This is a genomic window from Paenibacillus sp. FSL R10-2771 (genome assembly GCF_038000205.1).
Classification (GTDB): Bacteria; Bacillota; Bacilli; order Paenibacillales; family Paenibacillaceae; genus Paenibacillus_AQ; species Paenibacillus_AQ phytohabitans.
In genome coordinates this window covers 1-55,897 of sequence record NZ_JBBOBM010000002.1, presented here as the reverse complement: position 1 = coordinate 55,897, position 55,897 = coordinate 1, and the positions used below count along the sequence as shown (strand labels likewise).

At 48.4% G+C, this 55,897-nt stretch carries 70 protein-coding genes and 1 other annotated feature (1 of these 71 cut by a window edge); of the genes, 4 read left to right on the top strand and 66 right to left on the bottom strand.

The genetic code is table 11. The features are described from left to right. The 33 genes from rplQ to NSU14_RS35645 all read right to left on the bottom strand — a co-directional run. On the bottom strand, positions 1 to 347 hold the 5' portion of the coding sequence (gene rplQ / locus NSU14_RS35805; RefSeq protein ID WP_019908254.1) for a 50S ribosomal protein L17. The gene continues 19 nt to the left of window position 1, outside the view; the window shows 347 of its 366 coding nt (coding positions 1-347); its start codon is at positions 345 to 347; its stop codon lies off the left edge, out of view. A gap of 41 nt (positions 348 to 388) precedes the next feature. Then, positions 389 to 1,333, bottom strand: coding sequence for a DNA-directed RNA polymerase subunit alpha (locus NSU14_RS35800; RefSeq protein WP_039298711.1), 945 nt, complete (start codon positions 1,331 to 1,333; stop codon positions 389 to 391). A 131-nt stretch (positions 1,334 to 1,464) separates the two neighbouring features. Then, positions 1,465 to 1,860, bottom strand: coding sequence for a 30S ribosomal protein S11 (rpsK, locus tag NSU14_RS35795; protein ID WP_019908251.1), 396 nt, complete (start codon positions 1,858 to 1,860; stop codon positions 1,465 to 1,467). Positions 1,861 to 1,879: 19 nt separating this feature from the next. Next, the gene (gene rpsM, locus NSU14_RS35790; protein ID WP_025706577.1) at positions 1,880 to 2,248 is read right to left on the bottom strand and encodes a 30S ribosomal protein S13; all 369 of its coding nucleotides are present in this window, start codon (positions 2,246 to 2,248) and stop codon (positions 1,880 to 1,882) included. A 19-nt stretch (positions 2,249 to 2,267) separates the two neighbouring features. Next, positions 2,268 to 2,381, bottom strand: coding sequence for a 50S ribosomal protein L36 (gene rpmJ / locus NSU14_RS35785; protein WP_003322638.1), 114 nt, complete (start codon positions 2,379 to 2,381; stop codon positions 2,268 to 2,270). Positions 2,382 to 2,434: 53 nt separating this feature from the next. Beyond that, the gene (gene infA, locus NSU14_RS35780) at positions 2,435 to 2,650 is read right to left on the bottom strand and encodes a translation initiation factor IF-1 (protein WP_018753971.1); all 216 of its coding nucleotides are present in this window, start codon (positions 2,648 to 2,650) and stop codon (positions 2,435 to 2,437) included. 2 nt (positions 2,651 to 2,652) lie between these two features. Further along, positions 2,653 to 2,961, bottom strand: a complete 309-nt coding sequence (locus NSU14_RS35775; protein WP_042140130.1) for a KOW domain-containing RNA-binding protein — start codon at positions 2,959 to 2,961, stop codon at positions 2,653 to 2,655. A gap of 11 nt (positions 2,962 to 2,972) precedes the next feature. Then, the gene (map, locus tag NSU14_RS35770; protein ID WP_042140131.1) at positions 2,973 to 3,725 is read right to left on the bottom strand and encodes a type I methionyl aminopeptidase; all 753 of its coding nucleotides are present in this window, start codon (positions 3,723 to 3,725) and stop codon (positions 2,973 to 2,975) included. Between the two features lie 4 nt (positions 3,726 to 3,729). Beyond that, complete coding sequence (locus tag NSU14_RS35765) at positions 3,730 to 4,374, bottom strand: adenylate kinase (RefSeq protein WP_042140132.1); 645 nt, start codon at positions 4,372 to 4,374, stop codon at positions 3,730 to 3,732. A 98-nt stretch (positions 4,375 to 4,472) separates the two neighbouring features. Next, positions 4,473 to 5,771 carry a preprotein translocase subunit SecY gene (gene secY, locus NSU14_RS35760; protein ID WP_042140133.1) on the bottom strand — a complete coding sequence of 433 codons (1,299 nt, stop codon included), beginning with the start codon at positions 5,769 to 5,771 and terminating at the stop codon, positions 4,473 to 4,475. Then, positions 5,771 to 6,211, bottom strand: coding sequence for a 50S ribosomal protein L15 (gene rplO, locus NSU14_RS35755; protein WP_039298666.1), 441 nt, complete (start codon positions 6,209 to 6,211; stop codon positions 5,771 to 5,773). Before rplO ends, secY begins: the two co-directional genes overlap by 1 nt. A gap of 40 nt (positions 6,212 to 6,251) precedes the next feature. After that, a complete protein-coding gene (gene rpmD / locus NSU14_RS35750; protein ID WP_019908243.1) occupies positions 6,252 to 6,437 on the bottom strand; it encodes a 50S ribosomal protein L30 in 186 nt (61 codons plus the stop codon). Between the two features lie 14 nt (positions 6,438 to 6,451). Next, the gene (gene rpsE / locus NSU14_RS35745; protein WP_036652980.1) at positions 6,452 to 6,949 is read right to left on the bottom strand and encodes a 30S ribosomal protein S5; all 498 of its coding nucleotides are present in this window, start codon (positions 6,947 to 6,949) and stop codon (positions 6,452 to 6,454) included. A gap of 27 nt (positions 6,950 to 6,976) precedes the next feature. After that, entirely contained in the window at positions 6,977 to 7,345 is a 369-nt protein-coding gene (rplR, locus tag NSU14_RS35740) for a 50S ribosomal protein L18 (RefSeq protein WP_042140134.1), read from the bottom strand. Positions 7,346 to 7,429: 84 nt separating this feature from the next. Then, on the bottom strand, positions 7,430 to 7,972 hold the full coding sequence (gene rplF / locus NSU14_RS35735) for a 50S ribosomal protein L6 (RefSeq protein ID WP_036721827.1): 543 nt from the start codon (positions 7,970 to 7,972) through the stop codon (positions 7,430 to 7,432). Between the two features lie 30 nt (positions 7,973 to 8,002). Then, entirely contained in the window at positions 8,003 to 8,401 is a 399-nt protein-coding gene (rpsH, locus tag NSU14_RS35730) for a 30S ribosomal protein S8 (protein WP_019908239.1), read from the bottom strand. A gap of 32 nt (positions 8,402 to 8,433) precedes the next feature. Next, entirely contained in the window at positions 8,434 to 8,619 is a 186-nt protein-coding gene (locus NSU14_RS35725; protein ID WP_036589425.1) for a type Z 30S ribosomal protein S14, read from the bottom strand. 44 nt (positions 8,620 to 8,663) lie between these two features. Continuing rightward, positions 8,664 to 9,206 (bottom strand): 50S ribosomal protein L5, encoded by a 543-nt coding sequence (gene rplE / locus NSU14_RS35720; protein WP_039298657.1) that lies wholly within the window; start codon positions 9,204 to 9,206, stop codon positions 8,664 to 8,666. A gap of 30 nt (positions 9,207 to 9,236) precedes the next feature. Continuing rightward, a complete protein-coding gene (gene rplX, locus NSU14_RS35715) occupies positions 9,237 to 9,590 on the bottom strand; it encodes a 50S ribosomal protein L24 (RefSeq protein ID WP_019908235.1) in 354 nt (117 codons plus the stop codon). A gap of 56 nt (positions 9,591 to 9,646) precedes the next feature. Then, positions 9,647 to 10,015: a 50S ribosomal protein L14 gene (rplN, locus tag NSU14_RS35710; RefSeq protein WP_019908234.1), complete on the bottom strand. Its 369-nt coding sequence runs from the start codon at positions 10,013 to 10,015 to the stop codon at positions 9,647 to 9,649. 38 nt (positions 10,016 to 10,053) lie between these two features. Next, positions 10,054 to 10,320, bottom strand: a complete 267-nt coding sequence (gene rpsQ, locus NSU14_RS35705; protein WP_039298654.1) for a 30S ribosomal protein S17 — start codon at positions 10,318 to 10,320, stop codon at positions 10,054 to 10,056. A gap of 43 nt (positions 10,321 to 10,363) precedes the next feature. Further along, positions 10,364 to 10,561 (bottom strand): 50S ribosomal protein L29, encoded by a 198-nt coding sequence (rpmC, locus tag NSU14_RS35700; RefSeq protein ID WP_019908232.1) that lies wholly within the window; start codon positions 10,559 to 10,561, stop codon positions 10,364 to 10,366. Then, positions 10,551 to 10,985: a 50S ribosomal protein L16 gene (rplP, locus tag NSU14_RS35695; RefSeq protein ID WP_039298647.1), complete on the bottom strand. Its 435-nt coding sequence runs from the start codon at positions 10,983 to 10,985 to the stop codon at positions 10,551 to 10,553. Before rplP ends, rpmC begins: the two co-directional genes overlap by 11 nt. 2 nt (positions 10,986 to 10,987) lie before the next feature. Further along, the gene (rpsC, locus tag NSU14_RS35690; RefSeq protein ID WP_039298645.1) at positions 10,988 to 11,653 is read right to left on the bottom strand and encodes a 30S ribosomal protein S3; all 666 of its coding nucleotides are present in this window, start codon (positions 11,651 to 11,653) and stop codon (positions 10,988 to 10,990) included. A gap of 13 nt (positions 11,654 to 11,666) precedes the next feature. Continuing rightward, the gene (gene rplV, locus NSU14_RS35685; RefSeq protein WP_036680546.1) at positions 11,667 to 11,999 is read right to left on the bottom strand and encodes a 50S ribosomal protein L22; all 333 of its coding nucleotides are present in this window, start codon (positions 11,997 to 11,999) and stop codon (positions 11,667 to 11,669) included. Positions 12,000 to 12,030: 31 nt separating this feature from the next. Further along, positions 12,031 to 12,309: a 30S ribosomal protein S19 gene (rpsS, locus tag NSU14_RS35680; protein ID WP_039298640.1), complete on the bottom strand. Its 279-nt coding sequence runs from the start codon at positions 12,307 to 12,309 to the stop codon at positions 12,031 to 12,033. A 76-nt stretch (positions 12,310 to 12,385) separates the two neighbouring features. Continuing rightward, positions 12,386 to 13,216 carry a 50S ribosomal protein L2 gene (gene rplB / locus NSU14_RS35675; protein WP_039298637.1) on the bottom strand — a complete coding sequence of 277 codons (831 nt, stop codon included), beginning with the start codon at positions 13,214 to 13,216 and terminating at the stop codon, positions 12,386 to 12,388. Positions 13,217 to 13,243: 27 nt separating this feature from the next. Next, positions 13,244 to 13,537 (bottom strand): 50S ribosomal protein L23, encoded by a 294-nt coding sequence (rplW, locus tag NSU14_RS35670; RefSeq protein ID WP_039298634.1) that lies wholly within the window; start codon positions 13,535 to 13,537, stop codon positions 13,244 to 13,246. Next, positions 13,537 to 14,160 carry a 50S ribosomal protein L4 gene (gene rplD / locus NSU14_RS35665; RefSeq protein WP_039298632.1) on the bottom strand — a complete coding sequence of 208 codons (624 nt, stop codon included), beginning with the start codon at positions 14,158 to 14,160 and terminating at the stop codon, positions 13,537 to 13,539. Before rplD ends, rplW begins: the two co-directional genes overlap by 1 nt. Positions 14,161 to 14,185: 25 nt before the next feature. Next, positions 14,186 to 14,809, bottom strand: coding sequence for a 50S ribosomal protein L3 (gene rplC / locus NSU14_RS35660; protein WP_340949073.1), 624 nt, complete (start codon positions 14,807 to 14,809; stop codon positions 14,186 to 14,188). A 42-nt stretch (positions 14,810 to 14,851) separates the two neighbouring features. Continuing rightward, entirely contained in the window at positions 14,852 to 15,160 is a 309-nt protein-coding gene (gene rpsJ / locus NSU14_RS35655) for a 30S ribosomal protein S10 (protein ID WP_017692074.1), read from the bottom strand. 285 nt (positions 15,161 to 15,445) lie between these two features. Further along, positions 15,446 to 16,795, bottom strand: a complete 1,350-nt coding sequence (locus NSU14_RS35650) for a globin-coupled sensor protein (protein ID WP_076248525.1) — start codon at positions 16,793 to 16,795, stop codon at positions 15,446 to 15,448. A gap of 173 nt (positions 16,796 to 16,968) precedes the next feature. Continuing rightward, on the bottom strand, positions 16,969 to 17,601 hold the full coding sequence (locus NSU14_RS35645) for a Crp/Fnr family transcriptional regulator (protein WP_052422125.1): 633 nt from the start codon (positions 17,599 to 17,601) through the stop codon (positions 16,969 to 16,971). 267 nt (positions 17,602 to 17,868) lie between these two features. On the opposite strand from NSU14_RS35645, the gene NSU14_RS35640 reads away from it, so the two are divergent. Then, the gene (locus NSU14_RS35640; protein WP_042141724.1) at positions 17,869 to 18,294 is read left to right on the top strand and encodes a V4R domain-containing protein; all 426 of its coding nucleotides are present in this window, start codon (positions 17,869 to 17,871) and stop codon (positions 18,292 to 18,294) included. Between the two features lie 51 nt (positions 18,295 to 18,345). Continuing rightward, entirely contained in the window at positions 18,346 to 18,687 is a 342-nt protein-coding gene (locus tag NSU14_RS35635) for a cupin domain-containing protein (protein ID WP_042140136.1), read from the top strand. 89 nt (positions 18,688 to 18,776) lie between these two features. On the opposite strand, the gene tuf is transcribed toward NSU14_RS35635, so the two are convergent. The 25 genes from tuf to NSU14_RS35510 form a co-directional block, all read right to left on the bottom strand. Beyond that, positions 18,777 to 19,967, bottom strand: coding sequence for an elongation factor Tu (gene tuf / locus NSU14_RS35630; protein ID WP_039298612.1), 1,191 nt, complete (start codon positions 19,965 to 19,967; stop codon positions 18,777 to 18,779). A 109-nt stretch (positions 19,968 to 20,076) separates the two neighbouring features. Continuing rightward, the gene (gene fusA / locus NSU14_RS35625; RefSeq protein WP_042140137.1) at positions 20,077 to 22,155 is read right to left on the bottom strand and encodes an elongation factor G; all 2,079 of its coding nucleotides are present in this window, start codon (positions 22,153 to 22,155) and stop codon (positions 20,077 to 20,079) included. 47 nt (positions 22,156 to 22,202) lie between these two features. Then, positions 22,203 to 22,673, bottom strand: coding sequence for a 30S ribosomal protein S7 (gene rpsG / locus NSU14_RS35620; protein ID WP_020427074.1), 471 nt, complete (start codon positions 22,671 to 22,673; stop codon positions 22,203 to 22,205). Positions 22,674 to 22,718: 45 nt separating this feature from the next. Further along, positions 22,719 to 23,138 (bottom strand): 30S ribosomal protein S12, encoded by a 420-nt coding sequence (gene rpsL, locus NSU14_RS35615; protein WP_020427075.1) that lies wholly within the window; start codon positions 23,136 to 23,138, stop codon positions 22,719 to 22,721. 134 nt (positions 23,139 to 23,272) lie between these two features. Further along, a complete protein-coding gene (locus NSU14_RS35610; RefSeq protein ID WP_039298604.1) occupies positions 23,273 to 23,524 on the bottom strand; it encodes a ribosomal L7Ae/L30e/S12e/Gadd45 family protein in 252 nt (83 codons plus the stop codon). Positions 23,525 to 23,702: 178 nt separating this feature from the next. Beyond that, positions 23,703 to 27,314: a DNA-directed RNA polymerase subunit beta' gene (gene rpoC / locus NSU14_RS35605; protein ID WP_042140138.1), complete on the bottom strand. Its 3,612-nt coding sequence runs from the start codon at positions 27,312 to 27,314 to the stop codon at positions 23,703 to 23,705. A gap of 112 nt (positions 27,315 to 27,426) precedes the next feature. Beyond that, entirely contained in the window at positions 27,427 to 30,972 is a 3,546-nt protein-coding gene (gene rpoB / locus NSU14_RS35600) for a DNA-directed RNA polymerase subunit beta (RefSeq protein WP_039298596.1), read from the bottom strand. 429 nt (positions 30,973 to 31,401) lie between these two features. Beyond that, positions 31,402 to 31,998 carry a class I SAM-dependent methyltransferase gene (locus tag NSU14_RS35595; RefSeq protein ID WP_039298593.1) on the bottom strand — a complete coding sequence of 199 codons (597 nt, stop codon included), beginning with the start codon at positions 31,996 to 31,998 and terminating at the stop codon, positions 31,402 to 31,404. A gap of 133 nt (positions 31,999 to 32,131) precedes the next feature. Further along, a complete protein-coding gene (gene rplL, locus NSU14_RS35590) occupies positions 32,132 to 32,491 on the bottom strand; it encodes a 50S ribosomal protein L7/L12 (RefSeq protein WP_039298590.1) in 360 nt (119 codons plus the stop codon). A gap of 63 nt (positions 32,492 to 32,554) precedes the next feature. Next, positions 32,555 to 33,058 (bottom strand): 50S ribosomal protein L10, encoded by a 504-nt coding sequence (gene rplJ / locus NSU14_RS35585; protein ID WP_039298586.1) that lies wholly within the window; start codon positions 33,056 to 33,058, stop codon positions 32,555 to 32,557. A 64-nt stretch (positions 33,059 to 33,122) separates the two neighbouring features. Continuing rightward, positions 33,123 to 33,275: a sequence feature (ribosomal protein L10 leader region), on the bottom strand. A 68-nt stretch (positions 33,276 to 33,343) separates the two neighbouring features. Next, positions 33,344 to 34,036, bottom strand: coding sequence for a 50S ribosomal protein L1 (gene rplA / locus NSU14_RS35580; protein WP_039298583.1), 693 nt, complete (start codon positions 34,034 to 34,036; stop codon positions 33,344 to 33,346). Between the two features lie 81 nt (positions 34,037 to 34,117). Beyond that, a complete protein-coding gene (gene rplK / locus NSU14_RS35575) occupies positions 34,118 to 34,543 on the bottom strand; it encodes a 50S ribosomal protein L11 (RefSeq protein WP_020427083.1) in 426 nt (141 codons plus the stop codon). 75 nt (positions 34,544 to 34,618) lie between these two features. Further along, complete coding sequence (gene nusG / locus NSU14_RS35570) at positions 34,619 to 35,152, bottom strand: transcription termination/antitermination protein NusG (RefSeq protein ID WP_020427084.1); 534 nt, start codon at positions 35,150 to 35,152, stop codon at positions 34,619 to 34,621. A 21-nt stretch (positions 35,153 to 35,173) separates the two neighbouring features. Continuing rightward, positions 35,174 to 35,365 (bottom strand): preprotein translocase subunit SecE, encoded by a 192-nt coding sequence (secE, locus tag NSU14_RS35565; RefSeq protein WP_020427085.1) that lies wholly within the window; start codon positions 35,363 to 35,365, stop codon positions 35,174 to 35,176. A 20-nt stretch (positions 35,366 to 35,385) separates the two neighbouring features. Then, on the bottom strand, positions 35,386 to 35,535 hold the full coding sequence (gene rpmG, locus NSU14_RS35560; protein WP_074086515.1) for a 50S ribosomal protein L33: 150 nt from the start codon (positions 35,533 to 35,535) through the stop codon (positions 35,386 to 35,388). 365 nt (positions 35,536 to 35,900) lie between these two features. Then, complete coding sequence (gene sigH / locus NSU14_RS35555; RefSeq protein WP_020427086.1) at positions 35,901 to 36,545, bottom strand: RNA polymerase sporulation sigma factor SigH; 645 nt, start codon at positions 36,543 to 36,545, stop codon at positions 35,901 to 35,903. A gap of 138 nt (positions 36,546 to 36,683) precedes the next feature. Next, positions 36,684 to 37,205 carry an NYN domain-containing protein gene (locus tag NSU14_RS35550; protein ID WP_039298569.1) on the bottom strand — a complete coding sequence of 174 codons (522 nt, stop codon included), beginning with the start codon at positions 37,203 to 37,205 and terminating at the stop codon, positions 36,684 to 36,686. Positions 37,206 to 37,207: 2 nt separating this feature from the next. Beyond that, positions 37,208 to 37,969 carry a 23S rRNA (guanosine(2251)-2'-O)-methyltransferase RlmB gene (gene rlmB / locus NSU14_RS35545; protein ID WP_042140140.1) on the bottom strand — a complete coding sequence of 254 codons (762 nt, stop codon included), beginning with the start codon at positions 37,967 to 37,969 and terminating at the stop codon, positions 37,208 to 37,210. A 60-nt stretch (positions 37,970 to 38,029) separates the two neighbouring features. Then, positions 38,030 to 38,467, bottom strand: a complete 438-nt coding sequence (locus NSU14_RS35540) for a Mini-ribonuclease 3 (RefSeq protein ID WP_340949069.1) — start codon at positions 38,465 to 38,467, stop codon at positions 38,030 to 38,032. After that, complete coding sequence (gene cysS, locus NSU14_RS35535; RefSeq protein WP_336101091.1) at positions 38,464 to 39,870, bottom strand: cysteine--tRNA ligase; 1,407 nt, start codon at positions 39,868 to 39,870, stop codon at positions 38,464 to 38,466. The genes NSU14_RS35540 and cysS overlap by 4 nt, the downstream gene beginning before the upstream one ends. Positions 39,871 to 39,922: 52 nt before the next feature. After that, complete coding sequence (gene cysE, locus NSU14_RS35530) at positions 39,923 to 40,615, bottom strand: serine O-acetyltransferase (protein ID WP_039298562.1); 693 nt, start codon at positions 40,613 to 40,615, stop codon at positions 39,923 to 39,925. Between the two features lie 519 nt (positions 40,616 to 41,134). Next, positions 41,135 to 42,598, bottom strand: a complete 1,464-nt coding sequence (gene gltX / locus NSU14_RS35525) for a glutamate--tRNA ligase (RefSeq protein WP_336101090.1) — start codon at positions 42,596 to 42,598, stop codon at positions 41,135 to 41,137. 55 nt (positions 42,599 to 42,653) lie between these two features. Next, positions 42,654 to 43,142 carry a 2-C-methyl-D-erythritol 2,4-cyclodiphosphate synthase gene (gene ispF / locus NSU14_RS35520; RefSeq protein WP_042140144.1) on the bottom strand — a complete coding sequence of 163 codons (489 nt, stop codon included), beginning with the start codon at positions 43,140 to 43,142 and terminating at the stop codon, positions 42,654 to 42,656. Then, complete coding sequence (gene ispD / locus NSU14_RS35515) at positions 43,139 to 43,837, bottom strand: 2-C-methyl-D-erythritol 4-phosphate cytidylyltransferase (RefSeq protein ID WP_039298554.1); 699 nt, start codon at positions 43,835 to 43,837, stop codon at positions 43,139 to 43,141. Before ispD ends, ispF begins: the two co-directional genes overlap by 4 nt. Before the next feature lie 94 nt (positions 43,838 to 43,931). Next, positions 43,932 to 45,020 carry a PIN/TRAM domain-containing protein gene (locus NSU14_RS35510; protein ID WP_042140145.1) on the bottom strand — a complete coding sequence of 363 codons (1,089 nt, stop codon included), beginning with the start codon at positions 45,018 to 45,020 and terminating at the stop codon, positions 43,932 to 43,934. 211 nt (positions 45,021 to 45,231) lie between these two features. Here NSU14_RS35510 and NSU14_RS35505 point away from each other — a divergent pair, with 211 nt between their 5' ends. Next, positions 45,232 to 45,627: a hypothetical protein gene (locus NSU14_RS35505; RefSeq protein WP_039298549.1), complete on the top strand. Its 396-nt coding sequence runs from the start codon at positions 45,232 to 45,234 to the stop codon at positions 45,625 to 45,627. Between the two features lie 122 nt (positions 45,628 to 45,749). Here the strand turns inward: NSU14_RS35505 and pssA are convergent, their stop codons facing one another. The 8 genes from pssA to NSU14_RS35465 all read right to left on the bottom strand — a co-directional run bounded on the left by pssA (position 45,750) and on the right by NSU14_RS35465 (position 55,390). Further along, entirely contained in the window at positions 45,750 to 46,490 is a 741-nt protein-coding gene (gene pssA / locus NSU14_RS35500) for a CDP-diacylglycerol--serine O-phosphatidyltransferase (protein ID WP_039298546.1), read from the bottom strand. A gap of 65 nt (positions 46,491 to 46,555) precedes the next feature. Further along, entirely contained in the window at positions 46,556 to 47,632 is a 1,077-nt protein-coding gene (gene disA / locus NSU14_RS35495) for a DNA integrity scanning diadenylate cyclase DisA (RefSeq protein WP_039298543.1), read from the bottom strand. A 13-nt stretch (positions 47,633 to 47,645) separates the two neighbouring features. After that, positions 47,646 to 49,013 (bottom strand): DNA repair protein RadA, encoded by a 1,368-nt coding sequence (gene radA, locus NSU14_RS35490; RefSeq protein WP_039298540.1) that lies wholly within the window; start codon positions 49,011 to 49,013, stop codon positions 47,646 to 47,648. A gap of 225 nt (positions 49,014 to 49,238) precedes the next feature. Next, positions 49,239 to 51,707 carry an ATP-dependent protease ATP-binding subunit ClpC gene (gene clpC / locus NSU14_RS35485; RefSeq protein WP_340949066.1) on the bottom strand — a complete coding sequence of 823 codons (2,469 nt, stop codon included), beginning with the start codon at positions 51,705 to 51,707 and terminating at the stop codon, positions 49,239 to 49,241. Between the two features lie 36 nt (positions 51,708 to 51,743). Then, positions 51,744 to 52,808 carry a protein arginine kinase gene (locus tag NSU14_RS35480; protein WP_039298534.1) on the bottom strand — a complete coding sequence of 355 codons (1,065 nt, stop codon included), beginning with the start codon at positions 52,806 to 52,808 and terminating at the stop codon, positions 51,744 to 51,746. Between the two features lie 29 nt (positions 52,809 to 52,837). Further along, positions 52,838 to 53,362, bottom strand: coding sequence for a UvrB/UvrC motif-containing protein (locus NSU14_RS35475; RefSeq protein ID WP_039298531.1), 525 nt, complete (start codon positions 53,360 to 53,362; stop codon positions 52,838 to 52,840). Between the two features lie 30 nt (positions 53,363 to 53,392). Then, a complete protein-coding gene (locus NSU14_RS35470) occupies positions 53,393 to 53,854 on the bottom strand; it encodes a CtsR family transcriptional regulator (RefSeq protein ID WP_039298529.1) in 462 nt (153 codons plus the stop codon). A gap of 363 nt (positions 53,855 to 54,217) precedes the next feature. Continuing rightward, a complete protein-coding gene (locus tag NSU14_RS35465; protein ID WP_340949065.1) occupies positions 54,218 to 55,390 on the bottom strand; it encodes a GNAT family N-acetyltransferase in 1,173 nt (390 codons plus the stop codon). A 275-nt stretch (positions 55,391 to 55,665) separates the two neighbouring features. Between NSU14_RS35465 and NSU14_RS35460 the strand changes: the two genes are divergently transcribed. Next, on the top strand, positions 55,666 to 55,897 hold a 232-nt coding region (locus NSU14_RS35460; RefSeq protein WP_340949063.1), incomplete at its 3' end, for a hypothetical protein.

Sequence of the window (55,897 nt, the reverse complement as noted above, 5' to 3'; positions counted from 1 at the left end):
TCAAGATAAACCATAGGCGCAGCATCGCCACGGCGAGGTCCCAGCTTCAGGATACGAGTGTATCCGCCTGGACGCTCAGTGTAACGAGGAGCAATATCAGAGAACAATTTTTGGATTGCATCTTGTTCACCGTCTACAGTCTCACGACGAACAAATGCTGCTACTTGACGACGAGCATGAAGATCGCCCTTTTTCGCTTTTGTGATCAGTTTCTCAGCGATGGAACGAACTTCCTTCGCCTTGGCTTCTGTTGTCTGGATGCGTTCGTATAGGAACAGATCCGTTACCATATCGCGGAATAGTGCTTTGCGCGCGCTGGAATCACGGCCCAATTTTTGGTATGCCATTTGTTTTCCCTCCTTCACTCAAATCTCAAGAAGCCCTATAACTATTCTTCTGTACGAAGACCCAAACCAAGCTCCTCAAGCTTCTCTTGAACTTCTTCCAAAGATTTGCGACCCAGGTTACGGACCTTCATCATATCTTCTTCAGTTTTCGTAGTCAGCTCTTGCACGGTATTAATACCGGCACGTTTGAGGCAGTTGTAGGAACGGACAGAAAGATCTAGCTCTTCGATGGTCATCTCGAGTACTTTTTCTTTTTTGTCTTCTTCTTTTTCAACCATAATTTCGGCGTCTTTCGCTTCGTCCGTAAGACCTACGAACAGAACGAGGTGCTCGTTCAAAATTTTGGCTCCAAGACTAACGGCTTCTTCCGGTCTGATACTGCCATCCGTCCAAATTTCAAGCGTCAATTTGTCGTAGTTAGTCACTTGACCAACACGGGTATTATCAATACCATAATTCACGCGGGAAATAGGAGTGTAGATGGAGTCAACTGGAATAACACCGATTGGCTGATCGTCGCGTTTGTTCCGGTCCGCTTGGACGTAGCCGCGACCACGGCCTGCAAAAATGCGCATGTGTAGTCTCGCTCCAGGTCCCAGCGTTGCAATATGAAGATCCGGGTTCAGGATCTCAACATCGCTATCCGCACGAATATCACCTGCGGTAACAATGCCTTCTCCTTCAGCATCAATCTCGAACACTTTCTCTTCATCCGAATGAATCTTCAGAGACAGAGCTTTAAGGTTCAGGATGATTTCCGTCACATCTTCCATTACGCCGGGAACGGTCGAGAACTCATGCAGAACGCCGTCAATTTGGACCGAAGTCACTGCGGCTCCCGGAAGGGAGGAAAGCAAGATCCGGCGAAGCGAATTCCCCAGAGTCGTGCCATATCCACGTTCCAGCGGTTCAATTACGAATTTCCCATAGGTTCCATCATCATTGGCTTCTACGGTCTCAATCTTCGGCTTTTCGATTTCTATCACGAGTGTACCCCTCCTTCAAACGTCGCTCCTATATGAAACAGTCACCCCATCAGGTGTATCATGTAGTATGCCTAAACACCTATTATTAGCAGATGCGTCAGAATTATACCACAATCACAATTCTGATTTTACTAAACGCGGCGACGCTTCGGCGGACGGCATCCATTGTGAGGAACCGGAGTAACGTCTTTAATGAGGTTTACTTCAAGGCCAGCGGCCTGAAGGGAACGGATGGCTGCTTCGCGGCCCGCGCCCGGTCCTTTAACCATAACTTCAACGGACTTCATGCCGTGTTCCATAGCTGCTTTAGCAGCAGATTCGGCTGCCATTTGCGCTGCAAATGGAGTCGATTTACGGGAACCTTTGAATCCTTGACCGCCGGAGCTTGCCCAGGAAATTGCATTTCCGTGAGGGTCCGTGATCGTAACGATAGTGTTATTGAACGTGGAACGGATATGTGCCACGCCAGACTCGATATTTTTCCGGTCGCGACGTTTCGTACGTACGACTTTTTTCGGTTTAGCCATTGTCTCTTATCACCTCTTCTTATTTCTTTTTGTTTGCTACCGTACGACGCGGGCCTTTACGGGTACGGGCATTTGTTTTGGTACGTTGACCGCGAACAGGCAATCCACGACGGTGACGAACACCGCGGTAACAGCCGATCTCAGTAAGACGTTTAATATTCAAGGAAATTTCACGACGAAGGTCACCTTCAACCTTAACCTGCTTGTCGATCGTTTCACGCAGTTTGCTGACTTCATCTTCCGTCAAATCACGGACACGTGTGTTAACGTCAATGCCTGTTTCATTAAGAATTTTCTGGGAAGTCGTTTTACCGATTCCGAAAATATAAGTCAAGGCGATCTCAACGCGCTTATCACGTGGCAAATCCACTCCAGCTATACGAGCCATTTTACGCTACACCCCCTTCTTAACCTTGTTTTTGTTTGTGTTTCGGATTTTCGCAAATTACCATAACAGTCCCTTTGCGGCGGATGACTTTGCATTTTTCGCAAATGGGCTTTACAGAAGGTCTTACCTTCATGTTAATTACCTCCTCAAAGTTTTGCGAAGCAAAACTTTTGTTGTAGTTCCCATCTATTTACGGTAAGTTATACGGCCTTTTGATAAATCATAAGGCGATAACTGCACGACCACTTTGTCTCCGGTTAGGATACGGATAAAGTGCATCCGCAATTTCCCGGACACATGGGCAAGTATTTGATGACCGTTCTCAAGCTCAACCTTAAACGTTGCGTTAGGCAACGGCTCAATGACCGTTCCTTCTACCTCAATGACATCTTCCTTAGCCACAGTTAGTCTCCTTTCTCATTAGCACTTTTTCCAGCTGGCCCCCCATACTTCATCACTGCGAACCGCAGCTTTCCGTTGGTTACCCGGCCGGTTTCTTCCAAACTATCTACAATCTCATTGCTGATGAAGGGTATGAGCTCCAAGTGCTGAATATTCTTCTTCTTTGGACTATCAAACTTGCGTTTGTCCCCGTCAGCAATATATACAAATCTGCTATCAACAACTGCGATAACAACGGCAGCCTCTCCGGCATCCTTGCCTTTGAGAATTCTCACGATTTGACCAATCTGCGGGCTGCTCCCAGTATTCACGTGAAGATCACCTACGCATTCAGTTTTGTGAAAATCTCCATGCCGTCCGGTGTAACTGCTACTGTATGCTCAAAGTGAGCGCATAGTGAACCGTCTACCGTAACGACCGTCCAGTTATCTTCCAGCGTTCTGACATATCTGTCCCCGGCGTTAACCATCGGCTCAATCGCGAGTACCATACCCGGCTTCAGACGTGGTCCGCGGTCCGCTATGCCATAGTTCGGAATTTGCGGTTCTTCATGCAGTTCTGCCCCAATGCCATGACCAACATACTCGCGGACAACGGAGAAGCCGGCGTCCTCGATGTACTGCTGGATAGCATGGGAGATTGTAAACAAGCGCACATCCGGTTTGATTAACGCCAGTCCTGCGTACAAGGAGCCTTCCGTGACGTCCAGCAGACGCTGAGCCTCTTCAGAAATGCTGCCCACCCCGTAGGTCCAGGCGGAATCACCGTGATAACCGCGGTACTCTGCACCGATATCCAGCGTAACAATATCGCCTTCTACCAGTTTGCGTTTACCTGGAAATCCATGCACCAATTGTTCGTTGACTGAAGCGCAAATGCTGGCAGGAAAACCGTTGTAACCTTTGAAAGACGGCACAGCACCTTGACTGCGGATGTATTGATCGGCGATTCTGTCGAGTTCTCCAGTTGTAATACCAGGCTCTATAGCCTCAGCAATACGGCGGTGACTCTCGGCAACAATTCGTCCAGCTTCCCTCATAAAGGCAAGTTCCTGTTCGGATTTACAAATGATCATTACATTAACCCCGCAATAAAGACACGATTTCGGAAGAAACGACATTGATTTCGTTTTCTCCGTTTACCTGACGCAAAAGACCTTTATCGTCATAAAATGCAAGCAGCGGCGCTGTTTTGTTATCATACTCATCCAGACGCTTGCCTACACTCTCTTCGTTGTCATCCGGACGCTGATACAATTCACCGCCATCAATGTCGCAGATGCCATCTTGCTTCGGCGGGTTGAAAATTAAATGGTAGGATGTTCCGCAAGTGCTGCAGATCCGGCGTCCTGTAAGGCGCGCCATCAGCAGTCCGCGGTCCACATTCAAGTTGATTACGTGATCCAATGAAGTGCCGAGTCGGCTAAGGATTTCTCCCAGCGCTTCCGCTTGCGAAAGGGTTCTTGGAAAGCCATCCAATAAAAAACCTTTTTCGCAATCGGACTGCTGCAGCCGTTCTTCAACGATTCCAATAGTCACATCATCAGGTACAAGCAAGCCTTGTTCCGTGTAAGATTTAGCCTTCAGCCCGATTGGAGTTCCCTGCTTGATCGCCAAGCGGAAAGCATCTCCAGTCGAAATATGCGGAATACCAAGTTCCTTCACTACTACAGCGGCTTGTGTTCCCTTGCCTGCCCCAGGAGGGCCCATGAATAAAATGTTCACGATTCTCTTCTCCCCCCAAAAGTTCGCCACCAAGCAAGAAACAGCACAATAGGTACCGGGAAGTTTAAAACCCTAGGTACTTCACCGGAACCTATCGCCTATTTATTGATGAAGCCTTTGTAATGGCGTTTGATCAATTGGCTCTCGATCTGCTTCATGGTATCCAATGCCACACCGATTACGATCAGCAGCGCAGTACCGCCGATTTTAACCTGCTTAGGCAGCCCTGCCAGAGTACCAAAGAACATTGGCAAGATAGAGATCAAAGCCAGGAACAACGCGCCAGACATAGTCAGGCGGGACATTACTCTGGTCAGATACTTCTCAGTTGCCTTGCCCGGACGAATACCTGGAATGTATCCGCCGTTCTTCTTCATATTCTCTGCCATCTGCTGCGGATTCATCTGAACAAACGTATAGAAGAACGTAAATCCGATGATCATTACCACATACAGGAGCATTCCGAGCGGTGCTTCAATTGCCAAGTACTTGGCAATCCATTTTGCCCAATCATGTGTAGACCAGAAAGATGAGAGAACAACCGGGAATTGAAGCAGTGAAACGGCGAAGATAACAGGAATTACACCAGCCGCATTAATTTTAAGCGGAATATGCGTATTCTGTCCACCGTACATTTTGTTACCGACTACGCGTTTAGCATATTGTACAGGGATTTTACGGATACCTTGTTGAACAAAGATAACCCCGACAATAATCGCTACAACCACGAGCAGTATAATAACGACTTTAAGAATATTCAGGAACATCTGATCCGGCTGAATGAAGCTTGATTGTGCCGTAGCCGTGAAATATCCCGGTATAGCAGCGACGATTCCCGCAAAAATCAGGATCGAAATCCCGTTTCCTATTCCCTTTTCAGTGATCTGTTCACCTAACCACATCAAGAACGATGTACCCGCCGTCAGTATGATCGCGATAAGCAGGTAATCCGCAAAGGTTGCATTTGGAATCATCTCAGTGCCATAAATCCGGTTAAAACCGATAGATGTGGCAAACGCTTGAATCAAACCTAGCACTACTGTGCCGTAACGCGTAATTTGCGCCAGTTGTTTTTTCCCGTGCTCCCCTTGCTTAGCCCATTCGGCAAACTTAGGGATAACATCCATCGAGAGCAATTGCACTATGATGGATGCTGTAATATACGGGTAAATGCTGATCGCAAAAATCGAGAAGTTTTTGAGCGCTCCGCCCGAGAAGGTGTTCAAAAGACCCATCAAAGCGTCTCCGCTCTGATTTGTTGATTCCAGTACTTCTTTGTTCACACCGGGAACCGGTACAAACGAACCGATGCGGTAAATGATCAGAACGAACAGGGTAAACAGGATCTTTTTGCGCAAATCTTCAACATGCCATATATTCTTAAGCGTCTTGAACATTAGATCACCTCGGTTTTACCGCCGGCAGCTTCGATTTTCTCTACCGCAGATTGAGAGAACTTATTTGCTTGTACAGTCAATTTAACAGCCAGTTCGCCATTGCCGAGAATCTTAATGCCGCTCTTAGTGTTGCTGACAACACCAGTTTCAAGCAACAGTTGTGGAGTCACTTCTGTTCCTTCAGCAAAGCTATTCAGATCTTCCAGGTTCACAATCGCGTACTCTTTACGGGTAGGATTGATGAAACCACGTTTAGGCAGACGACGATAGAGTGGATTTTGTCCACCCTCGAAGCCTGGACGCACACCACCGCCGGAACGGGAGTTTTGACCTTTGTGACCGCGGCCCGAAGTTTTACCGTTCCCGCTACTTGGACCACGACCAACGCGGTTGCGTTCTTTGCGTGAACCAGGAGCTGGAGCAAGTTCATGTAACTTCATCGTTTGCACCTCCTTATGTTTGTTAATTTATGCGAGGCAATTAGCCTTCAATTTCAGTAACGGATAGCAAGTGACTCACTTTGTTGATCATTCCGCGAATTGCAGGAGTATCGTTGTGAACCACGGACGAGTTGGTTTTGCGCAGGCCGAGCGTCTTAACAGTAACACGTTGTGTTTCTGGACGTCCGATCACACTGCGTACGAGGGTAATTTGCAACTTTGCCATTGACGTTCCCCTCCTTAACCGCGTAATTCTTCGACAGATTTGCCGCGAAGCTTCGCGACCTCTTCAATGCGTTTCAGACGGGAAAGTCCCTCTAAAGTAGCATTGACCATGTTCATGGAATTCGAAGAACCCAAAGATTTTGTCAAGATGTCGCCAACGCCTGCCAATTCAAGTACCGCACGAACTGGACCACCAGCGATAACGCCGGTACCTTCGGATGCTGGTTTCAGCAGAACGCGTCCTGCGCCGAAATGCCCAGTAACCAAGTGAGGAATCGAAGTTCCTACGATTGGAATGTGGATCAGGTTTTTCTTGGCGTCTTCAATGCCTTTACGGATGGCATCCGGAACTTCGCCGGCTTTACCGATACCCGCACCGACATAGCCGTTGCCGTCGCCCACAACAACAAGTGCGCTAAAGCTGAAACGGCGTCCGCCTTTTACAACTTTTGCAACACGGTTAATGTGCACAACTCTTTCTGTCAGTTCTAAACTGTTCGGATCTACACGCAAGTCGTTAACCTCCTTTTAAGAAATATTCTAGAATTCAAGACCAGCTTCGCGTGCTGCGTTAGCCAAAGCCTGAATCCGTCCATGGTACAAGTATCCACCGCGGTCAAATACAACCACTGCATAACCTTTTTCTTTAGCGCGCTCAGCGATCAATTGACCCACTTTGCCTGCAGCTTCAACGCTGCCGCCATTTCCGATTGTAGCACTCAATTCTTTATCCAGTGTGGAGGCGGATACGATAGTAGCGCCTGTCACGTCATCGATCAATTGAGCGTAGATGTGTTTCGAAGAACGGAATACGTTCAAACGTGGACGCTCAGTAGTACCCTGGATCTTCTTACGAACACGCAGGTGTCTTTTGAGACGAGCCTTGTTTTTATCCTCTTTTGTAATCATGACTTCCCTTTCACTCCCTTCAGTTTGCCGTAAACAGCTTCACTTTAAGATGCACGGGGTATCTTACAATTAAGGTAGAGCTGGTTATTTCTTCTTACCAGCTTTACCTTCCTTGCGGATGATACGCTCGCCTTCATATTTGATACCTTTACCTTTGTACGGTTCTGGTTCACGTACGGAACGGATTTTGGCAGCATAAGCGCCTACGCGTTCTTTATCGATACCTCTAACGATGATCTTCGTGTTCGCAGGAACATCGAACTCGATACCTGCTTCCGGTGTAATTTCAACCGGGTGGGAGTAACCAACGTTAAGTACGATTTTATCTCCGGATTTGCTTGCACGATATCCGACCCCAACCAGCTCCAGAGATTTCGAGAAACCTTCAGTCACACCACTCACCATGTTGTTGACAACGGAGCGGGTTGTGCCGTGAAGTGAACGATGCAATTTGTTGTCCGACGGGCGAACAACAGTGATTTCGTTATTTTCAACTGTAATCTTCATGTCTTTATGAAGCTCACGAGTCAAAGTGCCTTTAGGACCTTTTACTGTAATAACGGCGTTGTCCAAAGTGACATCTACACCGCTAGGTACTGCGATTGGTTTGCGACCAATACGAGACATGTGTTGCACCTCCTTATCTTGTGACGTTTATTACCAAATGTAGCAGACAACTTCTCCGCCGGATTTTGATTGACGAGCTTCTTTGTCGGTCATAACTCCCTTAGATGTGGAGATAATCGCGATTCCCAGACCACCGAGTACACGAGGCACTTCATTGCTCTTCGTGTAAACGCGAAGACCTGGTTTACTGATTCTTTTCAGACCAGAGATAACGCGTTCCTGGTTCGGGCCGTATTTCAAGAAAATACGGATAATCCCTTGTTTGCTATCTTCAACGAATTCAGCATCACGGATGAAACCTTCACGTTTCAAGATGTCCGCGATTTGTTTCTTCATAGTAGAAGCAGGCATTTCTACTGTCTCGTGACGCACAGTGTTGGCGTTACGAATACGAGTAAGCATATCTGCAATAGGATCAGACATAGTCATGTGTGTAAACCTCCTTCCCGTTTATAAACTTCTTACCAACTTGCTTTTTTCACGCCAGGAATCTGGCCTTTATAAGCTAATTCACGGAAACAAATTCTGCAAATTTTGAACTTTTGCAATACCGAATGTGGACGACCGCAACGCTCGCAACGTGTATATGCACGTACTTTGAACTTAGGCTCGCGTTGTTGTTTAACTTTCATTGAAGTCTTTGCCACTTAGACTGACACCTCCTAAACATTTTCGGAGAAATGGATGATTCTTATTTTGTGAAAGGCATTCCCAGCTGATTCAGCAGCTCACGGGATTCCTCGTCCGTCTTTGCAGTCGTTACAATAACGATGTCCATACCGCGGACTTTATCCACTTTGTCATATTCGATTTCCGGGAAGATCAATTGCTCTTTAAGACCCAGTGTGTAGTTACCACGGCCATCAAAGGCTTTGTTGGAAATACCACGGAAGTCACGTACGCGTGGAAGCGTTACGTTGATCAATTTATCCAGGAAGTAATACATACGCTCGCCGCGCAGTGTTACTTTAACCCCGATCGGCATATTCTCGCGCAGTTTAAAACCGGCGATGGATTTCTTTGCTTTAGTGATAACTGGCTTTTGACCAGTGATCAATTGCATATCATTTACTGCAGCATCAAGTACTTTGGAGTTTTGAACAGCGTCACCCACACCCATGTTGATGACGATCTTCTCGATCTTAGGCACTTGCATAACAGTAGTATAGTTAAACTTCTGCATCAGAGCAGGTGTAATTTCATTCAGAAAACGTTCTTTCATTCTTGCTGCCATGAAGATTTACCTCCTTTCTTTAGGACTGTATTAGTCGATAATCTCTCCGGATCGTTTTGCTACCCGAACCTTCTTACCGTTATCGAGCACTTTGTAGCCAATACGTGTTACTTTACCGCTCTTCGGATCGATGTGCATTACGTTGGACACATGAATCGAAGCTTCTTGCTCGATGATTCCACCCTGTGGATTCAACTGGTTCGGCTTCTGGTGTTTTTTCACCATGTTCACGCCTTCTACCAGGACGCGGTTTTCACGAGGATAAGCAGCGATGACACGGCCTTTTTTACCTTTGTCTTTCCCGCTGATCACAAGTACCACATCATCTTTCTTCACGTGCAGTTTATTGTTATGGGATTCCAGAACTTTTTTCACTCTAGGCATTTATTACACCTCCTATAACTGACCTTTTCAATTAAAACCGAGACGGGCTCGATTTATTAGATTACTTCCGGTGCCAAGGAAACGATCTTCATGTAGTCCTTGTCGCGAAGTTCGCGAGCAACTGGTCCGAAGATACGTGTTCCGCGCGGGCTTCTGTCGTCTTTTACAACAACAGCTGCGTTTTCGTCGAATGCGATGTAAGATCCATCTTTACGGCGTACAGAACGTTTCGTACGAACAACTACCGCTTTAACAACATCACCCTTTTTGACAACGCCGCCTGGTGTTGCTTGTTTAACGGAACAAACGATCAAATCGCCGATTGCTGCTGTACGGCGTCCAGTACCACCTAGTACGCGGATACACATCAGTTCCTTCGCACCAGAGTTGTCAGCCACATGCAAACGTGTAAATGGTTGAATCATTATTAATTTCCTCCTTCCGGAAAGGGTTCAGCTTCGTATTAGATGATTACCGCTTTTTCTACCACTTCAACCAGTCTCCACCGTTTGTCTTTGGACAATGGACGAGTTTCCATGACTTTCACGACATCACCAATTTTAGCTACATTCTCTTCATCATGTGCCTTGAATTTCTTCGTGGACTTGATGCGTTTGTGATACAGATTGTGCTTTTTATAGGTTTCAACAGCAATTACGATGGTTTTATCCATTTTATCACTGACTACTTTACCGGTCAGCACTTTACGTGCATTACGTTCTTCGCTCATAGTTAGCCTCCTTCCTGATTACGGATTAAGAATCCGCGGTCACTTAACTGATCCCAAGTACTCTTTGATGGATAACGGTTTTAGCACGAGCTATTTCCTTGCGCACGTCACGAATCCGAGTCGGGTTATCCAGTTGGCCAGTTGCCAATTGAAAACGGAGATTGAAAAGTTCCTCTTTGAATCCAGCGATCTTTTGTTCAATCTCGGCAGTGGTTAAGTTGCGAAGTTCATTAGCTTTCATTTGCTTCACCACCCAATTCTTCACGTTTCACAAACTTAGTCTTTACAGGCAGCTTGTGAGCGGCAAGACGCATCGCTTCACGAGCGATTTCTTCCGACACGCCTCCGAGTTCGAACATAATCTTGCCCGGTTTAACTACGGCTACCCACTTCTCAACGTTACCTTTACCACTACCCATACGAACCTCGAGAGGCTTCTGAGTAATAGGCTTATCTGGGAAAATCTTGATCCATACCTGACCGCCACGTTTGATGTAACGAGTCATTGCGATACGGGCAGCTTCGATCTGACGGTTAGTGATCCACGATGGTTCCAGAGCCTGCAAACCATATTCGCCGAAGTTCAATTCTGTACCGCCTTTTGCCATACCCTTCATGTGACCGCGTTGTTGCTTGCGGTGTTTAACGCGTTTTGGTACCAACATGATTAGTTGCCTCCTTCCTGAGCAGCTTGTTTCTTAGCTGGGGGAAGAACTTCTCCACGGTAGATCCATACTTTTACGCCGATCAGGCCGTAAGTTGTATGTGCTTCAGCTGTTCCGTAATCGATATCAGCACGAAGCGTATGAAGTGGAACTGTTCCTTCGCTATAACCTTCTGAACGGGCAATCTCAGCGCCGCCAAGACGTCCGCCTACTTGAGTTTTAATTCCCTTTGCGCCGGAACGCATAGTTCTCTGAATAGCTTGTTTCAGTGCACGACGGAACGATACGCGACGTTCCAATTGTTGTGCAATGCTTTCTGCAACCAGAATTGCATCCAGTTCAGGGTGTTTAATTTCGTTGATGTTGATGTGTACTTTTTTGCCACCGGCGATAGTTGTAACTGCGCTGCGAAGTACTTCTACTTCTGCTCCGCCTTTACCAATTACCATACCAGGTTTAGCAGTGTGAATTGTAACGTTCACGCGGCTTGCCGCTCTTTCGATTTCAATGCGGGAAACAGCGGAATCCTTCAACTTGCCTTTAAGGTATTCCCGGATTTTGACGTCTTCCATTAAAAGAGTACCGAAATCTTTGCCTGCATACCATTTAGATTCCCAATCGCGAATAATACCGACTCGGAGTCCGACTGGATTTACCTTTTGACCCACGTGTTATCCCTCCTTATTTCTCAGATACCACCAAAGTAATGTGGCTGGTACGTTTGTTAATCCGGCTTGCGCGGCCCATGGCGCGCGGACGGAAACGTTTCATAGTTGGACCCTGGTTAACGAAAACTTCGCTTACGAACAAGCTGTTCACGTCCAAAGAGTAGTTATGCTCAGCGTTCGCAATCGCCGAGTTCAGTAGCTTCTCAACAACCGGAGAAGCGGATTTCGGAGTGTGGCGAAGAATTGCAATTGCTTCCCCCACTTGCTTGCCGCGAATCAAGTCAACAACCAGTTTCGCTTTACGAGCGGAAATCCGCACCGATCTTGCATGTGCTTTTGCTTCCATTGTTTTCCCTCCTCTCAAACGAAGACGTTAATTATCTTCTGGTTTTCTTATCGTCACCCGCGTGGCCTTTGTAAGTACGTGTTGGCGCGAACTCGCCCAACTTGTGACCTACCATATCTTCTGTTACGTATACAGGCACGTGTTTGCGGCCGTCATATACACCAAACGTATGTCCGATAAACTGAGGGAAAATGGTTGAGCGACGGGACCAAGTTTTAACTACAACTTTCTTATCTGCCTCGTTCAAATCCTCAACTTTTTTCAGCAGGTAGCCATCAATAAACGGCCCCTTCTTTAAACTGCGACCCATGTGTGAATCCTCCCTTCATCCGGTTCTTCAAACCGCGAATCGACGCTTCGCGCTAGCCTAACTTGCCAGAAGCGTCTTATTTTGTGCGGCGACGAACGATATATTTATCAGATGCTTTGTTTTTCTTACGCGTTTTGTAGCCGAGGGTTGGTTTACCCCAAGGTGACATTGGCGATTTACGTCCGATTGGAGCACGGCCTTCACCACCACCGTGTGGGTGATCGTTAGGGTTCATGACAACACCGCGAACTTCAGGACGACGTCCGAGCCAGCGGCTGCGTCCGGCTTTACCAATCTTGATCAATTCATGATCTTCGTTACCTACGGATCCGATGGTTGCGCGGCATACGCTGAGGATTCTGCGAACTTCGCCGGAGTTCAAACGAACGGATACGTATTTTTCTTCTTTACCCAGCAACTGAGCTTCAGTACCAGCAGCACGAACCAATTGTCCGCCTTTACCTGGTTTCAACTCGATGTTGTGGATAATTGTACCTACCGGGATGTTGATTAGCGGAAGGCTGTTACCAATTTTGATGTCCGCAGCAGGGCCGGACTCAACTTTATCCCCAACTTTAAGGCCTTTAGGAGCGATAATATAACGTTTCTCTCCATCAGCATAGTGGATCAAAGCAATATTGGAAGTACGGTTCGGGTCATACTCGATTGTAGCAACGCTACCTGGTATGCCGTCTTTAGTCCGTTTGAAGTCGATGATACGGTATTTACGCTTGTGTCCGCCGCCGTGGTGACGAACCGTAATTTTACCTTGGTTGTTGCGTCCCGCATGTTTGAACAGCGGAGAAAGCAACGATTTCTCTGGCTGGTTTGTTGTGATTTCTTCAAACGTAGACACAGACATGTTGCGTCTTGCCGGAGAGGTCGGTTTGTACTTTTTGATTGGCACTATAGTTTCCTCCTTACTTTAAGAGTATTATTCTACCGCTTCAAAGAATTCGAGCGGTTTGCTGTCCGGGCTAAGCTTAACGATGGCTTTTTTCCACTCCGGAGTGTAACCGGAATATTTGCCGTAACGTTTCAGTTTGCCAGGTACGCGCATTGTGTTCACACTAACAACTTTAACTTTAAAAATAGCTTCAACAGCTTTTTTGATTTCGGTCTTGTTAGAACGGATATCCACTTCAAAAGCGTATTTCAATTCGCTCATGTATTCGGATGTGCGTTCCGTAATCACCGGACGCTTAATAATATCACGCGGATCTTTCATTACGCGAACACCTCCTCTACCTTCAGAACTGCTTCTTTAGTGATAATCAGTTTGTCGTACGTCAGTACGTCAAGAACATTGATGCCGTCAGCCGCTACGAATTTCACCCCAGGGATGTTACGAGCGGAAAGTGCTACATTGTCATCATAGCTAGGAGCTACGATCAATGCTTTTGTACCAACCTTCAGGTTGTTCAGAATAGCTGCGAATTCTTTCGTCTTCGGAGCACTCATAGTCAAGCTATCCAATACGATGATGTCATTCTCAAGTACTTTTGAGGACAACGCGGATTTGATGGCCAACCGGCGAACCTTCTTAGGCAATTTCCAGGAATAGCTGCGTGGTGTTGGTCCGAAGACTACGCCGCCGCCTTTCCATTGTGGTGAACGAATGGAGCCTTGACGAGCACGACCTGTACCTTTTTGTTTCCAAGGCTTACGTCCGCCGCCACGTACTTCAGAACGTCCTTTTACTTTGTGTGTACCACGACGAAGGGAAGCTCTTTGCATAAGTGCAGCTTCATGCAGCACATGTACATTCGGTTCGATACCGAAAACTGAATCACTCAGTTCAACTTCGCCAACTTCGTTACCACTAGTATTAAAAAGTGTTACTTTTGGCATTTCATGTTCCTCCTTTCTTCAGAAATTATTTCTTAACGGTTTGTTTAACTTTCACGAAGCTGTTTTTAGGGCCCGGAATCGCGCCTTTAACCAGCAATACATTACGTTCTACGTCAACTCGGATGATCTCAAGCTTTTGAACCGTTACAGTCGTGTGACCCATATGTCCTGGCAGGCGTTTGCCCTTAGGAACACGGTTAGCTTGAATGGAACCCATGGAGCCTGGTCTTCTGTGGTAGCGCGATCCGTGTGCCATTGGTCCGCGGCTTTGTCCCCAGCGTTTGATGTTACCCTGGAAGCCTTTACCCTTCGAAGTACCTGTTACGTCAACAAATTCGCCTTCTGCGAAGATGTCAGCCTTAAGCTCTTGTCCAACCTCGAGTGACCCGAGGTCAACACCGCGAATTTCGCGAACGTAGCGCTTAGGTGTTGCGTTTGCCTTTTTGGCGTGACCTTGTTCAGGCTTGTTGGAGCGACTTTCCTTTTTATCGAAAAAGCCCAACTGCACTGCTTCATATCCGTCGATATTCAGGTCTTTCTTTTGCAGTACCACACAAGGGCCAGCTTCGATAACAGAAACCGCGATTACGTTACCTTCTGGAGTAAACACTTGAGTCATACCGAGTTTTTTTCCTAAGATACCTTTCAATGTTGACACCTCTTTTCTTTTCCTAGTTGCTTAATAATGAAATTACAATTTGATTTCGATATCTACACCGGACGGTAGATCCAAGCGCATCAAGGCATCCACAGTTTGTGGTGTTGGGTTCACAATATCGATCAAACGTTTGTGAGTCCGTTGTTCAAACTGTTCACGGGAATCCTTGTACTTGTGTACCGCACGGAGAATAGTAATGATTTGCTTCTCAGTTGGCAGCGGGATCGGCCCGGATACACCAGCACCCGAACGTTTTGCTGTTTCAACGATTTTCTCTGCGGATTGATCAAGAATTCTGTGGTCGTATGCTTTCAAGCGAATACGAATTTTTTGCTTTGCCATTTTAGTCCCTCCTTCTATCGCCCAATTTATTATCGGACATACTCCGTGAAAATTTTCTGACGTCGACCTCATGGCAAAGGGGCCGGGTGTGTCAGTAACCTCTCACATCATCGCAACGTCTCAGAACAACATTTATTATTATATATAATAGGCGGCTATATTGCAAGGGGATTTGCAAAAACAAATCAACTTTTTCCGAAAAAAATAGAAAAGGTACCTTTCTTGTTCAGAATGGTACCGTACGAGCTGCAATATGACGTTTTTCTTCTATATATAAGGTTCCTTCTATAAATTATCCGTTGCAGATTTGAATTGTCCTGCCGAAGCTGCTGTCTGCGCAGTTGCTGACCCAATACCTTCAATGGTCTGAATGAGCACCTTAATCTCTTCCTCTACCGTAACAATTCTCTGGGTACTCGTCTGCATCGAGTCTACAATATCGCTGAAGAGCCTGCTAGTCTCGAGGGACTGGTGTTTGCCACTCTCTGTCAACTCCTGAACTTTACGGATCTCCCCAACAACCTGCGATGTTAGCGAGCTGGACTGAAGGGTCAGTTCACCGATCCGGACCACCGTGTTCTTGGTATCCTCTGCAAGTCTGCTTACCTCCTGCGCTACAACACTGAATCCCCGCCCGTGGTCTCCCGCCCTTGCAGCCTCGATCGTTGCATTCAATGACAGAATCTTGGTCTGGTCAGCAATATCCTGGACAGCCGCCACAATTTTACGGATCTTCTGTGATGAACTGCTCAGTTCATTTACTGAACGCTCCATCTCATTAGTACTATCATATATAAGATTAATCTGACCCGTAAGGTTGTTAAGCTGTCCATGTCCCTCCCTGGCCTTCCCCTGTGACTCCAGAGCGGAGGCGGCAGTGCGCTGGAATGTATTGTTGACTTCATTGCTGCTCGCCACCAGCTGCTCCACAGCGGCGTTAGTATCTATACTAAGGTCTATCAGTTCTCCGCTGAATTCAGCTATCTTGTGTTTCAATTCGTTCTTAACCAGCAGATACTGTTCTTCCTTTTCCCTAATGTTCTCCTTCTCATATTCCTCAAGGACCAGCTGTTGTTCCAGATTAAGCAATTTGGTTACGGTCTGGACCAATTTGATCCTCTCGACATCTGTATGCGTCTCATTATAGATAGCCGTAATGAATACATTCTGCAGATTCTGAAAAGCGGAGAGATACCATTTAGGCTCCAGGCCAATCCTCTTATGAATATTCGCAATTTTTAGCCGCTTGGCTATGTACTCCTCGTTAACATTACCATCAAAAATCTCGATGATATGCTCGCGCAAAGTCTTTTTGAGCCGTTCAATACTGCTGTGTTCCAGAATGATTGCTTCAAGTTTGTTAACTCCAAGAACCGTATTATAGAATTGATTAGTGATATCGTCGATTCTCTGTTCTACAACCGGTTTCATCAAGCGCAGGAGTCTTAGATCTTCCTCAGTTAAATCAATCATTCGCATTTGCTCATTCAAATCATCATGCCCGTCAAGGGTATGATACATCTCTGTGGCAGTGGGTGCAAAGCTCTTGCTGTCCGTTGATGGAGCGGCGGGAGATTCCTCATTGGTGTTCTTTGAAGTCAGACCATGCATAAATGAAAAAGGACATTTCCCCATACTTCCACACTCCCTAAAATCCTAATAATTTACATTGTCTATATAGAAATATTCTACTCTATCAATAGATTAGATGTAAAGAATTTTAAGTATTATTTTGTAGAATTATGTTGAAAATACGCATGTACAGCACTGTAATTAGTCACATTTTGTCGAATAATAGGATTTCAATCTCAGATTTCTGCAATCTGAATAAGAGCTTCCAGCTCAAGAATATTTACGGTTCTTTTATGCATGGCGATAATCTTCAAAGCTTCCAGTTTATTCAGTTTACGGCTTAGAGTTTCTGCGGTAGTTCCAATCATGGCTGCTACCTCTTTTTGGGCTGACGGCAAATCTACGGATTGTGCTAAGGCATGTGCAGTCACTGCCGATTCTGCAAGATTCCTTGTATACAGGTATACCAACAGCCTGGCCAGTCTCTTCTCTACCTCAAACATGTGCAATGCCCCTGCAGCCTCCTCGGCCTGATGCAGCTGCTCGCTAACAGACATCAGGAAGCTAAAGGCAAGCCCTGCATTCTGCTCCAGCAAGGGAATAAAGTCTTTGCGGTGCATCCGGCATACCTCTCCGCTCTCAATCACCTCTGCCGTTACATCATTATTCTTATTATGGAGTAAGGCAAACTGGCCGAAATAATCGCCCGGGAAAAGAAAACGGACAATATGCTGTTTTCCATCCTTACTGTTCTGAGTCAGCTTGATGAGACCGCTCTTTACTACAAACAATGCTTCAGACGGCTCCCCTTCTCTGCACACTTGACTTCCTTTTTTATAGTTATGGGTCTCTGTAATCGATTCAATCATCACTAATTCCTCATCAGACAAGCTCCGAAACACGGGAACCTGACGTACACAGGCATGCGAATTGCAGGTAGTACAGCTCATGATCCTTCACCCTTCCTTATAGCTGACTCTAACATATCAAGATTCCGGATTCCGGCGGGTGACTGGAAACACATAATTCTCAAAAACTTGATTTGTATCAAGGATTCTTCACCGGCTTATCCTTACAATAGAATCATAGAGAGAGTAAAGGAGTTGGAGTAATTGCTGCAATATTCATTTGAGGATATGCGTCAGATCGATAGGAGTACCCTTGGTAATACGGTACCCCTTGAGTTGTTTCGTACCATACGTCTGATTGGACTCAACCAGGGGCTTCCTCTAGGAGGAAAAGGGACTACGCTTACCATTGGCAGAAAGATTGGTGAAAGTCTGCCTGTCAGTTCTGTTGAGGATCTTCTACAAATGTTTGAGGAGCTCAAAATCGGTATTCCGCGGATTGTTCATTCTGATGAACGTAGGATCAATATTGCTGTGGAGGACTGTTTTTGCAAAGGGCTGCCTTCACTTGAAGATGAAAAAATGGTATGTGATTTAGAGGGAGCGATTCTTGAAGGGGCACTCGGCAAGATTCTTGGCCGTAAGGTCTCTGTTAAAGAGATCAAATGCAACGTTACCGGTCATGAGCACTGCGAATACGAAGTAAAGCTTTAATGGATGTGAACGAGATAAAAAAATTTTAATTATGAAAGCAGGGATTATCTAATGGAAAAGAAAAGTTTAGTTGACGTGCTGCAGTATCAGGAGGAACGTTTTACAAAGAAAATCCTCTTCCAGCAAGGTGAAAGTGTTGTATTCGTGCTTAATTTCATGCCGGGTCAAAAATTGCCTGTTCATAAGCATCCTGGAGCGGATGTATATATCCTTGCTTTAAAAGGAGATGGAACCATTCATGTAAATGAAGCGGAGCAGCCCCTTATTGAAGGAGAGACTATCTATATCGCCGGAGATGAATCTTTTGCCTACACTAATGACAGCTCTTCCCCTTCCAGTCTGCATGTTGTTCTGTCCAAGCTGCCGAGTCCGGCCTATGCCAAAGAAATCTAGACCCTGCAGCCAGCAATAAAAACAGGGCCCCTTCATAATGAAGGGGCCCTGACTTATATTCCGGATCTATCCTAACGGATAGAGACGAATTATTTCTGGATGGAAGCTACGGAACCGGCACCAACTGTACGTCCGCCTTCGCGAATGGAGAATTTAGTACCTTCTTCAATAGCGATTGGGGAGATCAGGGAAACAGTTACAGTGATGTTGTCACCAGGCATAACCATTTCAGTACCTTCTGGCAAGTTGATGATGCCAGTTACGTCAGTTGTACGGAAGTAGAACTGTGGACGGTAACCAGTGAAGAATGGTTTGTGACGTCCGCCTTCTTCTTTAGTCAGAACGTAGATCTGAGCAGTGAACTCTGTGTGTGGGTTAACGGAGTTCGGCTTAGCCAATACTTGGCCGCGCTCGATCATGTTACGGTCTACACCACGCAGCAATGCGCCGATGTTGTCGCCCGCTTGTGCGGAATCGAGCAATTTACGGAACATTTCAACGCCTGTAACAACGGATTTTTTCTTTTCTTCATGAATACCAACGATTTCGATTTCTTCTCCGACTTTTACTGTTCCGCGTTCTACGCGACCAGTTGCCACAGTACCGCGGCCAGTGATGGAGAATACATCTTCGACAGGCATCAAGAATGGTTTGTCAGTCTGACGTTCTGGAAGCGGGATGTATGTGTCGATCGTTTCGAACATTTCAACGATCTTCTGTGCATATTCGCCTTCAGGGTTCTGTAGAGCTTCACGAGCAGATCCACGGATGATTGGAGTATCATCGCCTGGGAAGTCGTATTCGCTCAGCAGGTCGCGAACTTCCATTTCAACCAGTTCAAGCAACTCTTCGTCTTCAACCATGTCGCATTTGTTCAAGAATACAACGATGTAAGGAACGCCTACTTGACGGGACAGCAGGATGTGTTCACGAGTCTGTGGCATAGGGCCATCAGCTGCGGATACAACCAGGATAGCTCCGTCCATTTGCGCTGCGCCAGTGATCATGTTTTTAACATAGTCGGCGTGTCCAGGGCAGTCTACGTGAGCGTAGTGACGATTAGGAGTTTCATATTCAACGTGAGCAGTGGAGATAGTGATACCACGTTCGCGTTCTTCAGGAGCCTTATCGATTTGGTCGAATGCTACAGCAGCGCCACCGTATTTTTTGGACAATACAGTAGTGATTGCAGCAGTCAGAGTTGTTTTACCATGGTCGACGTGACCAATAGTACCAATGTTAACGTGCGGTTTGTTACGTTCAAACTTTGCCTTTGCCATTTGAACAGTTCCTCCTTAATGTGGGGTTCCTTATATTTGAGCCGCCCGCCTACATGCAATTCTTAGATGACTTATGTGATATACCCGGACGGCAAGTTAAAAATTGAATTTATTCTCCGCCTTTGTTCTTGGCTACGATTTCTTCAGCAATGGATTTAGGTACTTCTTCATAGTGAGAAAGTTCCATTGAGAATACGCCGCGTCCTTGAGTACCGGAACGAAGTGTTGTGGAGTATCCGAACATTTCGGAAAGAGGTACCTTTGCACGGATAATTTGCGCACCGCCACGGGAATCCATACCTTCGATCCGTCCGCGTCTGGAGTTCAACATACCCATTACATCGCCCATGTATTCCTCAGGAACAGTTACTTCCACTTTCATGATTGGCTCAAGCAGGACAGGTTTACACTTGTCTTTAGCTGCTTTGAGTGCCATCGAGCCGGCGATTTTGAACGCCATTTCGTTGGAGTCAACATCATGATAGGAACCATCTACGATGGTAGCCTTAACGTCAACAAGCGGGAAGCCTGCAATAACGCCGTTTTTCATTTGCTCTTCAATACCGGCAAGTGCAGGAGCGATGTATTCTCTAGGAACAGAACCACCGACAACTTTACTTTCGAACTTGCTGCCAGTACCCGGCTCGAGAGGTTCAAATTCAACCCATACGTGACCATACTGACCGCGACCGCCGGATTGGCGAACGAATTTACCTTCAACACGTGCTGGTGCTTTGAATGTTTCACGGTAAGCAACCTGTGGTTTACCCACGTTGGTTTCTACCTTGAATTCGCGGCGCATACGGTCGATGATAATATCCAGGTGAAGCTCACCCATACCTGCCAGGATAGTTTGGCCAGTTTCTTCATCAGTGTGAGCACGAAGAGTAGGATCCTCTTCAGTCAACTTTCCGAGAGCTACGCCGAGCTTATCTTGGTCAGCTTTGGTTTTTGGTTCAACTGCGATTTCGATAACCGGATCAGGGAAGTTCATGGATTCCAGGATAACCGGATGTTTCTCGTCGCAAAGTGTATCGCCGGTACTTGTGTCCTTCAGACCAACTGCTGCCGCGATATCACCGGAGTATACAATGGAGATTTCTTGGCGGCTGTTTGCATGCATTTGCAGGATACGGCCGATACGCTCACGTTTGTTCTTGGTAGCGTTAACTACATAAGAACCGGATTCCAGTACACCGGAGTATACGCGGAAGAACGTAAGTTTACCTACATAAGGGTCAGTCATGATTTTAAATGCCAGTGCTGCGAATGGTTCTTCATCCGAAGAGTGACGAACCGCTTCTGTACCGTCATCCAGATGACCTTGAATAGCCGGTACATCCAGTGGGGATGGCAAGTAATCAACAACAGCATCCATCATGAGCTGAACACCTTTGTTACGATAGGAGGATCCGACAATTACAGGGAAGATCTTAACATCACATACGCCTTTGCGCAATGCTGCCTTAATCTCATCCACTGTGATTTCTTCGCCTTCCAGATACTTCATAGTCAGATCTTCGTCAAGTTCTGCAACCTTCTCGATCAACTCGAGACGCAGTCCTTCAACTTGTTCCAAATAATCAGCAGGAATATCAGTAACTTCGATGTTCTGTCCCAGGTCATCCTTGAACATGTGAGCTTTTTGCTCAACAAGGTCAATGATACCCGTGAAGTCGTTCTCGGCACCAATTGGCAATTGAATTGCAATTGCGTTGGCTTGCAGGCGGTCACGCATACTGTCGATAACGTTCAGGAAGTCTGCACCGATGATATCCATTTTGTTCACATAAGCGATACGGGGAACGCCGTAACGGTCAGCCTGTCTCCATACGGTTTCGGACTGAGGCTCTACGCCCTCTTTCGCACTAAATACACCAACTGCCCCATCCAATACACGAAGGGAACGTTCAACTTCAACAGTGAAGTCAACGTGCCCAGGGGTATCAATAATATTGATGCGGTGGCCCTTCCATGCAGCGGTCGTAGCAGCGGAAGTAATCGTAATTCCGCGCTCCTGTTCTTGTTCCATCCAGTCCATTGTAGCAGCGCCCTCGTGAACTTCACCGATTTTGTGCGTACGGCCTGTGTAGAAAAGAATCCGCTCAGTAGTGGTAGTTTTACCAGCATCAATATGTGCCATGATCCCGATATTACGTGTATTTTTTAAGGAGAACTCTCTTGACATGAAATGGATCTCCTTTCAAAATAGAAGTTATTTGAACGGCTATAATCCTACCAGCGGTAGTGAGCAAACGCTTTGTTCGCTTCAGCCATTTTGTGCGTGTCTTCACGTTTCTTAACGGAAGCGCCTGTGTTGTTGGAAGCATCGATAATCTCAGCCGCCAAACGCTCTTCCATAGTCTTCTCACCGCGGTTGCGTGAGTAGTTTACAAGCCAACGTAATCCCAAAGCAGTACGTCTTTCAGGTTTAACCTCGATAGGTACCTGGTAGTTAGCACCGCCGACACGACGAGCTTTAACTTCCAATACAGGCATGATGTTCTTGATGGCAGCTTCGAAAACTTCCATCGGTTCTTTACCTGTACGTTCCTGAATCAACTTGAACGAATTGTACAAAATGCTTTGAGCGACACCTCTTTTACCACCCAGCATAATACGGTTGATCAAACGAGTAACCAACTTGCTATTATACAATGGATCTGGCAATACATCTCTCTTAGTAACTGGACCTTTGCGTGGCATGGATATCCCCCTTTCTTAAATGGTTATTATTCGAATATGCTTGTCTTATTTCTTAGCCTTAGGACGTTTCGCACCATATTTGGAGCGAGCTTGCATCCGGTTAGCAACACCTGCAGTATCAAGTGCACCACGAACGATGTGGTAACGAACTCCTGCAAGGTCCTTAACTTTACCTCCGCGCAGCAATACTACACTGTGCTCTTGAAGGTTGTGTCCGATACCCGGAATGTAAGCAGTCACCTCAAGACGGTTCGTCAAACGAACACGGGCATACTTACGAAGTGCTGAGTTTGGTTTACGTGGAGTCATTGTGCCTACACGAGTGCACACACCGCGTTTCTGCGGGGCGCTCAAATTTGTAGCCTCACGCTTGAGGGCGTTGAACCCTTTTTGAAGAGCGGGAGATTTGGATTTTTCGATTTTGGCTTGACGGCCTTTACGAACCAGTTGATTAATAGTTGGCATGTTGTGCCACCCCCTTCCTGAAATGATAGTCAATTTACAAACATTAAGTCCACAGACCCAGGTGGTTCATAAAAAGACAAATGAAAAGTCCTTGCTGCCGAAGTGTACCCCGGTACAAAAACGTTCTCTTGTTGCTATTGTTTTAAGACGGCTGCCATAGCAGCACCAACTTCTATACCGCAGGCCTTGCCCAAATTCAGCATGGTGTCCACATATGTGACCTTCACACCTTGTTTGCCGCAAAGCATAACAATTCTGGAAGTAAGCCGTTGATCTCCGTCCTCCGCCACATAGACTTCTGCGGCTTGGCCCAACTCCACCGCCTTGACGGTTTGTTTGGAACCGATCTTGACCTGAGCATCCTGTAACCCTCTATCATCAGTCATGAAAAACATTACCTCCACTGAACAAGAATGACAAGGCTACTCACGCACCTTAGACATATTAGCATCCTCAGCACACGATGTCAAGAAAAACAGCAATAATTTTATTAATATTCATAACAGACAGCCGCGTCACGCAAGGTTATCACGTGACGCGAATGCTGAATGCGATGATTATTTATTACTCAGCTGGAACCGTTTCTAAAGCGGCTTGCTTGCTTTCTTCATTCGGATCACTAAGCTTAACATTACGGTAACGATTCATACCTGTACCTGCAGGAATCAGCTTACCGATGATAACATTTTCTTTAAGACCGAGCAACTTATCCACTTTACCCTTAATTGCTGCATCCGTCAAGACACGGGTAGTTTCCTGGAAAGAGGCAGCAGACAGGAAGGAGTCTGTTTCCAGAGAGGCTTTGGTAATACCGAGCAGTACTGGCTTAGCAACTGCAGGTTCTTTACCAGACAGGATAGCTTCCTTGTTGGCTGCTTCATATTCATGAATATCCGCAAAAGCACCCGGCAGGAGAGTGGTATCTCCAGCATCGATAATACGGATTTTGCGCAGCATCTGCTTAATCATAACTTCAATGTGCTTATCATTGATCTCAACGCCCTGGTTACGGTATACACGCTGTACTTCTTGCAGAATGTAGTTCTGTACCCCGCGGATCCCTTTGATACGCAGCATTTCTTTAGGGTCAATAGAACCGTCTGTCAATTCATCGCCGGCTTCAATCTCCTGGCCTTCACTGACACGCAGACGGGAACCGTAAGTGATGGAATAGGTCTTGGACTCCGCTTCACCCTGGACTTCGATTTCACGACGGTCCTTAGTTTCACGAATTTCCTTAACTACCCCGTCAATCTCACTGATTGTTGCCTGACCTTTAGGGTTACGGGCTTCAAACAACTCCTGGATACGCGGCAAACCTTGCGTGATATCGTCTCCGGCAACACCGCCGGTATGGAATGTACGCATGGTAAGCTGTGTTCCTGGTTCACCGATGGATTGTGCAGCAATAATGCCGACAGCTTCCCCGATTTCCACGAATTTACCTGTTGCCAGGTTACGTCCGTAGCACTTCTTGCAGACCCCATGACGGGCACGGCAGCTGAGTACAGAGCGGATCTGCAGTTTGGTAACCCCAGAATTCACAATTTCCTCGGCCTTATCGGAGTCAATCAGATCGTTACGGTGAACGATGATTTCCTTCGTTTCCGGATGACGGACAGTCTCAAAGGAATAACGGCCTTCAATACGGTCGTAGAGATCCTCAATAACTTCCTTGCCATCTTGAATCCGGCTGACGGTGAAGCCTTTATCGGTACCGCAATCTTCTTCGCGGACGATTACGTCCTGTGCCACGTCAACGAGACGGCGTGTCAAGTACCCGGAATCCGCTGTACGCAGCGCTGTATCGGCCAGACCTTTACGCGCTCCGTGAGTGGAGATAAAGTACTCGAGGACGGTCAGACCTTCACGGAAGTTCGCTTTGATTGGCAATTCGAAAATCCGGCCCGAAGGTGTAGCCATCAGACCACGCATACCACCGAGCTGAGTGATCTGCGATTTGTTACCACGCGCCTTGGAGTCAACCATGAGCATGATGGAGTTGAAACGGTCCATCGATTTCAGCAGGACGTTCGTAAGTTCATCCTTAGTCTTCGACCAGATCTCGATAACACGGTCATACCGTTCATCATTAGTAATCAGACCACGGCGGTATTGATTCGCTACTACATCAACCTTAGCTTCGGATTCTTTAAGAATTGTAGCTTTTTCCTCAGGCACGATAACGTCTGATACGGCAACCGTAACACCGGAACGTGTAGAGTACGTAAAGCCGAGTTGCTTAATTTTATCCAGAATCACTGAAGTTTTGGTAGTGTGATAGGTTTCGAAGCAGCGGGCAATGATTAAGCCCAGATATTCTTTACCTACAGCACTGGCTTCCGGAGCAGCCATGATCAATTCGCGGATATCCGCGCCTTTTTCATAGATGAAGTACTTCTCTGGTGTGCCTTGCAGCAGGTTTGTTTTGGTGGCTTCATTGATGTATGGGAAACTGCTTGGATAGATTTCGTTGAAGATAATCTTGCCCACCGTTGTAATCAGTAATGCATTCTGCTGTGCCTCTGTAAAGTTGGTTTTACCCAGTGCCTTAACAGGAATAGCAACACGTGCATGCAGACCAGCGGTTCCGCGTTGGTAAGCTGAAACAGCTTCGTTCACGGTACGCAGAATCATACCTGTCCCCTTTTCTTCCTTGTTATCCATGGTCAGATAGAACGTACCAAGGACCATATCCTGGGAAGGTGTAACAACCGGCTTACCATCTTTAGGGTTCAGGATGTTACCGGATGCTAGCATGAGGATACGGGCTTCAGCTTGAGCTTCAGCGGATAGAGGAACGTGTACCGCCATCTGGTCACCGTCAAAGTCGGCATTGTAAGCCGTACATACGAGCGGGTGAAGACGGATCGCGTGACCTTCTACCAGAATCGGTTCAAACGCCTGTATACCCAGTCTATGCAGCGTAGGGGCACGGTTCAGCAGAACCGGATGCTCTCTGATCACTTCTTCAAGTACATCCCAGACTTCAGGACTTACGCGCTCAACCTTACGTTTCGCGCTCTTGATGTTATGGGCAAGGCCCTTATTAACCAATTCTTTCATTACAAACGGTTTGAAGAGTTCCAGTGCCATCTTCTTCGGAAGACCGCATTGGTACATCTTGAGGTAAGGTCCTACGACGATAACGGAACGTCCGGAATAGTCAACGCGCTTACCGAGCAAGTTCTGGCGGAAACGTCCTTGTTTACCTTTCAGCATATGGCTGAGCGATTTGAGCGGACGGTTACCAGGACCTGTTACAGGACGGCCGCGGCGGCCATTGTCGATCAGGGCATCAACAGCTTCCTGAAGCATCCGTTTCTCATTCTGCACGATAATATCAGGAGCGCCGAGATCCAGCAGTCTTTTCAGACGGTTGTTACGGTTAATTACGCGGCGGTACAGATCATTAAGGTCAGACGTAGCAAAACGGCCGCCGTCGAGCTGAACCATAGGGCGAAGCTCCGGAGGAATAACCGGGAGCACATCCATGATCATCCAGTCTGGCTTGTTGCCGGAGTTGCGGAAGGCCTCAATAACTTCCAGACGTTTGATCGCCCGGTTACGGCGCTGGCCTTGGGCCGTGCGCAGCTCTTCTTTGAGGAATTCCAGTTCTTTATCGATATCGATATCCTGAAGCAGTTTTTTGACGGCTTCAGCACCCATGCCAGCCTGGAACCCGTAGCCGTATTTCTCACGGTAGCTGCGGTATTCTTTCTCAGACAGCAGTTGTTTCTTCTCCAGAGGAGTTTCACCCGGATCGGTTACAACATAAGATGCAAAGTAGATAATCTCTTCGAGCGATCTTGGAGACATATCCAGTGCCAGACCCATACGGCTCGGAATACCTTTGAAATACCAGATATGAGATACCGGAGCTGCCAGCTCGATGTGGCCCATACGTTCGCGGCGGACTTTAGCGCGGGTAACTTCCACGCCGCAGCGGTCGCACACAACGCCCTTATAACGGACGCGTTTGTATTTACCACAGTGACATTCCCAGTCCTTTTGCGGCCCAAAGATGCGTTCGCAAAAAAGACCCTCTTTTTCCGGTTTCAAAGTACGATAGTTAATGGTTTCCGGTTTTTTAACTTCTCCGCGGGACCAAGAACGAATTTTTTCCGGGGAAGCGAGCCCGATTTTCATAAATTCAAAATTGTTAACGTCCAACAAGGAGCAACCCTCCTTAACCTATATCCTGATTTAGTACCACAGCCCTCTCTTGACGGTAAGTCAACAGAGGGCGCGGTCCTTTGTGTAATGAAATTAGTGGCTTGCTGGTGAACTACTCTATGCCGACTTCTGCGCCTTCCAAATTGAGGCTCAGCTTGTCGCCTGACGTCTCGTCCTCATCGTCCAGTTCCTTCATCTCGATCTCCTGCTCGTCACCGCTAAGGATTTTGACATCCATACCCAGCGACTGCAGCTCCTTGATCAATACCTTGAACGATTCCGGAACACCCGGTTCTGGAACATTTTCACCTTTGACGATGGATTCGTACGTTTTCACACGGCCGACCACGTCATCGGATTTCACAGTCAAAATTTCTTGCAGTGTATACGCCGCGCCGTAAGCTTCAAGCGCCCACACTTCCATTTCCCCGAAACGCTGTCCGCCGAACTGAGCTTTACCGCCCAGTGGCTGCTGTGTAACGAGTGAGTAAGGACCTGTAGAACGGGCATGAATCTTATCGTCAACCATGTGCGCAAGCTTGATCATGTGCATGACGCCGACAGTAACTTCACGCTCGAAGCGCTCGCCTGTACGTCCGTCATACAACACAGTCTTACCATTACGCTGCATGCCTGCTTCTTCCATCGTATCAAACACGTCATACTCACGGGCTCCGTCGAATACCGGAGTAGCTACGTGGATACCCAGACGAAGTGCCGCCATACCGATATGGACTTCCAGCACCTGTCCGATGTTCATACGCGAAGGTACGCCCAGCGGGTTCAGGACAACCTGTACCGGTGTACCGTCCGGAAGGAACGGCATATCTTCTTCAGGCAGAATGCGGGCAACGACACCCTTGTTACCGTGACGTCCGGCCATCTTGTCACCTTCAGAAATCTTACGTTTCTGAGCGATGTAGACACGAACCAGTTGATTCACACCAGGAGGCAACTCATCGCCGTTCTCACGGGTGAACACCTTAACGTCAACGATAATACCATCACTACCATGCGGAACGCGCAGGGAGGTATCGCGGACTTCACGGGCCTTCTCACCGAAGATAGCGTGCAGCAGGCGTTCTTCAGCAGTTAGTTCAGTTACACCCTTCGGAGTAACTTTACCTACCAGAATGTCACCGGCATTGATTTCCGCACCGATACGGATGATTCCGCGCTCATCCAGATTGCGGAGTGCCTCTTCACCAACGTTTGGAATATCACGCGTGATCTCTTCAGGTCCCAGCTTGGTGTCACGGGCTTCGGATTCGTATTCCTCGATATGGATCGAAGTGTATACATCTTCCTTAACCAGCTTCTCACTCAGCAGGATCGCATCCTCGTAGTTGTAACCTTCCCAAGTCATGAACGCAACAACTACGTTGCGGCCAAGAGCAAGTTCGCCCATTTCTGTGGAAGGTCCGTCTGCCAGAATGTCACCTTTCTTAACAATATCGCCACGTTTAGCCAGAGGACGCTGATTAATACAGGTACCTTGGTTCGAACGCATAAATTTGTGTAATTTATATTTAACGATATCGCCTTTAACTTCCTTGCCTTCAACTGCCTCTACACGGCGCAGCCAGATTTCATTGGCAGAGGAGCGTTCGATAATACCGTCATATTTGGAGACAATACATACGCCCGAATCCTTGGCGGATTTATGTTCCATCCCTGTGCCGACAAGCGGAGCTTTCGGAATCAGAAGCGGAACGGCCTGCCGCTGCATGTTCGATCCCATCAGTGCACGGTTGGAGTCATCGTTCTCAAGGAACGGAATGAGCGCCGTAGCGACCGACACAACCTGCTTAGGCGAAACGTCCATGTAGTCAACACGGTTACTAGGCATTGTAGTAATGTTATCTGAATCTTTGTTGTAACGGACGATAACCATGTCTTCCTTAAATGTACCATGCTCATCAATCTGTACATTCGCCTGGGCGACTACATAGTTATCTTCTTCATCGGCAGTCAGGTAATCGATTTGTTCTGTAACCTTGCCAGTCTTTGGATCCACCCAACGATACGGAGCTTCGATAAAGCCGTATTCATTGATGCGTGCAAAGGTGGACAAGGAGTTGATCAGACCGATATTCGGACCTTCCGGTGTTTCGATAGGACACATACGGCCGTAGTGACTGTGATGTACGTCGCGGACTTCAAAGCCTGCGCGTTCACGGGTCAGACCGCCGGGTCCGAGTGCCGACAGACGGCGTTTGTGTGTAAGTTCAGCAAGCGGGTTCGTCTGATCCATAAACTGGGACAGCTGCGAACTACCGAAGAACTCTTTGATGGACGCGATAACCGGACGGATGTTGATCAGTGCCTGCGGTGTAATCGCATTGGCGTCCTGAATCGACATTCTCTCCCGCACCACGCGCTCCATACGGGACAGACCGATGCGGAACTGATTCTGCAGCAATTCGCCTACAGAACGCAGACGGCGGTTACCCAAGTGGTCGATATCATCTGTATTACCGATACCGTGCAGCAAATTAATAAAGTAGCTGATTGAGGATATAATATCAGCCTGGGTAATATGCTTGACCGACTTGTCAATGTTGCCATTGGCGATCAGTTTGATAATCCGGCCTTCTTCAATTGGCGAGAATACGTCAATGGTCTGCAGCGGAATATCTTCACTGTCCATAACCCCGCCGGTAACACGGTAGTTCTTGCCAGCTACATTCTTCTCGAAATAAGGAATCAGCTCATCAAGCAGGCGGCGGTCAACCATCTGGCCGGATTCTGCCAGGATTTCTCCTGTAGATTCATCAACCAAAGGCTGTGCCAGACGCTGATTGAACAGACGATTCTTGATATGCAGCTTTTTATTGATTTTGTAACGGCCTACATTGGCCAAATCATAACGTTTCGGATCAAAGAAACGTGCGACCAATAGGCTCTTGGCATTGTCAAGTGTCGGTGGTTCGCCCGGACGCAGACGCTCGTAAATTTCAATAAGCGCCTTCTCCGTGGAGTCCGTGTTGTCTTTATCCAGCGTATTGCGAATATATTCATCATTGCCAAGCAGTTCCAGAATTTCAGCATCACTGCCGAAGCCTAGAGCACGCAAAAGCACGGTTACCGGGATCTTACGGGTCCGGTCGATACGGACATACATGATGTCCTTAGCGTCGGTCTCCAGCTCCAGCCAAGCTCCGCGATTCGGAATTACTGTGGCGGTGTAGGTTTTTTTGCCGTTCTTATCCACTTTTGTGCTGAAATAGACGCTTGGAGAGCGAACCAACTGGCTGACAATAACCCGTTCCGCACCATTGATAATAAAAGTGCCGGTTTCCGTCATCAGCGGGAAATCTCCCATGAACACTTCCTGCTCTTTGACCTCACCGGTCTCCTTATTGATGAGACGCACCTTCACACGCAGAGGAGCCGCATATGTTACGTCCCGCTCTTTAGCGTCGTCAACCGTATACTTCGGTTCACCCAGGCTGTAATCAATGAACTCTAGTACCAAATTCCCTGTGAAATCCTGGATCGGCGAGATGTCCTGGAACATTTCCCGCAATCCTTCCTCCAAAAACCAGTCATAAGATTTTTGTTGGATCTCGATCAGGTTCGGGACCTCGAGTACCTCGTTAATTCTCGCATAGCTCCGCCGAGTGCGTCGACCATACTGAACAAGATGTCCTGCCAACTTTACTCACCCCTCATGTCTACTCACTTAAAAATTGATTGCGAACCCTTGTTTGGACCCGTATAATGGAACCATAACACAAGGATTCAGCCATAAATACAGAAAAGCCCCTTATCGAAATCTTTCGAAAAAAGAGCGCATCTATCCACGGCCAAAATACTCCTTATCCAGTAGATTTGCCCAAAACGTGCGTATTATACGTCACCAAGCAACAGTTTATGCGCTATTATCTATTGTCCCGGCGACCTTCGCCGTGACAGGAACATAGAGAACGGAATTCGCAAAAACCTGCCGTACGGCATGCGCTTACCGGGCGACAATATATCACTTGACATTTCAGCAAACTAAAGACATGGAGCCTAGCTTAATACTGACATTTTATAATAATAACACTATCAACATTGCATGTCAATAAGTATTAATATTTTTTTACTTCTTCGCTCTGATAATGCGATAACCCTTGTCTTTCCCCACTTCTTCCACATCCGAGAACAAGCTTTCTAGCTTGGCGGCGGCCGATGGTGCGCCCTGCTTCTTCTGGATGACTATCCACAGACTTCCACCCTCATTCAAATGCGCATGTGCCTGCTCAAAAATCTCATGTACTACAGCCTTGCCTGCACGAATCGGCGGATTGGTAAGAATCACATCGAATGTACGCCCCTTCACCGCAGACAGTACATCACTTTCCATAACCGTAACATTGCGGATTCCGTTATGCTGCGCATTCTCGCGGGCAAGCTCTACAGCACGGCTGTTGATATCAATCATCGTCACATGTCCCTTGGGAGTGAGGAGTGCTGCACTAATCCCCATAGGGCCGTAACCACAGCCAACATCCAGCACCTCTGCCCCATCCGGAATTTCCATTGCTTCGATCAGAACTCGGCTGCCATGATCAATATCCCCTTTGGAAAAAACACCGGCGTCGCTTGTAAAGCGGAGGCTTTTGCCTCTCAGTACCGTATCGATGCTGCGTCTGTCATGACGTGCTTCCGGCTGCTGCGAGTAATAATGCTGCGACATACAATCCTCCCTTTCACTTGGCTCTAATATACAAAGCATATCTTATAGAGCAACCCCCTTGAACAAGTTCAAGGGGGTTGCAAGAACCGGAAAGAATCACTTCATATCCGGGGCAGTACCTACTTAAATCAAATTATTTTACTTCTACAGAAGCGCCTGCTTCTTCCAATTTTGCTTTAGTAGCTTCTGCTTCTTCTTTGCTTACTTTTTCTTTGATTGCTTTTGGAGCGTTGTCTACAACGTCTTTAGCTTCTTTCAAGCCAAGACCTGTGATTTCGCGAACGATTTTGATAACGTTGATTTTGGAAGCGCCAGCGCCTGTCAAAATTACGTCGAATTCGGATTGTTCTTCTTCAACAGCTGCTACTGCACCGCCAGCTGCTACTGGAGCCGCTGCAGTTACGCCGAATTCTTCTTCGATTGCTTTAACCAGGTCGTTCAGTTCCAATACGCTCATGCCTTTAATTTCTTCCAAGATTGTTTCTTTGCTCATGATTGAACCTCCATTATATTTGAATTGGTTTATGGTATTGATTATGAAGCTAGAAGCAAAGGCTTACGCGCTTTGTTCTTCTTTTTCAGCAACAGCTTTAACTGCAAGCGCGAAGTTGCGGATTGGAGCTTGAAGCACGCTAAGCAGCATGGACAGCAAACCATCGCGGGATGGAAGCTCAGCCAGTGCTTTCAGCTGGTCAGCGTCGATAACGCGACCTTCTACAACGCCGCCTTTAAGTTTCAGAGCGTCGTTCTTCTTAGCGAAGTCGTTCAAAATTTTGGCTGCTACTACCGCATCAGTTTCACTGAAAGCGATCGCTGTAGGACCAGTCAGGACAGCGTCCAGATCAGTCAACTCAGCCGCTGCAGTTGCACGGCGAAGCAATGTGTTCTTCAGGACTTGAAAATCAACGCCAGCTTCACGAAGCTGCTTACGCAGTTCAGTCACTTGCGAAACGTTCAATCCGCGGTAGTCCGCAACAACAGTAGAGATACTGTTCTGCAGTTTGCCAGTTACAACATCAACCGCATCCTGTTTAGCTTGGATTACTTTTGCATTTGCCAATTGTATACACCTCCTGAAAATTTATGTGACGGCGATTCTTCCGGAGAATCCGCGCCGTTCCTACGCAGGCATTAGAAAAGCCTCCGCAGATTCACGAAGGCTTGATAAAACGGAAAGCAGTCAGGCGAGCCTGTTACTTTTTGTTTCTATCACAACACCTCGGTAGGAAATTAAGCCCTACGGCACCTACTGTCTACGGTAAGCATATTCGAATTCAAGATTGATCACCTTAATGTTCACAACTGTTATAGATTATCAAAGATGACTCAAAGAGTCAACCCTTAATTATCTGAAAGCAGCTGCGTTCACGCGAGCGCTAGGTCCCATTGTGGACGAAATAGCGATGCCTTTAAGGTATACACCTTTAGCAGCAGCCGGTTTCGCACGGTTCAGAGCGTCGATGAGAGATTTAAGGTTCTCGTTCAGTTGTTCAGCGTTGAAAGACACTTTGCCGATTGGCGCGTGAATTTGACCCGCTTTGTCAAGACGATATTCGATTTTACCGGCTTTGATTTCTTGAACAGCCTTGGTAACGTCGAAAGTAACTGTACCTGCTTTAGGGTTAGGCATGAGGCCTTTACCACCGAGCAGACGACCCAGTTTACCGACTTCACTCATCATATCAGGTGTAGCTACGCAGACGTCGAATTCAAACCAGCCCTGTTGAATTTTGTTGATCATATCAGCATCACCAACAAAATCCGCGCCAGCAGCTTCCGCTTCTTTCGCTTTTTCACCTTTTGCAAATACAAGCACGCGTTGAGTTTTGCCTGTGCCGTGAGGCAGGACAACAACACCACGAACAGCTTGGTCTTGTTTACGCGGGTCTACACCCAGACGAACTGCTGCTTCAACGGTTTCGTCGAATTTAGCAGTTGCTGCCTTTTTCACAAGCTCTACAGCTTCTGAAGGCTCGTAAGTTGCTTCGCTGTTGATCAGCTTAGCAGATTCTTGGTATTTCTTACCATGTTTAGCCATGAAAATGTTCCTCCTTTGTGGTGTTAGCGGAAATTCCTCCCACATATTGCGGTCATGAATGACCGGTTCATCGAATACATATTAGTCTTCGATTGTGATACCCATACTGCGGGCAGTACCTTCAACCATACGCATTGCAGCTTCGATAGATGCAGCGTTCAGATCGGGCATTTTTGTTTCAGCAATTTCACGAACCGCTGCGCGGCCGAGTTTTGCTACTTTTTTCTTGTTTGGTTCACCGGATCCTTTTTCTACTTTTGCAGCGATGCGAAGCAGAACAGCAGCCGGAGGAGTTTTAGTGATGAAGGTAAAGGAACGGTCTTCAAATACTGTAATTTCAACCGGGATGATCAGGCCAGCCTGGTCGGCAGTACGAGCGTTGAATTCCTTACAGAATGCCATGATGTTGACACCTGCTTGACCTAACGCCGGACCTACTGGAGGCGCTGGATTCGCTTTCCCTGCAGGAATCTGCAGTTTCACCATTTTAATAACTTTTTTAGCCATGAGTGACACCTCCTTGCGTAAATAGTGGTATTCGAATGCTAAACAGCATTCTCCCACAAGAAACCCTTGCGCTTGTTATATCTTCTCCACTTGAGTGAAATCCAACTCGAGCGGGGTTTCCCGTCCAAACATGTTGACATGTACCTTGATCTTGCTTTTGTCTGCCAAAATCTCTTCCACGGAGCCCACAAAATTCGCAAACGGACCGACCATAATACGTACGGATTCCTTAATTTCGAAATCAATCTTCGCTTTAGGTTCAACCATGCCCATATGCTTCAGAATTTGTTCAACCTCTTCAGGGAGCAGAGCGGTAGGCTTGGAGCCCGAACCAGTTGAACCGACAAATCCGGTAACGCCCGGCGTATTGCGGACTACATACCAGGAATCATCAGTCTGAACCATTTCGACCAAAACGTAACCAGGGTAAACTTTGCGCATGACAGTTTTTTTCTTGCCATCCTTGTTTACCAGCTCTTCTTCCATAGGAACAAGAACGCGGAATATTTTGTCTTCCATGCCCATGGACTCAACGCGTTTTTCCAAATTGGCCTTGACCTTATTCTCATACCCGGAATAGGTATGAACGACATACCATCTTTTTTCCATATCAAGCCACCTGGGACCTCTCTAAATAATCGCTTCAATCACAGCGGAAATACCGATGTCCAGAACCCAGAAGTAAAGAGCGATAACTACAATTGTACCGAGAACGATCAATGTATAGTTTTTCAGTTCCTTACGGCTAGGCCAGCGAACCTTTTTGAGTTCACTCCAGCTCTCAGTGAAAAAGGAAAACAAAGACTTGAAACTACGTTTCACGCCGACTACACCTCCAAAGACTATCTGGTTTCGCGATGAGGAGTTTGCTCGTTACAAAACTTGCAAAATTTCTTCATCTCCAAGCGGTCGGGGTGATTTCGCTTGTTTTTGGTTGTTGCATAGTTTCTTTGTTTGCAACTTGTACAAGCTAAAGTGATAATTACCCGCATGATATGCACCTCCCGAAGACGTACTTCTAACCGTTAAATTAGAAGACGCAAATATTGATTCAAAAAAAAGCCGCGAATTTAGGCCTACCTAAAACACTTTAGCATAATATCATTGCCCGTGTCAACGAAAGAATTCCCCCATCGCACTGGGTTTTTCCGGGTGGTGTAGCCTGGTGCCGTACATAATCTTTGGTCTTGAGTATTCCTTCATCACTCGCTGTCTTCACTACCATTATGGATCATTCCGCCATGGTATAAACCTGCAACCTACTGTTGTCTGAACAAATTACACTTCCATCACGCCGAAATCTTGCGGGACACTAAAAAAAGACTCGAGTCCCGAGCCTTTCTAGTTCATTATATCATTAATTGTCACGCACTTCCAGATATCTTTCCAACTTACGTTTCACTCGCTGCAGAGCATTGTCAATAGACTTCACATGCCGCTTCAAGTCCTCAGCAATTTCCTGATAGGACCGTCCATCCAGATAGAGCATCAGAACCTTGCGTTCCAGATCACTAAGGATCTCCGCCATCTTATCTTCCAGTCCGATGAACTCCTCCTGGTTGATAATCAGTTCTTCAGGATCAAGCACCTGCGTTCCGCAAATCACATCCATCAGCGTCCGGTCGGAATCCTCATCATAGATGGGTTTGTCGAGCGAGACATATGAGTTCAGCGGAATATGCTTCTGGCGGGTCGCCGTCTTAATGGCAGTTATAATCTGTCGGGTGATGCACAGCTCGGCAAACGCCTTGAACGAGGAAAGCTTGTCTCCCTTGAAGTCACGAATTGCCTTATATAAGCCAATCATGCCTTCCTGTACAATATCTTCACGATCTGCCCCGATCAAAAAATAGGAACGAGCCTTGGCACGTACGAAATTACGGTACTTGTTGATTAAATGTTCCAATGCGCCACTGTCGCCACCACGGAAGATCTCGACAATTTCTTCATCACTTATGAAATCATACTCGGATAGCATTAATTCCTTGAGGTCGACACTCACCAAGAATCCCCCCGGCTGCAACGCAAGACACATCGTTACTTCGCGAAATATAGGATCAGTATATATTATGTTACCTTACAACGTCAACCGAAGATTGTCCAAAAACAATCTTCTATAACATATTATGGCATTTCTTAATTACTGCCTGCGCCAGTCTTCAAGACGTTTCCGCGTTTCCGGAGGCAGCTTGTCTTCCAGGGAGTGACGGGTGCTGCTTACACTTCCCGGTTCAATAGCCTTTTTAACCTGTTTATGATTCTCTTCAATCTCCAGTCTCAGTTCTCTTGCCGAGATCCGGAGCGCCCCTTGAGCAAAAACAACATGCTGCTCCACAAAATCGCTGGTCGCCACAGAAATCTGTCTGCGGCGGTGAGTGAATTCTCCCACCAGCCGCTCAATGCATTCATCTGCCGTTTCCTTTTCCTTAGTGAAGAAGACCTGGACTTTCCCCTGTACAAACGACCGTCCAAGTCCCGGCACACGGTATGCATCGAATACGGCTATGACGCGCAGCCCGGAGAATGCCTGATAATCGGCCAGCATATCGAGCAGCCGGTCGCGTGCCCCCTGCATGCCGGTCTGCGACAGCGCCGCAAGTTCCGGCCAGCCGCCGATCATGTTGTATCCGTCCACGAGCAGTATATCGCGCCAGTCTGCCATAGTTATCCCTGTTCTTGCCGGCGGCGGAGCACCTCGTACATAATTACACCGGCTGCTACGGAAGCATTAAGAGAGTTGATTCTTCCCGCCATCGGCAGCTTCAGCAGCACATCGCATTTTTCACGGATCAGGCGGCCCATTCCTTTATTCTCATTGCCGATAACCACTGCTACCGGTCCGGTGAAAATATCAGATCCGAAGAGATTCTGATCCGTATCCACATCGGTTCCAACCACCCACACCCCTAGTTCCTTCAGGCGGTCTATCGTCTGGCCCAGATTGGTTACGCGTGCAACAGGCACATATTCCACTGCACCGGCAGAGGTTTTGGATACTGTTGCTGTAATCTGCGCCGAACGCCGTTTCGGTACAATGACACCATGCACACCGGTGCAGTCGGCAGTACGCAAGATAGATCCCAGGTTATGAGGGTCCTCAATTTCATCCAGCAAAAGAAGAAAAGGCGGTTCCCCTTTGGCTTCAGCAGCCGCAAGAATATCAGCAACCTCGGTGTAGGCAAACGGTGCCGCCTGCGCTACCACCCCTTGATGCTGAACTCCCGGTGCAAGCTGATCCAGCTTCCGCTTATCTACATGCTGAATTACAATGCCTGCTTTGCGGGCTTCAGCGACGATAGGTGCCGTTAAGTGCTTTTGTGCAGTTTCGGCGATCCATATTTTGTTCAGTGTCCGGCCGGCACGAAGCGCTTCAAGGACTGAATGCTTGCCCGCCAGTATTTCCTCTTCCGTTCTCAATTCTTCCATGTTCATGTCTCCTGTTCTAAGTACCCATATATAACTATAAACTCCGCGGCCTGTTTAAACTCACTTGGTCCGGTTCAACATGTATTCGATGCTGCTGTGAACAAGCTCCTGGATTCTCGCCTGCTGTCCTGTATAATACAAATGCCCGATCAGGCATTCAAAAGCAGTCGCGTGGCGGTATTCCAGCACATCCGCGTTTTTGGGAATCGTGCCGGACTTGGCATTGCGCCCTCGTCTTACCACATCCTTCTCTTCCTCCGTAAGCACCGTCTCAAGGTAGGCAAGAATCGTGCTCTGGGCTTTGGCCGAGACCAGTCCCGTTGCCGAGCGGTGCAGATGATTCGGACGCAGATTGGGCAGCGAAATTAGATACTGCCGCACAGCCACTTCATAAATGGCATCTCCTGCATACGCCAGAACAATTGGCGAGAGCAAACGGGCCGGCTTGGACGGTTCATACGGGAACCATGCGCTGTTCAGATCAAACTGCCCGCTCATTTACGCCGCCACCGCATTCCCTGTGGAGTGTCTTCCAGCAGGATGCCCAGAGCATTCAGCTCATCGCGGATTTCATCGGACCGGCTCCAGTTCTTATTCTTGCGAGCTTCAGCGCGTTCAGCAATGAGACGCTCAACCTCTTCACTGGCGACCTCTTCATCCGCCTCCGGAGTAAGGCGCAGTACTGAATTCATCTCTGCAAAAGCCTTCAGCAGTGCTGCAAAGTCTGCGGAATGAGCGTCATTATCAGCAAGCGTCAAATTGGCCAGGCTTACCCAGTCAAACAGAGCGGTAATCGCATCCGGCGTATTGAAATCATCCTGCATTCTGGCGTGGAAATTGCCAACAATAGCTGCCAGGCGTTCCACGATCTGTGGACTTGCCGCTCCCTCTGCCCCGTCCGTATCCAGTTCAAGGCGATGCTTCACATTACCTGCTGCCGTAGTGATGCGCTCCACGCTTTTTTCAGCAGACAGCAGTGCTTCCTCCGAGAAGTTCAGCTGATTGCGGTAATGGCTTGAAAGCATGAAATAACGGATAGTCCCCGCTTTGAAGCGTGCACGAATATCCTTCACAAGCAGACCGTTTCCAAGTGATTTCGACATTTTCTCATCACCAATGTTCAAAAATGCGTTGTGCATCCAATACTTCGACAGCGGCTCACCCGTCAGCACTTCTGTTTGCGCGCATTCGCACTCATGGTGCGGGAACTTCAAATCCTCACCGCCGCCATGGATGTCGATCGTTGTACCCAAATATTCGCGGACCATTGCCGAGCACTCAATATGCCAGCCCGGACGCCCCTCTCCCCATGGACTGGACCAGTGTACCTCACCCGGCTTGGCTGCCTTCCAGAGCACAAAATCCTCCTGGTTCTCCTTGCGTGAATCCACCTCGACACGGATACCGAAGCGCAGCTCCTCCAGATTCTGGCCTGACAGCTTGCCATAATTGGCAAACTTGCCGGTCCGGTAGTACACATCTCCGCCGTTCTCGTAAGCATATCCCTTCTCCTCAAGCTCCTTAATGAACTCAATGATCTTGTCCATGCTCTCTGTAACGCGCGGATTCATTGTTGCCGGCTTTACGCCAAGTCCGGCCAGATCCTCCTGATAGGCGGAGATGAACATTTCTGCAACCTCAGCTACAGTAATGTTCATTTCTTCCGCTTTGCGGATCATTTTATCATCCACATCGGTAAAGTTCGTCAGATAGCGGACTTCATTGCCGAGGGCCTCCAGGTAGTTGCGGACCATATCAAAAACGATAACCGGTCTGGCATTCCCGATATGCATATAGCCGTAAACGGTTGGACCGCATACATACATTTTTACTTTGCCAGGTTCCTGCGGTATGAATTCTTCCTTGCTCCGTGTCATTGTGTTATAAATCTGTACAGCCATTCTGTTCCCAATCCTTTCTGTTCCCCCTGGATTCTCTTGAATCTCCATATGGTTATATTTCATAATCGCCGATATACTGCTGGCTCTCCAGCCGCCGCTGTTCCTTCTTCTGCTTGTCTTCAGACCCCATCTGCTCGCGCAGCTCTTCGATTTCCTTCTGCAGGAAACGCAGGGAATCAATCAGCGGATCCGGCATCTGGGTATGATCCAGCCGGTCGGACACGCGTTCCCCGTTGCGCTTAACCACGCGTCCGGGATTTCCAACAACGGTGCTGTTGCTGGGCACTTCGCGCAGAACCACTGAATTGGAGCCGATATTGCAATTATCGCCGATTCTAAACGATCCCAGTACTTTGGCACCGGAGCCGATGACAACATTGTTGCCGACGGTAGGATGGCGTTTGCCCTTTTCTTTCCCTGTCCCTCCAAGTGTGACCCCCTGATAGATAATGACATCGTCACCAATCTCACAGGTTTCACCAATGACTATACCCATTCCATGGTCGATGAACAACCGGCTGCCGACAACCGCACCCGGATGAATCTCCACTCCGGTCATAAATCTGCTCATCTGCGATACGATGCGTGCCAGTGTAAACCAGCGGCGTTTATAAAAAGAGTGGGCAATCCGGTGTGCCCAGATGGCATGAAGTCCGGCGTAGGTGAAGACAACCTCGAACTTGCTGCGGGCAGCGGGATCGTTGTCGAATACTGCCCGAATGTCCGACTTGATATGCTTAAACATCACGGTTCCCCTCTTCTTTGACTTCCCCACCTCCTGTTTACAGGTGCGCAAAGGAAGATAGTGTCTTCAGCCCACTTGCTCTATTCATCTGTATGCTGTGAGCATTCAATCGGTATCCTTATATTTCAACAAAAAACGCCCCTGCAGCATTATGCTGCAGAGACGTTTAACCGCGGTCCCACTCTGCTTGAACATTCGCACAATCAGACTGCCGTTAACTTCGCGGCAGGTGCATGCGGTGTTCCTCTTGGCGTCTGTAACGGCAACGTCCCCGGCACAGTCTACTGTCCCCTGACAGACAGGGACGCTCAACCGTGCAGCTCACAGGTGCATGTTCAGCGGCAGACAAATGAATAACTCCCAGCCTGCAAGGGATATCTCCCTCAGCGGTTATTCTCTCTGGCAATTGCCCGTATACGCGTACTTTTCCTGATCACAGCTATTATTAGTTATTATATTCTTCTATCTTAGCGAAAAGCCGCAGGGCTGACAAGGGGTTCTACCCTCATATCCCCCGGTTTATGCGCCTTTGATCTGCGATTTCAGACGTTCGATGACCCGGTCCCGGCCAAGCAGCGCGATGGTCGCATTCAAATCACGGCCATGCATCTGACCGGTTAGAGCGACACGGATCGGCATAAACAGCGCCTTGCCTTTGTGTCCGGTTTCCTTCTGGACTTCTTTGATCAGCACAGCCATATTGGCAGCGCTGAAATCCTCAGCAGCTTCCACTTTAGCGAGAAAAGCGGAGAGCACTTCAGGAACCTGGGCTTCGGCAAGTACTTGTGCCGCTTCCGTCTCCAGTTCCAGATGGCTGCGGAAGAAGAGCTCGGAGAGCCCCACAATATCAGAAGCGGAGTTCATCTGTTCCTGATACAGCGCAACCAGGCTCTCTGCCCAGATCTGCTGCTCATCACTCAGAACCTCCGGCAGACGTCCCGCCTTCTGCAGATGGGGAATAGCAAGTGCCGCGATCCGCTTAGGATCGGCATGCTTGATATAGTGATTATTGAGATGTGCCAGCTTGTTCGTATCGAATACAGCCGGGCTCTTCGACAGACGGTCGGCAGTGAAGATAGAGATCAGCTGTTCCTTGCTGAAAATCTCCTCCTCACCCTCCGGCGACCAGCCGAGTAATGTGATGAAGTTGAAGAGCGCTTCCGGCAGATAGCCAAGCTGGTCATACTGCTCGATAAACTGAATGATCGATTCATTCCTTTTGCTCAGCTTCTTGTGGTCATCGCCGACAATCAGTGTCATGTGGCCGAACAGCGGCGCTTCCCAGCCAAGAGCTTCATAGATCATGAGCTGACGCGGCGTGTTGGAGATATGGTCTTCCCCGCGCAGCACATGGGAGATGGCCATCAAATGGTCATCTACAGCTACAGCGAAGTTATAGGTTGGAATACCATCCTTCTTCACGATGACAAAGTCGCCCATTTCTTTGGTGTTGAACGAAATGCTGCCTTTAACAATATCATTGAAGGTATAAGTACGGTCTTCCGGAACCAGGAAACGGATGCTGGCAATACGGCCTTCCGCCTCATAGGCAAGGCGCTGCTCTTCCGTCAGATTACGGTGTCTGCCGGAATAACGCGGGGTTTCGCCGCGTGCGGTCTGCTCTTCACGCTCTGCTTCCAGCTCCTCTTCTGTACAATAACAGCGGTAAGCAAGGCCGCGGTCCAGCAGATCCTGCCAGTAGACACGGTACAGATCCAGACGTTCTGTCTGGCGGTAAGGGCCATATTCGCCGCCTACATCTACGCTCTCATCCCAGTCCATTCCCAGCCATTTCAAATATTTCAACTGGCTTTCTTCACCTTCTGCGATATTACGCTTAAGGTCTGTATCTTCGATCCGGATAATGAATTTGCCGCCCAGATTGCGGGCGAACAGGTAGTTAAACAACGCCGTTCTGGCATTTCCGATATGTAAATGTCCCGTAGGGCTCGGTGCGTAACGCACCCGGACTTGATCCGTCATGGGTTTCCCTCCGCTTCATATTGGTTAAAATTAGGCTGTTGTTACTTCAGCCATCTCAAGATGATATCACATCTTGGAGCAGACAGACAATAGATTGTGCGGCAATTCCTTCTCCGCGTCCGGCGAAGCCGAGCTGCTCGGTAGTTGTCGCTTTTACATTGACCTTTGAGAGGTCCGCATCCAGTGCACGGGCAATAACCTCGGTCATTTGCGGAATATAAGGCGCCATTTTGGGTTTCTGGGCAATGATGGTCGAATCTATATTTCCCAGCCGGTATCCCCGGTCACGGGCAAGCGCCCATACATGCTCCAGCAGCTTCAGGCTGTCTGCATCCTTGAAGGCAGGATCGGTATCTGGAAAATGTCTGCCGATATCCCCCAGTCCAAGCGCCCCAAGTATAGCATCGCTTACTGCATGCAGGAGCACATCCGCGTCAGAGTGTCCCAGTAACCCCTTCTCATAGGGAATAGTCACTCCCCCAATAATACACGGCCTTCCTTCCACCAGCTGATGCACGTCAAATCCTTGTCCTACAGCGATCATCTCTGTTCCTCTCCCCTGCTTCTTTCTGTGAATTCAGCGAAATCCAGGTCTTCCGGTGTCGTAATCTTAATATTCCTGTAGCTTCCTTCTACTACAGAAACGGTAATTCCGCTGCGTTCCGCCAGACTGGAGTCATCTGTACCGAGGAAGCCGTCACGTTCTGCCTCGTCATAGGCTGACAACAGTTCGGACAGACGAAAAGTCTGCGGGGTCTGAATCGCCCACAGACTTCGCCGGTCCGGCGTAGACAGCACATTGCCTTCGCCATCCACCTGCTTGATCGTATCCTTAACCGGAACTGCAAGCACAGAGGCTCCGGCAGATCTGGCCCGTTCATAACAAGCTTCAATCTCACTGCCCTGTACGAAAGGCCGGACACCATCATGTACCATTACCCAGGTGGTCGTAAGTTCTCCCAGTCCCCGGCGTACCGAGTGCTGGCGTTCAGCCCCTCCCGGAATAACAACAGACACTTTGTCCAGCTTGTAGGCCTGTACCCATTGCCGGCAGCGCTGCACATCCTCTTCACCGGTGACAAGCACGATTTCAGAGATGAGTTCATGCTTCTGGAATACCTCCAGGGTATGCACGATAATCGGTTTGCCCTGAAGCAGCAGATATTGTTTGCTCTCTGCCGTTCCCATTCGTGTCCCTCTGCCTGCCGCCACTATAACGGCGCCTACACTGTTTGACATTCTTTCGGCTCCTGTCTTTCACGTATATCCCCATCATAACGTGTTTGGACGGCATTTCCAAGCCTATAAGACCGCTCCAGGGGCTGATTTACCCTTATTGCGCTTTTTCCAGCAGCTTCGGTTTGGCAAAAATCATCCGGCCTGCGGAAGTCTGTAGCACACTGGTAACCAGGACCTCCATCGTAGTGCCGATATAATCACGGCCGCCTTCCACGACAATCATGGTGCCGTCGTCAAGATAAGCCACGCCTTGTCCATGTTCTTTGCCGTCTTTGATCACCTGCACAATAATTTCCTCACCAGGCAGAACCACCGGCTTCACCGCGTTGGCCAGATCGTTAATATTCAGCACCGATACGCCCTGGAGCTCGCAAACCTTGTTGAGATTGAAGTCATTGGTGACAACCTTGCCATGCAGCACCTTAGCCAGCTTGACCAGCTTGCTGTCCACTTCGGAAATCTCCTCAAAATCACCTTCGTAGATCAGCACTTTGACATCCAGCTCTTTCTGAATCTTGTTTAGGATATCAAGCCCTCTGCGCCCGCGGTTGCGCTTCAGCAGATCTGACGAATCCGCGATATGCTGAAGCTCCTCAAGAACAAACTCGGGAATAACGATGGTTCCTTCAATGAAACCCGTTTTGCAGATATCGGCAATCCGGCCATCGATAATAACGCTCGTATCAAGAATCTTATGCTCCTCAGGTCCCCGTCCCTCCGGTTCAGCAGAACGTCCCCAGCGTCCGGTAGTCCATAGCGAAGCCAGCTCTTCCTTCTTCTCCAGCCCGATCCGCAGGCCCATATAACCCAGAGCCAGGGTTGCTGCCACCTGCAGCAGCTCTCCGGCCTTGCCCAGCCAGGCCATGACTGGATACAGCAGCAGTGACAGCAGCAGACCTCCTGTAAGCCCTGCAGCGCCTGCAGCGAGTTCGCTCATCGGTATACGCGAACAATACTGAACCGCCTCCTGCAGTTTTGTACTCGCCCAATCCGCGCATAACGTCCCCGCAATCAAAAAAATAATGGCACCCAGCACCGCAAACAAAATGCTTCCTTCCACAGGCAAGCTATCACCCAGTTTCCCCATGCCCTTCGGGAACCCTCTTTCTGCCGCATGATATAGCGAATAACCGGACCAGGCTCCACATAACCCGGCAAGCGTCAAAATAATCTTTTTCCACATAACCAGCACCTCCTTCTATTCATCCAAAAATCATCTATACCTCACCAGTATGTTCCAATTTTCAGGACGATAATCCGGGGGGCCGTTATTTTTTCTGAATCCATTAATTCCCTGGTCTGCAAAGCCTGCCGTAAACTTCTATTCCTTGTTGAAAACAGGGGAGACCCTGGCATATAATGAACTCAATTACGAACCCAGGGGTGAATGGAAAATGAGCGCACCAAGTTTACAGGCTTTCCAGGATCAAGTTTCCGAACTGCTGCTCCGTCACCGCAGTCTTCTGGATGTAATGTCCAAGAACGGACAGAGCAGTGCATCCGTCAACCGAGCTGTCGTCAAATCCATTACTGAATGCGGCTGCATTCAGCTGCACGCAACTAAGCAGGTCTTCGAACCGGCTTTGGGACTTGAACAAGCCAAAGAGCTTGCCGGAACCCACCTTGAAGGTGAACTGTGTGAGAACTGCCGGGAAGTCATTGCCTCAGAACTGGGCCGCGAGCTGTTCTATATGTCTGCACTTTGCAATTTGCTCGATATTAATATGGACGAGGTTGTGTCAAAGGAATCTCAAAAATGCGCTACACTCGGATTATTTAACTTGTCCTAGCAGGGCAGCCCGCGCTCTCCTTCATCCGTTACAAATACAGAAAAGGCTGTGCCTTCTCCTGAGTCAGGGAGGGCACAGCCTTTTGTGTATAGATAAAAAAAGTAATAATTACGTAGTTAGGACTATCCGTTCTTGGAGTGATACACCTTATCTTCCGCATGTCTCTTCCTGCGGCGGCGTTGACGACGGGCTGTCAAGAGGCCCAGACTCTGCCTGAACCCGTATAGGGCATATAACGCAAGCAAAGCAAAGATCAGCTTGGCAATCTGTTCAGGGAAAACAACGGCTACCGCTACGGCGATCACAATTACTACAGGTGCACCTATAACTGCCTTTTTGGGGAAGCCGATCTTCTTGAAGTTAGGGTACTTCACCGTGCTAACCATCAGGTAAGACAGCAGCAGGGTAGCGACAATCATAAACGGTGCAGATACATCTTTATGAAAAAGTGCCAGCGTGGCCAGAACGCCACCTGCAGCAGGAATCGGCAATCCTACAAAATATCCCGGAATCCCCGGGCGGACATTAAACCGGGCCAGACGCAAAGCCCCAAACACCGGGAAAATCGCTGTAATAGTCCATCCTAGTGCAGAGTTCAAATCCTGCAGGCTTGTGAGATACATGATCAGCGCTGGTGCCACACCGAAAGAAACTACATCGGATAAGGAATCCAGCTCCTTGCCGAACTCACTCTCACACTTCAGCGCGCGCGCAACACGGCCATCGAGCCCGTCGAGCAGCATAGCGATAATCACCATGATAGCGGCCATGCTCAGCTTACCGTCAAACGCCATCATGATACCAAACATTCCAAGCATCAGATTACCGATGGTAAAAAGACTCGGAATTGATTTTTGTATCATTTCTTCACCTCAATTTTCCTACTTTGAACTTCATGGGTTCCCAATATTACGTGATTGTATGTTATTTACATTTGCCTGTCAATAAGAACTTGTTTCTGGAGCCGCTTCAGTCCGTCCTGAATATTACGTGCGCGAACCTCGCCAATGCCGTCTACCTCATCAAGTTCAGCAATGCTCGCCGTCATCAGATTAGGCAGCATTTCAAAGCGTTCCACCAGATTGTGGATGATCACATTCGGCAGCCGCGGAATTTTGTTGAGCAGACGGTAACCGCGCGGAGTTACGGCTTCCTCGGATGCAATAGCCGTGGAGGAATAGCCCAGCAAGCGGGCAATATGATTGTCATCCATCAATTCATCGTCACTGCTTCGCTTCAGCCCGGCGATAATTTCGCGGATTTTGTCCTCCTGCTCCTCTCTTGCATAGTCTCTGTACAGAAGCCAGGCTTCTTCCTCTGTATTTCCGACCAGTTCTTCCATCTGCATGCTGATCAGCCGGCCTTCATTGCCGAGTTCGTTAATATAACGCTTAATTTCCATTTTGATCCGCAATACCATTTCTACCCGCTGGATCACGCCGACTACCTCAGCCACCGTCACAAGCCCCTCATATTCGGCAGCAGAAAGGTTAGTCAACCCCTGTGTCAGCACGGCTTTATACTTTTCTAAGGTCTGAATCGCCTGATTGGCTTTGGCCAGAATCGCTCCGATCTCCTTCAGCGCATAGCGGATAGAGCCTTGATACAGGGTGATTATATTCCGCCGCTGGGAAATGGAAACAACCAGTTTGCCGGTCTGTTTAGCCACCCGTTCAGCGGTCCGGTGACGGATGCCTGTCTCGATGGATGAAATAGAGGAATCGGGGATCAGCTGGGTGTTGGCATACAGAATCCGCTTCAGATCCTCACTCAGGATGATCGCTCCGTCCATTTTGGCCAGCTCGTATAAATAATTGGGTGAAAAATCGCAGTTAATGGAGAATCCGCCATCGACAACTTCCATCACTTCCGGACTGTATCCGACAACAATAAGTGCCCCGGTCTTCGCGCGCAGCACATTCTCCAGCCCCTCCCGGAAAGGTGTTCCGGGTGCGGCCATTCTAAGCAGATCATTCATATTATCTAATGGATTGTATTCTTTCATGTCCCTGTGCCCCCTAATCTAACGCGACCGCTAGTGCATCTGCTACGGTGCTGACGCCTATAATCTGGATATCCTGCGGATGCTTCCAGCCTTTCATGCTTTTCTCAGGCATAATTACCCGCCGGAAGCCGAGCTTAGCGGCCTCCTTCACCCGCATCTCTGCGCGTGACACCCCTCTCACCTCGCCGGTAAGTCCTACCTCCCCAAAAAACACATCATACGGCTTGGTCGGAATATCCCGGAAGCTGGAAGCAATACTGATGGCGACAGCCAGATCCACCGCCGGCTCATCCAGCTTAACACCTCCGGCAACATTGAGGTAAGCATCCTGATTCTGCAGGAACATGCCCATCCGTTTCTCCAGGACAGCAATGATCAGCGCCATTCTCTGATGATCCATACCTGTGCACATTCTGCGGGGCGAAGGGAAATGGGTTGCTGCAACCAGCGCCTGTAATTCAACAAGCACCGGTCTTGTGCCTTCCATGCTGGCTACAACCGCGGAACCGGCCACTCCGAGCGGCCGTTCAGAAAGAAACAGCTCGGAAGGGTTCTCCACCTCGGTAAGGCCAACCTCACCCATCTCGAAAATACCGATTTCATTGGTTGAGCCAAAGCGGTTCTTCACCGCACGCAGCAACCGGTACGTATGATGACGTTCCCCTTCGAAATAGAGCACACAGTCCACCATATGCTCCAGCATCCGTGGACCGGCAATTGCGCCTTCTTTCGTTACATGTCCTACAAGTACCGTTGCGATTCCACGGATTTTGGCAATCCGCATAAATCTTGTCGTACATTCCCGCACCTGTGTTACACTGCCTGGCGCACTGGTCACTTCAGGCATAAATACGGTCTGGATCGAGTCGATGACCAGAAACTGCGGCTTAATCTGCTCGATTGCTTCTTCAATGCTCTCCATGTTCGTCTCACACAGAACATACAGTTCCGCCGACAACGCCCCGAGGCGGTCAGCCCGAAGCTTGGTCTGGCGTACCGATTCTTCCCCGGAGATATACAGAACACGGAGCCCCTGGGTTGTAAGGGCGTGAGATGTCTGCAGCAGCAGTGTGGACTTCCCGATTCCGGGGTCGCCACCGACCAGTACCAGCGAGCCGGGTACGATACCGCCGCCAAGCACACGGTTAAGCTCTCCGATGCCTGTCAGGATACGCGGCTCTTTGTCACTTTCTATATTTATGATCGATTGCGCCTTTTCTTTACTCTGAAAAATAGGTGCATTCATGCCTTGGGTTTTGACTACGCTTTCCGTTTCTTCCACCATTGAGTTCCATTCCTGGCAGCCCGGGCATTTCCCGAACCATTTCGGTGATTCGTAACCACATTCGGTGCAGAAAAATTTTGTTTTTGGTTTGGCCATGTGCGCTCCTTACGGTCCGAACTTGCTAAAATTGCGGATAATTTTCTCTTAATCAAAGTTTACCATTTCTGCACACTGAACGAAAGGTCACTTAAGATCTACTTTTCGTTTGCGTCCTCCTTAACCTGCCTGATTCAGGGCAGAATTATTAATCATTCCGGACATATAAAAGCTCCCGCCCCTCTATACGGAGGAGCGGGAGCTTTGTTTCATATTGCTGGAAAATTATTCAGTTTCGACTTCCTTCTCCAGGGAGAGCTCGGCCGGCACTTCCACTTTGGTTACCACAAGCTCACCGTTCACCTCATCAATGTTGAGGGAGTCACCTTTCTTGATGTTGCCCTTAAGCAGCTCTTCGGAAAGGCGGTCTTCGATGTGCTTCTGAATCGCCCGGCGGAGCGGGCGGGCACCGAAGGCCGGGTCATAGCCCTCTTTGGCCAGGAACGCCTTGGCGCCGTCGGTAAGCAGGAAGTCTACATCATATTCACGCAGACGCTTGCGCAGCTCCTCGGACATCAGGGTAACGATCTCGGCGATATGCTTCTCATCCAGAGAGTGGAAGACAATAATCTCGTCGATCCGGTTCAGGAACTCAGGGCGGAAGCTCTTCTTCAGCTCTTCCATTACCTTGCCCTTCATATTGCCGTAATCGGCACCGGCATCCTGTACCGCGGTGAAGCCCAGAGTCGAATTCTTACGGATTGCTTGTGCGCCTACGTTAGAGGTCAGGATAATTAAGGTATTGCGGAAATCGACTACACGGCCTTTGGAGTCGGTCAGACGGCCGTCTTCCAGTACCTGCAGCAGAATATTGAATACTTCAGGGTGAGCCTTCTCAATCTCATCCAGCAGGACCACGGAATACGGTTTGCGGCGTACCTTCTCAGTCAGCTGTCCGCCTTCTTCATATCCTACATAGCCTGGAGGCGCCCCGACCAGACGGGATGTAGAATGCTTCTCCATGTACTCCGACATATCGATACGGATTACCGCATTCTCGTCACCGAACATGGCTTCGGCAAGTGCCCGTGCCAGCTCGGTTTTACCAACCCCGGTTGGACCGAGGAAGATGAAGGAGCCCATTGGACGTTTCGGATCCTTCAGACCCGCACGCGCCCGGCGGAGTGCCCGGCTGACAGCCTTAACGGCTTCATCCTGCCCGATTACACGTTCATGCAGCAAAGACTCCATATTCAGCAAACGGTCTGTCTCTTCTTCCTTCAGCTTGCTGACCGGAATTCCGGTCCAGCTGGCAACCACCTGTGCGATATCCTCAGGTGTAACCTGGGAGTCCGTACGGCCCTGCTTCTCTTTCCACTGGTTCTTCGTTGTGTCCAGCTCTTCACGGATCTTCTGCTCGGTATCGCGCAGCGCTGCAGCCTTCTCGAATTCCTGGCTTTGTACAGCGGAATCCTTCTCCTTGCGGATATCATCCAGACGCATTTCGAGTTCCTTCAGATTCGGCGGGATCGTGTAAGAGTTAAGTCTTACCTTGGAGCCTGCTTCATCAATCAGGTCAATCGCTTTGTCCGGCAGGAACCGGTCAGGGATATAGCGGTCAGACAGCTTCACAGCTTCCACAATAGCTTCATCCGTAATCTTCACCCGGTGATGGGCTTCATAACGGTCCCGAAGACCGAATAGGATCTGTACAGCTTCTGCAGGAGAAGGCTGATCCACCGTAATCGGCTGGAAGCGGCGTTCAAGTGCTGCGTCTTTCTCAATGTATTTACGGTATTCGTCAAGCGTTGTGGCACCGATGCACTGCAGTTCACCACGGGCCAGAGCGGGCTTCAGGATATTGGAGGCATCAATTGCACCTTCCGCACCACCGGCTCCGATCAGCGTATGCAGCTCATCGATGAAGAGCACGATATTGCCTGCCTGGCGAATCTCATCCATGATTTTTTTGAGGCGGTCCTCGAACTCACCGCGGTATTTCGTACCGGCAACTACAGAACCCATATCCAGGGTCATTACGCGTTTGTCGCGCAAGGTTTCCGGAATTTCATTGTTGATGATCTTTTGGGCCAGGCCTTCAGCAATTGCTGTCTTACCAACTCCTGGCTCACCGATCAGTACCGGATTATTCTTGGTACGGCGGCTGAGCACCTGAATGACACGTTCAATTTCCTTGCTACGGCCGATAACAGGGTCGAGGTTGCCGTCCTTGGCATAGGCAGTCAAGTCACGGGCCAGACCATCCAGCGTTGGTGTGCTGACATTAACCGGAGCACCGCTATGGCTTGAAGTGGCTTCACTGCTGCCCAGAAGCTGCAGCACCTGCTGGCGGGCTTTATTCAGGCTGATACCGAGATTATTCAGCACGCGGGCAGCTACGCCCTCTCCTTCACGGATGAGTCCGAGCAGGATATGCTCTGTGCCCACGTACGTATGTCCAAGCTTGCGGGCTTCATCCATAGACAGCTCGATAACTTTTTTGGCACGAGGAGTATAAGCGATGTTGGTCGGTTGTTCCTGACCTCTGCCAATCAGCGTTTCCACTTCATCCTGAATCTTCTCAAGACCCAGACCGAGTCCGATCAGTGCCTTGGCGGCAATGCCGTCACCTTCACGAATCAGTCCGAGCAAAATATGTTCTGTCCCAATGTTGTTGTGTCCCAAACGTACGGCTTCTTCCTGCGCCAGCGCCAGCACCTTTTGTGCGCGTTCCGTAAATCTTCCAAACATCATATCTCCTGCACCTCCACGGATAATATATATCTATAATTAATGTTGTGATCCCAGTGTTTCCCGTAGCAGCTTCGCCCGGTACATATCGCGTTCGGTGGACGAAAGCTCGTCGCCGAACAGCTTTTGCAGAAAACCCGGCTGAGTCTTGACATTCAGCTCATTAAGCACTGAAATCGAAGGCCCTTCCAGTATCCCCAAATCTACACCAAGCCTTAGATCGGAGAGCCGCTGTGCTGACTCTTTAAGCTCCATCACAGCCGCGTAGGCTAAAATCCCATATGAACGTTTGATGCGGTCGGTAATCCGCAGGGCGGAATCCACAAGCAAGCGCTCACGTGCGTTCCGCTCATGCTCTATAATCTGGGTGACTACGCTGTGGAGATTCTCAATAATCTCATTCTCGGTCTGACCGAGCGTAATCTGGTTGGAAATCTGAAAGATATTCCCTACTGCTTCGCTGCCTTCACCATAAATTCCTCTAACGGTAAGACCGACCTGATTAACAGCGGATAGAATCCGGTTAATCTGATGGGTCATAACCAATGCCGGCAGATGAACCATTACCGAGGCTCTGAGCCCGGTTCCCACATTGGTGGGACAACTGGTCAGGTATCCTCTGCGGTCATCAAAAGCGTAATTGACAGCAGCCTCAAAGATATCATCGATGGCTGTTGCCCTTACCCAGGCCTCTCTCACCTGCAGACCCGGAAACAGGCATTGAATGCGGAGATGATCCTCCTCGTTGATCATAATGCTGACTGACTCGTCTTCATTAAGAATGACTGCTCCGCCTTTGGAATCATCAGCCAGATTAGGACTGATCAGATGCTTCTCCACCAGTACTTTTTTATCCAGCTCATCGAGCTCATCCAGCCTCAGCAGCTGAAAGTTGCCGAAATCCGCAGAGGCTTCTCCCTGAAATACAGGAGCAAGCTGCTCCAGCACCTCTTCCGACTGCTGCGCAGACGCCAATAGCGGGAAAGGAAGGTGCTCCAGATTACGGGCGATACGCATTCGGCTGCTGATAACAATCTCGGAATGACTCCCGCCGCAGCGCATCCAGTCACTAAGTGCTTGTTCGGTAAACCGGAGACTTGACATGTGGAATCCCCTCCTATATATCAAAGACTTTACTCTTGTGGCATTTCTTTTTCAAGTTTGCGGATTCTGTCCCTCAGCTCGGCTGCAGTTTCAAACTCCTCCTGCATAATGCTCTGCTGTAATTCCTGCTTCAGCTCATCAATTTGGCGTTTACACATGATCTGTGCACCCGCCCGTTTGGGAAGCTTACCCACATGGGCTGTACTTCCGTGTACCCGTCTGAAGAGCGGGTCCAGCGTGCTGTCAAAATATTTGTAGCATGAGCTGCAGCCGAACCGTCCAAGCTTGCTGAACTGTGAGTAGGTCATACCGCAGTTCTCACACTGCAGCCCCTGCACAGTCTGTGCGGCCTCTGACTTGCCCTTGCCTGCGCTCTCCAGATCAAGCAGCCCGGAAAGCAAGCTGTGTATGGAGAATCCTCCGGCAGTACCGGGGATGAGCTCCCCTTTTTCCCGCGCACAGCTTTCACAAATATGAAATTCTGTCTTCTCTCCGTTCACGATCTTCGTGAAATGGAGTGTAGCCGGTTTGACCCCGCATTCCTGGCATAGCATGAGCGGTGTCCCTCCCTCACATTTTGACAATTATTTGCCTAACAAAGAGATTAGCATGGCCTTCATTAGCTTGGCACGAATCTCATCCCGGTACGGCAGATTAACCGTCAGGCATTCCCGGGAAACAGCGGACCGCATAAGACACGCTTCACGCTTGGAGAGAAAACGGGCCTCCTCCAGCTGATAAATCAGTCCTTCGGCGGAATTCTGGTCAATATCATTCCCTATTGTGGAGTTCAGATGTGCATACAGTGCCACATTCTGAGGCAGCTCGAAGCGCTGAATCCGGATATACCCTCCACCGCCGCGTTTGCTCTCCACTACATATCCCTTTTCCAAAGTAAAGCGTGTACTGATGACGTAATTGATCTGCGACGGCACACAGGAGAACTGGTCCGCCAGATCATTGCGCTGAATTTCCACCGTACCTTCGGGACTTTCATGCAAAATATTCTTCAGATATTGTTCAATAATATCGGAGATATTACGCATCACTCATCCTCCAGTGTGTAAGCCTTGGTTAAGCTTGTGCTGTATCAACGTCCGCCGTCCATACATAGCTCTAAAGAATTTAACCCGGGGACTGAAGTGCGAATCGGCTGCAATAGCCTTCGTACTGAGCCTGACCTCCAACTGTTACAATCCTAAGAACACTGCTGTCGAGCTCGCGTTGACTTTGACTTTCTTTGACTTTTTTCATATTATAACATATTCTCACTGAATTCCAAGGGGTTGCTCTTATTTTTTACTTTTTAGCCGCATTGTATTCCGAATAGCTTCACGGATCCCATTGCAAGGGGATATGTATTTTAGGCTCTCCTGCTTCTAATGTAAGCGGAAGAGCCTTCAGGTTTGTCAGAAAAAATCAAATAAAGCCGTTTGCGCCTGCGGGATCAGCTTCTCCAGCCAATCTACAGCTTCATGTGTACCGGATAACTGTCCATACCGGGCCATTTCAACTGGACGTCTGTATCCCATCAACAGTGCGGTAAGTGTACCAATACTGCATATAAGATCAGCGCTTGATCTGTCCCCCTGGATCTGAGTAAATGATACCTCCCCATGTTCAGCTACTGTCCACCGCCACAGGCCGTTATTCCAGGGGGCATGCTCATCTTCAATATAAAGCAGCCGCTCCCGGATACCGCTCAGCGCATGGAAAGACAAATTCTCTATAAAGGCTTGGGCGTTGACAATGCGTGCCATGAAGTACGGATAATTCTCCTGGGCAATCCGCGGGTCGGGAAGCAAATACGGCAGAATGTCATCAGAGGGAACCAGCTTCAATGAAGCTCCGGTGATCATCGAGTCATGGTTGGCCAGAAAAGTCCACAGCCCTTGGCGGGCCTTCTCATTCAGATAGACAAATTCATCGATGACCAGTTCTTTGTTCACTATTTTATACAGCACATACCCTTCCGGTTCACCCTGCTGCGAATAAAATACACACTGGTGTGTATCTTCATCGAGTACTTTTTCCTTCCACCATTCCTCCGTACGCTGCAGTGTGCCGTTGTACCGGGCTGCAAATGAGACATACAGCTGTTGCAATACTTTAATATCAGCCGCCCCGCGCTTCACAGAGCCCTGTATTTCAGCCTTCCGCGGAAATTTATCCACAGGTATGTTGTATTTCTTATATTCACAATAGATCTCCCAGCCGAATTTCCGGTAAAAGGGGATTAAAAACGGGTGCAGAAAAGACAGTGTTTGCCCTGCTTCGTTCATGGTTTGCAGCGCATGGGTCAACAGCTTGGCCACATATCCCTGCCTGCGGTTCTCCGGCCACGAGGCTACGCCCGCAATTCCGCCCATAGATACGGGCTTGCCCTGTATGTATGCCTGAAGTGGAAGAAGTACCAGCTTGGCACTTAAACTTGGTCCTTCGAATACTCCCCATATTTGTTCCGGCTTGAACTTCTCTCTGGCGCGTTCCCTGTCTTCTCCTATCACCTTGTACTGAAAAGCATATTCTGACAAGCCTAAGCCTTCTTCAAAATCATCTGCGTGCAATTGCCTTATTTCCATGCTGCTCACCCCGTTAATGAATTTATAGAGATAGAGTCCAATGGTTGCTCAGATTGAGTATATCAAGCAAATTGTCCAGAAGCTAATGAGGTACAAAAATAGCCCGCGGACAAAAGTTATCCACAGGTTTTGAACAGTAAAACAAAAAACCGGAAAGAGTTTCTTTCGGCAAAAATTAGTTATCCACGATTCATATTTATCTATCCACAAAATTCACTTTTTATCCACAAAAACAGTGGATTACTTAGGTTTTCTCTTGACTCATTCGCCTGAATATGCGTTTTAATCCACATTATCAGGGAAAAGACTTCTTCCTGAAATTGTATCCACATGTGCGTAAGTTTTCAGCAGTTACTGAAATTTATCCACAGCTTTTCCACAACCCTGCACAAACCAAAAAAGCCACTGTCGATTACTCAACAATGGCTTCATGTGCTTGGCAACGTCCTACTCTCCCAGGACCCTTCGGTCCAAGTACCATCGGCGCTGGAGGGCTTAACGGTCGTG

Bases quoted from the DNA above. Each gene is read 5' to 3' on its own strand.
- rpsS (WP_039298640.1), bottom strand. From the start codon at position 12,309: ATGGGTCGCAGTTTAAAGAAGGGGCCGTTTATTGATGGCTACCTGCTG.
- tuf (WP_039298612.1), bottom strand. From the start codon at position 19,967: ATGGCAAAGGCAAAGTTTGAACGTAACAAACCGCACGTTAACATTGGT.
- pssA (WP_039298546.1), bottom strand. From the start codon at position 46,490: ATGATACAAAAATCAATTCCGAGTCTTTTTACCATCGGTAATCTGATG.
- ispF (WP_042140144.1), bottom strand. From the start codon at position 43,142: ATGATCGCTGTAGGACAAGGATTTGACGTGCATCAGCTGGTGGAAGGA.
- rpsG (WP_020427074.1), bottom strand. From the start codon at position 22,673: ATGCCACGCAAAGGTCCAGTTACTAAGAGAGATGTATTGCCAGATCCA.
- NSU14_RS35650 (WP_076248525.1), bottom strand. From the start codon at position 16,795: ATGGGGAAATGTCCTTTTTCATTTATGCATGGTCTGACTTCAAAGAAC.
- NSU14_RS35640 (WP_042141724.1), top strand. From the start codon at position 17,869: ATGCGTCAGATCGATAGGAGTACCCTTGGTAATACGGTACCCCTTGAG.
- NSU14_RS35645 (WP_052422125.1), bottom strand. From the start codon at position 17,601: ATGATTGAATCGATTACAGAGACCCATAACTATAAAAAAGGAAGTCAA.
- NSU14_RS35505 (WP_039298549.1), top strand. From the start codon at position 45,232: ATGAGCGCACCAAGTTTACAGGCTTTCCAGGATCAAGTTTCCGAACTG.
- gltX (WP_336101090.1), bottom strand. From the start codon at position 42,598: ATGACGGATCAAGTCCGGGTGCGTTACGCACCGAGCCCTACGGGACAT.
- NSU14_RS35480 (WP_039298534.1), bottom strand. From the start codon at position 52,808: ATGTCAAGTCTCCGGTTTACCGAACAAGCACTTAGTGACTGGATGCGC.
- rplL (WP_039298590.1), bottom strand. From the start codon at position 32,491: ATGAGCAAAGAAACAATCTTGGAAGAAATTAAAGGCATGAGCGTATTG.
- ispD (WP_039298554.1), bottom strand. From the start codon at position 43,837: ATGTCAAACAGTGTAGGCGCCGTTATAGTGGCGGCAGGCAGAGGGACA.
- rpsQ (WP_039298654.1), bottom strand. From the start codon at position 10,320: ATGAGCGAAGAACGTAATGCACGTAAAGTGCTGACCGGTAAAGTAGTC.
- NSU14_RS35465 (WP_340949065.1), bottom strand. From the start codon at position 55,390: ATGGAAATAAGGCAATTGCACGCAGATGATTTTGAAGAAGGCTTAGGC.
- rplX (WP_019908235.1), bottom strand. From the start codon at position 9,590: ATGCCTAGAGTGAAAAAAGTTCTGGAATCCCATAACAATAAACTGCAC.
- nusG (WP_020427084.1), bottom strand. From the start codon at position 35,152: ATGGAAAAAAGATGGTATGTCGTTCATACCTATTCCGGGTATGAGAAT.
- rplP (WP_039298647.1), bottom strand. From the start codon at position 10,985: ATGTTGGTACCAAAACGCGTTAAACACCGCAAGCAACAACGCGGTCAC.
- NSU14_RS35595 (WP_039298593.1), bottom strand. From the start codon at position 31,998: ATGTCGCAGCATTATTACTCGCAGCAGCCGGAAGCACGTCATGACAGA.
- rpmD (WP_019908243.1), bottom strand. From the start codon at position 6,437: ATGGCAAAGTTGCAAATTACCCTCGTACGCAGTGTGATCGGACGTCCA.
- NSU14_RS35470 (WP_039298529.1), bottom strand. From the start codon at position 53,854: ATGCGTAATATCTCCGATATTATTGAACAATATCTGAAGAATATTTTG.
- NSU14_RS35475 (WP_039298531.1), bottom strand. From the start codon at position 53,362: ATGCTATGCCAGGAATGCGGGGTCAAACCGGCTACACTCCATTTCACG.
- rplV (WP_036680546.1), bottom strand. From the start codon at position 11,999: ATGGAAGCAAAAGCACATGCAAGATCGGTGCGGATTTCCGCTCGTAAA.
- rpsH (WP_019908239.1), bottom strand. From the start codon at position 8,401: ATGACTATGTCTGATCCTATTGCAGATATGCTTACTCGTATTCGTAAC.
- rpmC (WP_019908232.1), bottom strand. From the start codon at position 10,561: ATGAAAGCTAATGAACTTCGCAACTTAACCACTGCCGAGATTGAACAA.
- cysE (WP_039298562.1), bottom strand. From the start codon at position 40,615: ATGTTTAAGCATATCAAGTCGGACATTCGGGCAGTATTCGACAACGAT.
- cysS (WP_336101091.1), bottom strand. From the start codon at position 39,870: ATGGCTGTACAGATTTATAACACAATGACACGGAGCAAGGAAGAATTC.
- rplE (WP_039298657.1), bottom strand. From the start codon at position 9,206: ATGGCAGCAAGAATGAAAGAACGTTTTCTGAATGAAATTACACCTGCT.
- rplW (WP_039298634.1), bottom strand. From the start codon at position 13,537: ATGAAAGATCCGCGTGATATTATTAAGCGTCCGGTGATTACGGAACGC.
- fusA (WP_042140137.1), bottom strand. From the start codon at position 22,155: ATGTCAAGAGAGTTCTCCTTAAAAAATACACGTAATATCGGGATCATG.
- clpC (WP_340949066.1), bottom strand. From the start codon at position 51,707: ATGATGTTTGGAAGATTTACGGAACGCGCACAAAAGGTGCTGGCGCTG.
- rplR (WP_042140134.1), bottom strand. From the start codon at position 7,345: ATGATTACAAAAGAGGATAAAAACAAGGCTCGTCTCAAAAGACACCTG.
- secY (WP_042140133.1), bottom strand. From the start codon at position 5,771: ATGTTCAAGACGCTTAAGAATATATGGCATGTTGAAGATTTGCGCAAA.
- NSU14_RS35540 (WP_340949069.1), bottom strand. From the start codon at position 38,467: ATGAGCGGGCAGTTTGATCTGAACAGCGCATGGTTCCCGTATGAACCG.
- rpsL (WP_020427075.1), bottom strand. From the start codon at position 23,138: ATGCCAACTATTAATCAACTGGTTCGTAAAGGCCGTCAAGCCAAAATC.
- radA (WP_039298540.1), bottom strand. From the start codon at position 49,013: ATGGCCAAACCAAAAACAAAATTTTTCTGCACCGAATGTGGTTACGAA.
- NSU14_RS35610 (WP_039298604.1), bottom strand. From the start codon at position 23,524: ATGACTGATGATAGAGGGTTACAGGATGCTCAGGTCAAGATCGGTTCC.
- disA (WP_039298543.1), bottom strand. From the start codon at position 47,632: ATGAAAGAATACAATCCATTAGATAATATGAATGATCTGCTTAGAATG.
- rplK (WP_020427083.1), bottom strand. From the start codon at position 34,543: ATGGCTAAAAAAGTTATTAAAATGGTGAAACTGCAGATTCCTGCAGGG.
- rpsM (WP_025706577.1), bottom strand. From the start codon at position 2,248: ATGGCTCGTATAGCTGGAGTGGATTTGCCACGTGATAAGCGCGTTGAG.
- rpmJ (WP_003322638.1), bottom strand. From the start codon at position 2,381: ATGAAGGTAAGACCTTCTGTAAAGCCCATTTGCGAAAAATGCAAAGTC.
- rplA (WP_039298583.1), bottom strand. From the start codon at position 34,036: ATGGCTAAACATGGTAAGAAATACCAAGAATCTGCTAAGCTGATCAAC.
- rplF (WP_036721827.1), bottom strand. From the start codon at position 7,972: ATGTCTCGTATTGGTCGCAAACCAATCGCAGTACCTAGCGGTGTAGAT.
- rpsK (WP_019908251.1), bottom strand. From the start codon at position 1,860: ATGGCTAAACCGAAAAAAGTCGTACGTACGAAACGTCGCGACCGGAAA.
- rplO (WP_039298666.1), bottom strand. From the start codon at position 6,211: ATGAAGTTACATGAACTTGCTCCAGCTCCTGGTTCACGCAAAGAACGC.
- rlmB (WP_042140140.1), bottom strand. From the start codon at position 37,969: ATGGAAGAATTGAGAACGGAAGAGGAAATACTGGCGGGCAAGCATTCA.
- map (WP_042140131.1), bottom strand. From the start codon at position 3,725: ATGATCATTTGTAAATCCGAACAGGAACTTGCCTTTATGAGGGAAGCT.
- rpmG (WP_074086515.1), bottom strand. From the start codon at position 35,535: ATGCGGGTAATTATCACTTTAGCTTGTACAAGTTGCAAACAAAGAAAC.
- rplN (WP_019908234.1), bottom strand. From the start codon at position 10,015: ATGATTCAACCATTTACACGTTTGCATGTGGCTGACAACTCTGGTGCG.
- NSU14_RS35510 (WP_042140145.1), bottom strand. From the start codon at position 45,020: ATGTGGAAAAAGATTATTTTGACGCTTGCCGGGTTATGTGGAGCCTGG.
- NSU14_RS35635 (WP_042140136.1), top strand. From the start codon at position 18,346: ATGGAAAAGAAAAGTTTAGTTGACGTGCTGCAGTATCAGGAGGAACGT.
- NSU14_RS35550 (WP_039298569.1), bottom strand. From the start codon at position 37,205: ATGGCAGACTGGCGCGATATACTGCTCGTGGACGGATACAACATGATC.
- rplD (WP_039298632.1), bottom strand. From the start codon at position 14,160: ATGCCAAAAGTAACACTTTTTAATACTAGTGGTAACGAAGTTGGCGAA.
- rpsJ (WP_017692074.1), bottom strand. From the start codon at position 15,160: ATGGCAAAGCAAAAAATTCGTATTCGCTTGAAAGCATACGACCACAGA.